A 57671-nucleotide genomic window follows, 5' to 3' on the forward strand; every position below is an offset into this window, starting at 1 on the left:
CGGTGATCTCGCCGACGATCTCCTCCAGGATGTCCTCGATGGTGACGATGCCGGCGGTGCCGCCGTACTCGTCGATGACGACGGCGACGTGGTTGCGCTCCTGCTGCATCTCGCGGAGCAGGTCCCCGGCGTTCTTGGTGTCGGGGACGAAGACCGCGGGGCGCATGGCCGTGGACACCAGTTCGCTCTCGGCGTCCCGGCTGATGTGCGTCTTGCGGGCCAGGTCCTTCAGGTACACGATCCCGACGATGTCGTCCTCGTTCTCGCCGGTGACCGGTATGCGCGAGAAACCGGACCGCAGGGCGAGGGTGAGGCCCTGGCGGATGGTCTTGTAGCGCTCGATGGCGACCAGGTCGGTGCGCGGGACCATCACCTCGCGGACGAGGGTGTCGCCCAGCTCGAAGACCGAGTGCACCATGCGGCGCTCCTCGGCCTCGATCAGTGACTCCTTCTCGGCGAGGTCGACCAGCGCCCGCAGCTCGGCCTCGGAGGCGAACGGGCCCCGGCGGAAACCCTTGCCGGGCGTCAGCGCGTTACCGATGAGGATCAGGAGGTTCGGGATCGGGCCCATGATCCGGGCCAGCGGCAGCAGGACGTACGCCGCCGCCGTGGCCGTGTTCAGGGGGTGCTGGCGGCCGATGGTGCGCGGGGAGACGCCGACGGCCACGTAACTGACGAGGACCATGACGCCGATGGCGACGGCCAGGGCCTCCCAGGTCTTGTCGAACTCCTTCAGGCAGGCGTAGGTCACGAGCGCGGCGGCGGCCATCTCGCAGACCACGCGCAGCAGCAGCGCGACGTTCAGATAGCGGGTCGGGTCGGCCGAGATCTGGGCGAGCCCCGCGCTGCCGCGCCGCCCGGACCGTACGGCCTCCTCGGCGCGGAAGCTGGAGACGCGCGCGAGGCCCGCCTCCGCGCAGGCGGCGAGCCAGGCGACGACGACCAGGGCGACGGCACCACCGATGAGAGACGCGCTCATGACACGGTCGGTGCCGGGGAGGGGCCGGTGAAGCCCTTCTCCGCGCGCCAGCCGTCCACGATGGCGGCCTGCAGGCCGAACATCTCGGCCTTCTCGTCCGGCTCCTCGTGGTCGTAGCCGAGCAGGTGCAGCACCCCGTGGACGGTGAGGAGCTGGAGCTCCTCGTCCATGGAGTGCTGCGTGTCCGCTTCCTTGCCCTGCTTCTCGGCGACCTCGGGGCAGAGCACGATGTCGCCGAGGAGGCCCTGCGGCGGCTCGTCGTCGTCCTTCGACGGCGGACGCAGCTCGTCCATCGGGAAGGACATGACATCCGTGGGGCCGGGGAGGTCCATCCACTGGATGTGCAGCTGCTCCATGGCGTCGGCGTCCACCACGATCACCGAGAGCTCGGAGAGGGGGTGGATGCGCATCCGTGTCAGCGCGTAGCGGGCGATGTCGAGGATCGCCTGCTCGTCGACCTCGGTTCCGGACTCGTTGTTGACGTCGATCGACATGGTGCGGTGCTTGTCTACTTCCCCTTGTGCCCGGCCCTGCCCCGGTCGCCCTTGTGCGAGCCGTTCTCCGTGCCGTGCGTGGTGTCGTACTTCTCGTACGCGTCGACGATACGGCCGACGAGCTTGTGCCGGACGACATCCTGGGACGACAGCCGGGAGAAGTGCACGTCGTCCAGGCCCTCCAGGATGTCCTGGACCTGGCGCAGACCGGACTTCGTGCCGTTCGGCAGGTCGACCTGGGTCACGTCACCCGTGATCACGATCTTCGAGTCGAAGCCGAGGCGGGTGAGGAACATCTTCATCTGCTCGGGCGAGGTGTTCTGGGCCTCGTCGAGGATGATGAAGGCGTCGTTGAGCGTACGGCCGCGCATGTACGCCAGGGGCGCGACCTCGATCGTCCCGGCCGCCATCAGGCGGGGGATGGAATCCGGGTCGAGCATGTCGTGCAGCGCGTCGTACAGCGGGCGCAGGTAGGGGTCGATCTTCTCGTAGAGCGTGCCGGGCAGGAAGCCCAGGCGCTCGCCGGCCTCGACGGCGGGGCGGGTCAGGATGATGCGGTTGACCTGCTTGGACTGGAGGGCCTGGACGGCCTTGGCCATGGCCAGGTAGGTCTTGCCGGTGCCGGCGGGGCCGATGCCGAAGACGATGGTGTGCTTGTCGATGGCGTCGACGTACCGCTTCTGGTTGAGCGTCTTGGGGCGGATCGTGCGGCCGCGCGAGGACAGGATGTTCTGCGTCAGAACCTCGGCCGGGGTCTCCTGGCCGTCGCCCTTCCCGTTCTCACTCGCTCTGAGCATGGCGATCGAGCGTTCCACTGCGTCCTCCGTCATCGGCTGTCCGGTGCGGAGCACCAGCATCATCTCGTCGAACATGCGCTGGACGAGAGCGACTTCGGGGGCGTCGCCGACCGCGCTGATCTCATTGCCCCGGACATGGATGTCGACCGCCGGGAAGGCCTTCTCGATCACGCGCAGGAGGGAGTCGCCGGAACCCAGCACGGTCACCATGGGGTGCGCCGCGGGGACGGTGAACTGTGCTCTCGCCTTGCCCTGCGCGGGGGTGTGAGCTGTGGGTGTCTGAGTCATGGGCCGGCTCTGGGGCCGCACGTCCTCCTTGAAGCGACTCGCAGGTGGTGGCCTGCGCTTGTGAATCCAGAGTACGCCGGGGGACTGACAGGGCCGTAGGGCTTTTCGCGGGAGAGCCCGGGACCGGCGCCGTTCCTCAACGCCAGAGGGGTGCCCCCGCCGCCCCCGGGCTCGTCGCCTCGATCTTCGCCCGGATCTCCCCCATCACCTCGACGATCCGGCGCTCGTGTTCCGGGGTCAGGCGGGCGACCGGGACCGAGCAGCTGATGGCGTCCTCGGCGGGGGTGTCGGTGCGCAGGGCGAAGCCGAGGCCGATGATGCCGGGGACGCCCTCCTCGCGGTCGACGGCGTAGCCGCGGGCGCGGACGGCGGCGAGGTCGGCGGCGAGGGAGTCGCGGGTGGTGTGGGTGCGGGGGGTGAGCGCCGCGTAGGGACCCTCGGGGAGGTCCGCGTCGGGGCGTTCGGCGAGGAGGGCCTTGCCGAGGGCGCCGGCGTGGGCGGGGAGGCGGCGGCCGACGCGGCTGATCGTGCGCAGGTACTCGTGGGACTCGCGGGTGGCCAGGTAGGCGACGTCCATGCCGTCGAGGCGGGCGAGGTGGATGGTCTCGCCGAGGGCCTCGGACGCCTCGTCGAGGTAGGGCCGTACGGCGCGGACGCGCGGGTCGGAGTCCAGGTAGCTGGTGCCGGTGAGCAGGGCGCGGATGCCGATGCCGTACAGGGAACCGGTGGTGTCCGTGCGGACCCAGCCGCGGCCGATCAGGGTCTGGAGCAGCGCGTACATCGAGCTGCGCGGGACCCTGAGCTCGTCCGCCAGCTCCTGGAGGCGTGCGGGCCGGTCGCCGCGCGCGGCCAGCAGTTCCAGCAGGTCGACCGTGCGTGCCGCCGACTTCACCTCGCGGACGCCCCCGGCGCCGTCTGTCTCCGACATGCGCCGATCGTATGCGGGGCGGCGCACTCACCCATGGGCGCTGCTGCGTGACGCTCCTCTTGACGCTCCGCAGGTCGCGTATCTAATCTCCATCTCTATACGTAGATGATGTCTATATATAGAGAGACGGGCGGGCGCGGTGTCCGGCGGCTGCCCCCGCGCGGAAGTCGCCGCCTCGACCGTAGGAGCCGCCCCGTGACCCGTGACCTGACCATCACCGAGGTCCGGCTGACCCCGATCCTGGTCGCCGACCCGCCGCTGCTGAACACGCAGGGCGTGCACCAGCCGTACACCCCGCGGCTCATCGTGGAGGTCGTGACCGCCGACGGGACCACGGGCGTCGGCGAGACGTACGGCGACACCAAGTACCTGGATTTGGCCCGGCCGTTCGCGGAGAAGCTGGTGGGTCGTCAGGTCGGCGATCTGAACGGGCTGTTCGTCCTCGCCGACGAGGTGGCCGTCGACGGGTCCCGGGTCTCCGGCCAGGTCGACGTGGGCGGGCTGCGCGGCATCCAGACCGCCGACAAGCTGCGGCTGTCGGTGGTGTCGGGGTTCGAGGTCGCCTGTCTCGACGCGCTCGGGAAGGCGCTGGGGCTGCCCGTGCACGCGCTGCTCGGCGGCAAGGTGCGGGACACCGTGGAGTACAGCGCGTACCTCTTCTACAGGTGGGCGGACCATCCCGAGGGCGTCGCCTGCGAGAAGGACGACTGGGGCGCGGCCCTGGACCCGGCGGGGGTCGTGGAGCAGGCCCGGACGTTCAAGGAGCGGTTCGGGTTCACGTCGTTCAAGCTCAAGGGGGGTGTCTTTCCGCCGGAGGAGGAGATCGCCGCGATCCGTGCGCTGGCCGAGGCCTTCCCCGGGGACCCGCTGCGGCTGGATCCGAACGGCGCCTGGTCCGTGGGGACTTCGCTGAAGGTCGCGGACGCGCTCGCCGACGTACTCGAATATCTGGAGGACCCGGCGCTCGGGACGTCCGCGATGGCCGAGGTCGCGGCGGGGACGTCCGTTCCGCTCGCCACCAACATGTGTGTGACGACCTTCGCGGAGATCGAGCAGGCGTTCACGCGGGGTGCCGTCCAGGTCGTCCTCTCCGACCACCACTACTGGGGCGGACTGCGCAACACCCGTGAACTGGCCGCGATCTGCCGTACGTTCGGTGTCGGTGTGTCCATGCACTCCAACACGCACCTGGGGATCAGCCTTGCCGCGATGACGCAGGTGGCGTCCACGGTTCCGGGCCTCCACCATGCCTGCGACTCCCACTATCCGTGGCAGTCGGAGGATGTCCTCACGTCGCGCCTCACGTTCGAGGACGGGGCCGTGCGGGTGTCGGACGCGCCGGGGCTCGGAGTCGAACTCGACCGCGAGAAGCTGGAGTTCCTGCATCGGCGGTGGCTGGATGACGACGGGTCGCTGAAGGACCGGGATGACGCGGCGGCGATGCGGGTGGCCGAGCCGGGGTGGGTGTCGCCGGCCGTGCCGCGCTGGTAACCCCGGTTCGCCGTCCGCGCCCCGGTGGGGCTTCTCGCGCAGTTCCCCGCGCCCCTAAAAACCCACGGCCCTGCGGGCCGGAACGCGACGGGCCGGTGGGCCGGTGGGCCGGTGGGCCGGTGGGCCGGTGGGCCGGTGGGCCGGTGGGCCGGAAAGCACGGGGCGCAGCCCCTGCTTTTCAGGGGCGCGGGGAACTGCGCGAACAACCCCCACGCACCCGCACCCGCCAGAAGCCCTCAGGGACCGAGCTGAAAGGCGAAACGCGGGCCCGAAGGGGCGGCAGCGCCTGGGGACGACACCCCCACCCGTACGACGCACCGGGGCCCGACAACACCTGCCCCGCACCCCCCAGCGGAGCGTTTGGTGCAGACTGGCTGGATCCGCACCACGCCAGGGAGCACATCGTGACCGCGTTCAAGGGAGAGCGACCGCACCGGCCCCAGGTCGACCCGCTGAGGTCCCTGAGAGCACCGGACGACCCGCCCTGGGACGTCTATCTGACGGGCACCGTCTTCCTCGACATCATCTTCACCGGGCTCGACTCCGCCCCGGTGCGCGGGACCGAGTCCTGGGCACGCGGGATGGGGTCGAGCCCCGGCGGCGTGGCGAACATGGCCACGGCCCTGGCCCGGCTCGGCCTGAAGACGTCCCTCGCGGCGGCCTTCGGCGACGACCACTACGGGGAGTACTGCTGGGACGCCCTGGAGCAGGGCGAGGGCATCGACCTCTCCACCTCCCGTACGGTCCTCGGCTGGCACTCCCCGGTCACCGTCTCCATGGCGTACGAGGGCGAGCGCACGATGGTCTCGCACGGCCACGCGGCACCCCCGGAGCAGTCCGAGCCCGAGAACCCGCCCCCCGCGCGCGCCGCCGTCGCCTCCCTCACGCCCGGCGTACGCGCCCCCTGGATCGCGCGGGCCGCGAGCGAGGGCACCCGGATCTTCGCGGACGTCGGCTGGGACGAGACCGGCGCCTGGGACCTGGCGGGGCTCGCCGACCTCGCCCACTGCGAGGCGTTCCTGCCCAACGCGCAGGAGGCGATGCGGTACACCCGCGCCGAGTGCCCCCGGGCCGCCGCCCGCGCCCTCACCGACCACGTCCCGGTGGCCGTGGTGACGCTGGGCGCGGACGGCGCGTACGCCGTGGACGGCCGGACCGGGGAGACGGCGGAGGTACCGGCCATCGCGGTGGAGGCCATGGACCCGACGGGCGCGGGTGACGTGTTCGTCGCCGGGTTCGTCACCGGCACCCTCGCGGACTGGCCCCTCGCGGACCGGCTCGCCTTCGCGGGCCTGACCGCCGCGCTGTCGGTCCAGGAGTTCGGGGGGTCGTTGTCCGCCCCCGGCTGGTCCGAGATCGCCGCCTGGTGGCGCCGGGTGCAGTCCCTGGACCGTCAGGACCCCGCCGCCCTGCGCCGGTACGCCTTCCTGGAGGACCTCCTCCCGAAGGACCACGTCAGTCCCTGGCCCCTGCGCCGGGCCGTCCCCACGATCGGCTTCCGCCGCTCGGCGTGACGGCACCGCCGCCGCGTGCGATCTCGGGAGGCTGAGGTCATCGGACGGGTGCGGGTTCGTCGTGGCTGGTCGCGCAGTTCCCCGCGCCCCTGAAAAAGCAGGGGCCCCGCCCCGTGCTTTTTCATCGGCCCGCTGGGCCGTCTCCCAGGACCCGGGGAACTGCGCGAACAGCCGAACACAGCCCTCGGCGGAGCGCCCCGATGGCGTCGCAAAACCCACCACTCCTACCCGTCACACCCCACCCCAAACGCAACGTGTCCCAGATCACGCCCCCCGCGTTTCTTCCGCTCCCCACCCCCCTGATACAAATTCTCCGCGCGTCCCTGTCCGTCGACAGCCAGCCGCCCAACCTCCCTCATTGAGCCGCACCTTCGCACGTCCAGGAACGCCCGTGTCCCCCCGCACCACCACCCCTCCCTGGCCCCTCGTCGCCCTTTTCACGGCCGGGTATCTCGCCGCGTACCTCCTGCCCACCACCGTGGGCAGACTCGACGCGGCCCTCCCCCTCACCTCCACCGAGGCCGGCGCCGTCGGCAGTGCCCTGCTCCTGGGTTCGGCCACGGCGGGTTTCACACTCGCCGCCCAGGTGGAACGTTTCGGCCCCCGTCGCCTGGCCCGCGCGGGCCTGCTGCTCGCCGCCGTCGGCTACGGCACCGCCGCCCTCACCACCGCCCTCCCCGCGGTGGTCGCGGGCGCGGTCCTCGGCGGCTTCGGTTCCGGTACCGCGACCGCCGTGGCCGCCACCGGGATCGCCGCGCAGCGCGACCCGCACCGGGTGTCGACGCTGGGCCTGCTCACCGTCTCGGCGCTGGCCGGCGCGCTGTATCTGACGATCCCCCGGCTGGGCCCCGGCCACGGCCTCCCGCTCGCCGCCCTCGCCCTCACGGCCCTGCTCACCCTCCCGGCGACCGCCCGTCTCGCGGCCCCGGTGGCAACGACCCGGGTCGCCCGGGAACGGGGTCCCCTGCCCCACCTCCGCCACGGCCTGACCCTCGCTGTCACGCTCCTCCTGTGGTCCCTGGCGCAGAACTCCCTCTGGGGCGTCAGCGGCCGGATCGGCACCACCCAGGCCGGGCTCTCCGAGGTCACCGTCGGCGCGGTCTTCGCGACGGCTCTCGGCGCGGGCCTGCTCGGGGTGATCGGGGCGGGTGCGCTGGGCGCGCGCTTCGGCCGCGCGCTCCCCATCGGCGCCGGCACGGCGCTCATCGCCGGCTGCATCGTGCTCAGCGCCACCGCGACCGACCTGCCGACCTTCGCGACGGGGGAGGTCGCCTGGAACACGCTCTACCCGGTCGTCCTGTCGTACCTCATCGGTCTCGCCGCCTCGCTCGACCCGCGTGGCCGCTGGGCGGTCCTCATCGGCTCCGCGTCCTCACTCGGCACGGCCGTCGGACCCCTGGTCGGCAGCCTGCTCTCCGCCCACGTCGGCTACCCGGCGATGGGCGCGATCCTGGCCGTGGGCCTCCTCCTCATCACGGCCCCCATGACCTGGGTGGCCCTGCGCGCGGCCCCACCCACCACGGAACACGCCCGCTACCAGGAGCACGAACGGGACCGCGCCCAGCCCCAGTCCCGGACCGCCGCCGAGCGGCCCGAGTACCGCCCGGCGGCCTGAGGCCCCGTCACCACCGGCGGCCGGGGCCCGTCACCACCGGCGACCGGCCCCGGCCGCTCCTCCCGCTCGCTCAGCCGAACTCGTACGCGTCCACCTCGGCGAGATACCGGGCCCGCCGCTCCTCGTCGTGCTCCAGGAAGGACGCGGTGAAGGAGTTGCGGGCCAGCTCGCGCAGCCGCTCCTCGCCCAGACCGAGCGTCCGCCGTACGGCGTCGAAGTTGTCACCGGCGTAACCGCCGAAGTACGCCGGGTCGTCGGAGTTGACCGTGCAGAGCAGGCCCGCGTCGAGCATGGCGGGCAGGGGGTGGTCGGCGAGGGTGTCGACGGTCCGCAGCCGGACGTTCGACAACGGGCAGAGCGTCAGCGGGATCCGCTCCCGCACCAGCCGCTCGACGAGGGCCGGGTCCTCCATGCACCGCAGCCCGTGGTCGACGCGCTCGACACCGAGGATGTCGAGGGCTTCCGTGATGTACTCCGGGGGCCCCTCCTCCCCGGCGTGCGCGACCCGGCGCAGCCCGAGCGCGGCCGCCGCCTCGTACACCGCACGGAACTTGACCGGCGGATGCCCGACCTCGGCGGAGTCCAGCCCGATCCCGACGATCCGGTCGAGATACGGCTTCGCCGCCTCCAGGGTGTCGAGAGCCGACGCGGCGGACTCGTCCCGCAGAAAACACATGATCAGCTGAGTGGAGACCCCATGCGTGGCCTCGCTCCTCCCCAGCGCCCGCCACAGCCCCTCGACGACCGTCCCCATCCCGACGCCCCGCGCCATGTGGGCCTGCGGGTCGAAGAAGATCTCCGCGTGCCGGACGCCCTGGGCGGCGGCGCGGGCGAGATAGGCGTCGGCGAGGTCCGCGAAGTCCTGCTCGGTGCGCAGGACGGCCATCAGCTCGTAGTACAGGTTCAGAAACGACTGGAGGTCCTCGAACTCGTACGCCTTGCGGAGCGAGTCCGTGTCGGCGTACGGCAGCTCGACCCCGTTCCGGGCGGCCAGCGCGAACGCCAGCTCCGGCTCCAGGGTGCCTTCGATGTGCAGGTGCAGTTCAGCTTTGGGGAGGGACATCAAAGCATCGTAAGGCTGCCTTATCGGCGTTTCGGAAGTGCCACCCGCATCAGGTCGTGGGCCACGGTCAGCTCCCCCTCGAACCCGGCGGCCCGGGCCTGCCGTTCGAACTCCGCCGGCTCGGAGTACCGCTGACTGAAGTGGGTGAGGACGAGATGCCGTACGCCGCAGTCCCGGGCGACCGAGGCGGCCTGACCGGCCGTCAGATGTCCGTGGTCGACGGCGAGTTCGACGTCCTCGTCGAGAAACGTGGACTCGATGACGAGCATGTCGGCCGCGTCGGCGAGGGCGTAGACCCCGTCGCACAGCCGGGTGTCCATGACGAACGCGAACCGCTGTCCGCGCCGCAGCTCGCTCACCTCGTCGAGGGAGACGCCGCCGATCGCGCCCTCCCGCTGGATCCGCCCGATGTCCGGCCCCTTGATCCCGCGCTCGGCGAGCCGCTCCGGCAGCATCCGGCGCCCGTCGGGCTCGACGAGCCGATAGCCGTACGACTCGACGGGGTGGGACAGCTTCCGCGCGTCGAGCGTGTAGGAGGGGGTGACGGCCAGCGCCCCGCCGTCCCCGTCGACCGGCACCTCGGTCAACCGCACCGTCTCCCGGTACGCGGTGGCGTGCCGCAGCCGGTCGTAGAACCGCTGCCCGGAGCGCGGGTAGTGGGCGGTGACGTCGTGGGGCACCCGGTCGAGGTTGATCCGCTGGATGACACCGGCGAGTCCCAGCGAGTGGTCCCCGTGGAAATGGGTGACGCATATGCGGTTCAGGTCGTGCGCGGCGACCCCGGCGCGCAGCATCTGCCGCTGGGTGCCCTCACCGGGGTCGAAGAGCAGCCCCTCCGCGTCCCAGCGCAGCAGATAGCCGTTGTGGTTGCGGTGCCGGGTCGGGACCTGGCTGGCGGTGCCGAGGACCACCAATTCACGTACGGACACGGCCCGTCAGCCCGGAGGCCACTGCAGGCCGCGGCCGCCGACGACGTGGGCGTGCGCGTGGAACACGGTCTGGCCGGCGCCGGTGCCGGTGTTGAAGACGATCCGGTAGCTCTCCAGCTTGTCCTCGTCCGCGACGGCCTGTGTCTCGCGGAGGACGTCCGCGGCGAGTTCCGGGGCGGCGGTGGCGAGTGTCGAGGCGTCCGCGTAGTGCGCCTTCGGGATGACCAGGACGTGTGTCGGTGCCTGCGGGTTGATGTCCCTGAACGCGACCGTCGTCTCCGTCTCCCTCACGATCGTCGCCGGTACGTGTCCTGCCACGATCTTGCAGAACAGACAGTCGTCCTGCGGCTCCCCAGCCATGTGTCGCCTCCCAGCCACCGGTGATCCCGTACCCGGGCATCGTAGCGAGGCGTCTCCGCCCCCGCCGCCCTTACCCGTTCCCCTCCCCAGGGGCGGTGCCCCTTCGACCCCCGGCCGCGGGTCCGGTGGGGGCCGTTCGCGCAGTTCCCCGCGCCCCTGAAAAGGGGCGCGGGGAACTGCGCGAACGGGGTCCGGGGCGGAGCCCCGAGGGAGGGGACGGGTAGGGGCGGCGGGGGCGAGGAAGAAGGACTACGACTCGGGCAGCGACGGTGCCACCTTCGCCGGAGTCTCCTCAAGCCCGGCCAGCGCGATCCGGATCGCCTCGTCCAACTGCGGGTCACGGCCCGCCGCGTAGTCCTGCGGCGCCTGCACGACCTCCACATCGGGATCGACCCCGTGGTTCTCGACCCCCCACCCGTACCCCTCCAACCAGAAGGCGTACTTCGGCTGAGTCACGAGCGTCCCGTCGACCAGCCGATACCGGCTGTCGATGCCGACGACCCCGCCCCACGTCCGCGTCCCCACCACCGGCCCGATCCCGAGCGCCTTGATCGCCGCGTTGACGATGTCCCCGTCGGACCCGGAGAACTCGTTGGCGACGGCGACGACGGGCCCCCGGGGCGCGTCGTCGGGATAGCTGGACGGCCGCATCCCACGCGGCAGGTCCCACCCCACGATCCGCCGCGCCAGCTTCTCCACCACGAGCTGCGAGGTATGCCCGCCCCGGTTCTCCCGCACGTCCACGACGAGCCCCTCCCGGGCGACCTCGATCCGCAGATCGCGGTGGAGCTGGGCCCAGCCGGAGCCGACCATGTCGGGCACGTGGAGATATCCGAGCCGGCCGCCGGACTTCTCGTGGACGTAGGCCCGCCGGTCCGCGACCCACGCGTGGTACCGCAACGGCTCCTCGTCGGAGATGGGCACCACGACGGGATGCCGGAGATCCCCGCCGCCGGACGGCAGAACCGTCAGCTCGACCGCCTTGCCGGCCGTGCCGACGAGCAGCGGCCCGGGCCCGGCCAGCGGATCGACCGGCTGCCCGCCCACGGCGATGATCGCGTCCCCGGCCCGTACGGCCACACCCGGCGCGGCGAGCGGCGAGTGGGCGTCGGGGTCGGAGGTCTCCGACGGCAGCACCCGGTCGATGCGCCACAGCGCGGCCCCCTGCGGGCCGTCCTCGTGCCGGGAGATGTCCGCCCCGAGCAGCCCCTGCCGCCGGTCGCCGGAGCCGCCCCGGCCGCGCGGGGTGACGTACGCGTGGGACGTCCCCAACTCGCCCTGCACCTCCCACAGCAGGTCCACGAGGTCGTCGTGCGTGGCCACCCGCTCCAGGACCGGGCGGTACCGGTCCAGGACGCCGGACCAGTCCACCCCGCCCAGATCGGGGCGCCAGAAGTTGTCCCGCATGAGGCGGCCGGTCTCGTCGAACATCTGGCGCCACTCGGCGGCCGGGTCGACGGTCCGCCGTACACGCGAGAGGTCGACGGTGATGTTGGTGTCGCTCTCGTCGTCGTTCGAGGCGCGCCGGTCGCTGGGGACGACCTTGAGCTTGCCGTCGGTCCACAGCAGGACCCGCTTGCCGTCGCCGCTGACGGCGAAGTGGTCGGCGTCGGAGGCGAGGTATTCGAGGCGCCGCTGGGCGAGGTCGTACCGCTCCAGGGAGGTCTTCGGGTCGGGATCGTCGGGCGTGGCCCGCAGATGGCCGAGGACGCCGGTGACGGGGTGGCGCAGCCACAGCACGCCGTCCTTGGCGGCGCGGAGCGTGGAGTAGCGGGCGGCCTCGACCGGGAAGGGGACGATGCGGTCGGCGAGCCCTTCGAGGTCGATCCGGGTCGCGGGGGCGCCCTCGCTGTCCGGGGTCTCGTCCTTGTCGGGCGCCTCGAACGGCCGCCCGTGGCGCTGCGGCCCGAAGGGGGACGGGGTGGTCGCGGCGAGCGTGATGAGGTGCGGTCGGGCCCCGCTGACGAAGTGGAGGTCGAAGACGTGCTCGTCGTAGACCGGGTCGAAGGCGCGCGCGGAGAGGAAGGCGAGGTGCTTGCCGTCGAGGGTGAACGTCGGTGAGAAGTCCTGGAAGCGCAGCGGGGTCGCCTCGGTGACGGACAGGTCGGCCGTGTTGGCGAGCTTGAGCTGACGCAGCGGGCGCGGGCCCGGGTGCGACCAGGCGAGCCAGGCGGAGTCGGGCGAGAAGACGAGCCCTGTCACCTCGCCGTCCTCGCTGCGGTCCACCTCGCGGACCTCTCCGGTCTCCCGCTCGACGAGCAACACCCGGCCGTCGTCCGCGGCGACGGCGACCCGGTCGCCGTCGGGCGCCACGGCGAGCCCGAGGACGCGGCCCACCTGCCCGGCGGCGATCCGGCGCGGGGTGGCGCCCGGTCCGACGCCGGTGGCCGGGGCGAACTCCAGCGCGTCGTCGCCCTCCGCGTCCGTCACCCACACCACCCACTCCTCGCCCTCCACCCGGAAGGTGCGCGGCAGCCGGGCCCGTACGCCGTCCTCGGCGGCGAGCGCGCGGGCGGGGCCGGAGCGGTGGGTGATCCAGTGGACGGAGCCGCGCACGGAGACCGCGCTGCCCCGGGCCGTGTGGTCGGGCGAGGCGGAGCCGAACCAGCGGGAGGCGTTCACCGGGAACGGCTGGAGGTCGACGCGCTGTCCGCCCAGCCGGATGTCGAGCCTGCGCGGCTCGGCCCCGTCCAGGTCGTCCAGCAGCCACAGCTCACCGGCGGACGTGTACACGACCCGGGTGCCGTCGGTGGCCGCGTGCCGGGCGTAGAAGCCGTCGACCGGGGTGTGCCGCCGCAGGTCGGACCCGTCGGCGAGGGAGGAGTACAGAGCCCCGACGCCCTCGTGGTCCGACAGGAACGCGACCCGGTCGCCGACCCACAGCGGGTACTCGATGTTCCCGTCCAACTCGGCGTGCAGCCGCACGAATTCACCGGCCGGCCCGGAGCCCTCGCCGCCCTCGCCCGCGCGGTCGATCCACAGCTTGCCCGCCGTGCCGCCCCGGTACCGCTTCCACCAGGCGGCCTCGCGGCCCATCGGCGCGGACAGCAGCACGGTGGCGGGGCCGTGGGCGACGTCGCCGACCGGCCCGTACGGCAGGGTGGTGGCCGGGCCGCCGTCGAGCGGGACGGCGCGCGCCCAGCTCCGCCGGAGGCTGGCCTGGCCCTGGGTGCTGAGCGCGAGGACCTGGCCGTCGGGAGTCCAGCCGCGCACCTGGGTGCGCCAACTCCCCCAGTACGTCAGGCGCCTGGCCGATCCGCCGTCGACGGGCGCGACATGTACCTCGGGCGCGCCGTCCCGCGTGGAGGTCCACGCGACGGTGGTGCCGTCCGGGGAGATCCGCGGATGGTTCACGGGCACGTTGTCCGCACTGACCCGCCAGGCACGGCCGCCGTCCAGAGGCGCGATCCACACGTCGTCCTCGGCGGTGAAGGCGACCAGGTCGCCGTGCAGATGCGGATACCGGAAATACGCGAGCTGAGTCACCCGGTCACTGTAAGCAGCGTTCGGACGGATTGGGAGGGGTTTGGATCATGTGCCTCGCGCCGGGCGTCACTTGCCCGGGCCGGGCCTCACTTGCCCTCGGGCACGCACGCCGGGTCCTTCTGGCACCAGATGGTCTGGGTGACGGTGACCGTCACGGTCGGTCCCGGCTCGTCGGGGTCGGGCTGTCCCGCGCTCGGCGTCGGGTCGGGGGCGTCGCAGTTGCCCAGCCCTTCGACGTGGAACCACTCCTTGCCGTCGACCTTGCCTGTCAGATCGCCGCGTACGCACCTGCCGTTGACCTCCTTGGTCACCTTCCCGGTGACGCTGATGTCCCGGCCTTCCTTGTCCTCGCCGGTGCAGTCGACGTTCGCGACGGTGTTGACGGACGCGGACGGCGACCCGGACTTCTCGCCGTCACCCTGCTGGTCACCGTCACCGTCACCGCCACCGTCGCTGTCGTACGACGCCGTGCAGGTGAGCCACCGGACGTCCAGGCCCTCCCGCTCCAGCTCCTTGGTGGCCAGCTGGTCCGTCGTGAACGCGACCGCGCCGGTGTTGAGCCCGCCGCCCTCGCAGGCCACCAGGCCCGCGACCGCGCCGACTCCGAGCCCGACTCCCAGCAGGAGCCGGCGCCCGCGAGTCCGGTACGCCCTGATACGCCGCCATGCCGCCATGCACGGCAGCCTGCCACCGCCCGCCGCGCCACGGAAGACCGCGTGCGGCCATGCCGCCGGGACGGCCGGTGGAGGGCGGCCGGTGTCAGCCGCTCATCAGCAGCCATTCCTGCAGCTCCACCAAGTTCCCCTCGGGATCCTTGAGATGGGCCACGCGCATCCGGTCGGTCATCCGTGCGGGCCCGTGGAGGAGCCGCGCCCCGCGCGCCGTGATCTGCTCGCAGTACGTGTCGAGGTCGTCGACCCGCAGGACGACCAGCGACCGGTGCCCGTTCGCCGCGTCGGCCAGCTCCCCGAGCACCTCGGCCATCATCGCCCGGTCCTGCAGGGCGATGCCCGCGGACCCGACCGCCGGACTGAACTTCTCGTACGGCCCCTCGACCGCCCCGGACTGCGGCTTCAGCCCGAGCACCTCGGCATAGAAGGGGTAACAGGCGGCGAAGTCGGAGACGAGCAGTCTTACTTGGGCGAGTTCCACGATGCTCCCAGGGGGTTCGGGGACGCGGGTCGGGACCGGGCGGTCAGGACCAGCGTCCGGTTCGGCCCAGCAGCAGCGCCCCGGCCGCCGTCCCGGCGGTCGATGTACGCAGCACACTGGGCCCGAGTCGATACGCCCCCGCGCCCGACTCGCCGAAGAGCGCCAGCTCCTCCGGCGACACGCCCCCTTCGGGCCCCACGACGAGCACGATCTCCCCGGCCGCCGGCAGCTCGGCCGTGGCCAGCGTGTCGTCGCCGCTCTCGTGCAGTACGGCGGCGAAGTCGGCCTTCGCGAGCAGCGCCGCGACCTGCTTGCCGGTGGCCGCCTCGGCGACCTCGGGAAACCGCACCCGGCGGGACTGCTTGCCCGCCTCCCGCGCGGTGGACCGCCATTTGGCGAGGGCCTTCAGCCCCCGGTCGCCCTTCCACTGGGTGATGCAGCGGGAGGCGGCCCAGGGCACGATCGCGTCCACCCCGACCTCGGTCATGGTCTCGACGGCCAGTTCGCCCCGGTCGCCCTTGGGCAGCGCCTGGACGACGGTGATACGGGGCTGTGGCGGGGCCTCCTCGTGCACGGTCTCCAGGTCCATGACCACGAGCCGGTCCTTGCCCTCGGCGGCCTTGACGATGCCCTCCGCCCAGCGTCCGCGCCCGTCCGTGAGGACGACGTCCTCACCGGCCCGCAGCCGCTTCACGGAGACGGCGTGCCGCCCCTCGGGTCCGTCGAGGACGAGCTCGCCGCCGCAGCCGTCCGGCAGGTCCAGCGAGTCGACCACGAACACGGGTGCGGTCATCGCCCCTCGCCCCCGGCCGGTCCGCCGCCCTGGCTGCCGACCCGTGAGGAGGCGTGCGCGGCCTGCGCGGCGGCGATCTCGGCGGCCAGCACCTCGACCAGTTCCCCGGCCGGCAGCTCCCGCGCCATCCGGTGCCCCTGCCCGGCCCACAGGGCCATGCCCTGCGCGTCCCCGGCCTTGGCGGCGGCCTTGCGCAGCGGCGAGGTGAGGTGGTGGACCTCCGGGTAGGCGACGGGCGCGTACGGGCCGTGCTCGCGCAGGAACCGGTTGACCAGGCCGCGGGCCGGGCGTCCGGAGAAGGCGCGGGTCAGCTCCGTACGGACGAAGAGGGGGTTGGTCAGCGCCTGCTTGTGCACGGCGTGCGCGCCGGACTCGGCGGTGGCGAGGAACGCGGTGCCCAGCTGGGCCGCGCTCACGCCCGCCGTGAGGAGGGCGGCGATCTGGCTGCCGCGCATGATGCCGCCGGCCGCGACCATCGGCAGCGCCACGGCCTCGCGGACCTGTGCGACGAGCGACAGCAGACCGATGCCGGCGCAGTCCCGCTCGGGGTCGTCCCGGTGGGTGCCCTGGTGGCCGCCCGCCTCGACGCCCTGCACGATGACGGCGTGGGCCCCGGACCGCTCCACGGCCTGTGCCTCCTCCGCCGAGGTCGCGGTGACCAGGGTGAGCGTGCCCTTGCGGGCGAGGGACTCGATGACCTCGGGGGTCGGGCAGCCGAAGTGGAACGACACCACGGGCACCGGGTTGTCGAGCAGTACGGCGAGCTTGGCCTCGTAGCCGTCGTCCCGCCCGCTGTCGGGGTCGCCCAGTTCGGCGTCGTACCAGGTGGCCTCACCGGCCAGCTGCTCCGCGTACACCTCGACGGCGGCCGGCTCGGAGTACTCCGGCTGCGGCATGAAGAGGTTCACGCCGAAGGGGCGCGACGTCAGCGCGCGCAGCGCCTTGATCTCCTGATACATCCCGTCGGCCGTCTTGTACCCGGCGGCCAGAAAACCCAGCCCGCCCGCCTCGGACACGGCGGCGGCCAACCGCGGCACGGACACACCGCCCGCCATCGGGGCCTGCACGATCGGAAGCGGGACGAGATCGGTCAGCGCGGAGGACATGACGGCATGTTGCCATGTCCACGGGCCTTCGCCGAATCGAGGACGGCCACGTGTTCGACCGCGGGGCCGGTGGGGGCTGGTCGCGCAGTTCCCCGCGCCCCCGAAAAGCCGGGGCTGCGCCCCGCGCGCTTCAGGCCCGCGGGGCCTGGGCTTTCAGGGGCGCGGGGAACGGCGCGAGAAGCCCCACCCCGCACCCGACGAACAACCCCTCAGCCAACCTCTCAGCGCCCGTTGAACGCGTCCTTCAACCGCGAGAACAGCCCCTGCTGCCCGGGCTGGAACTGCCCGGTGGGCCGCTCCTCCCCGCGCAGCGCGGCGAGCTGCCGCAGCAGCCCCTCCTGCTCGGGGTCGAGCTTCGTCGGCGTCTGGACCTCGACGTGGACGATCAGATCGCCACGGCCGCCGCCCCGCAGATGGGTGACACCCCGCCCGTGCAGCGGGATCGACTGCCCGGACTGGGTCCCGGGCCGGATGTCGACCTCCTCCAGACCGTCCAGCGTCTCCAGCGGCACCTTCGTGCCGAGAGACGCCGCCGTCATCGGGAGCGTCACCGTGCAGTGCAGATCGTCGCCTCGCCGCTGGAACATCGCGTGCGGCAGCTCGTGGATCTCGACGTAGAGGTCACCGGCGGGACCGCCACCGGGACCGACCTCGCCCTCACCGGCCAGCTGGATCCGTGTGCCGTTGTCGACACCGGCCGGAATCTTGACCGTGAGGGTCCGCCGCGACCGCACCCGCCCGTCGCCCGCGCACTCGGGGCACGGGTTGGGGACGATCGTGCCGAACCCCTGGCACTGCGGGCAGGGCCGGGAGGTCATGACCTGACCGAGGAAGGACCGCGTGACCTGTGAGACCTCACCACGACCGCGACACATGTCACAGGTCTGGGCGGTCGTCCCCGGGGCCGCGCCCTCGCCGCTGCACGTCGCGCAGACGATGGCGGTGTCGACCTGGATGTCCTTCGTCGTGCCGAAGGCCGCCTCGTCGAGGTCGATCTCCAGCCGGATCATCGCGTCCTGCCCCCGGCGCGTACGCGACCGCGGGCCCCGCTGGGACGCCGTACCGAAGAAGGCGTCCATGATGTCCGAGAAGTTCCCGAAGCCACCGGCTCCGAAGCCGCCCGCGCCTGAACCGCCCGCCTGGGACAGCGGGTCGCCGCCGAGGTCGTAGACCTGCTTCTTCTGCGGGTCCGAGAGCACCTCGTAGGCGGCGTTGATCTCCTTGAACCGCTCCTGGGTCTTCGGATCGGGATTGACGTCCGGATGCAGCTCGCGCGCGAGCCTCCGGAACGCCTTCTTGATCTCGTCCTGAGACGCGTCGCGGCGCACGCCGAGCACGGCGTAGTAGTCCGTGGCCACTTAAGACTCCGCCAGGATCTGTCCGACGTACCGTGCCACCGCTCGTACCGCTCCCATCGTTCCCGGATAATCCATGCGCGTAGGTCCGACCACGCCCAGTTTCGCTACTGCCTCGCCGCCCGAACCGTAACCGACGGAGACGACGGACGTGGAGTTGAGTCCCTCATAGGCGTTTTCATGACCGATGCGTACGGTCATGCCCGAATCCCCGGCCTCGCCAAGCAACTTGAGGAGGACGACCTGCTCCTCCAAGGCTTCCAGAACGGGCCGGATGGTGAGGGGGAAGTCATGTCCGAAGCGGGTGAGATTGGCGGTGCCGCCGATCATCAGCCGCTCCTCGCTCTCCTCGACGAGTGCCTCCAGCAGGGTGGAGAGCACCGTCGTGACCGTGCCCCGGTCCTCGACGTCGAACGCCTCGGGCAGGTCCTCGACCAGCCTCGGCACGTCGGTGAACCGGCGGCCCGCGACCTTGCTGTTGAGCCGGGCGCGCAGATCCGCGAGTGACGTTTCTCCGAACGGCGCCGGGCAGTCGACCAGCCGCTGTTCCACCCGTCCCGTGTCCGTGATCAGCACGAGCATCAGCCGGGCGGGGGCCAGCGACAGCAGCTCCACATGCCGCACCGTCGACCGCGTGAGCGACGGATACTGCACGACGGCGACCTGCCGGGTGAGCTGCGCGAGCAGCCGCACGGTCCGGGCCACCACGTCGTCGAGATCGACGGCGCCGTCCAGGAAGTTCTGGATGGCGCGCCGCTCGGGCGGGGTCATGGGCTTGACGCCGGCCAGCTTGTCGACGAAGAGCCGGTACCCCTTGTCGGTGGGGATGCGGCCCGCGCTGGTGTGGGGCTGGGCGATGAAGCCCTCGTCCTCCAGCGCCGCCATGTCGTTGCGGACGGTCGCCGGGGAGACACCGAGGTTGTGCCGCTCCGTGAGCGCCTTGGAGCCGACCGGCTCCTCGGTGCCCACGTAGTCCTGGACGATGGCGCGCAGCACCTGAAGCCTGCGTTCACTGAGCATCGCGCACACCTCCAGCTCGCTCTCCTGTGACTCCCCCTTGGCACTCACCCCGGGCGAGTGCCAACACTCCCCGCCCAGTGTACGGCGGTGGGGTACGCCCCCGGCAAGGCCGGTCCAGCCATGGAGTGCCGACGTGTACCGACCTGTCCGGCGATGTCGGGCCACTTCCTACTGGCGGGTACGCGACGACCGCGACGCCGACGGCGCCGTCGACCGACGGCACGTCGGGGCCACGGCACCCCTCGGCCGCCCCGCGTCCTTCCCGCCGGCCGCTACGACGCCCTCCCTCACCCGGCCGCGGGGAGCTACAGCTAGCGTCGGCGCATGACGGTGACTTGGGAAGAGTGCGGATGGCAGGGATTGACGCCCCGGGTCGGCCGGTGCCGCCTTCCCGGCTGGGACTGCACGGTCGGACTGGTGGCCGGGGACGGGGCGGCCCTCATGGTCGACGCGGGTTCGAGCCTCAGGGAGGGCGCGCGGTTGCGCACCGAGGCGTGCCGGCTGCTCGGCGGTGCCCGTGTGACACATCTCGCGCTCACCCACCCGCACTTCGACCATGTCTTCGGGGCCGCCGCGTTCGCCGGGGTGGAGGTCTTCGGCGCGGTGGGCGTCGACGGTGTCCTGTCCCGTGACGGCGAGGCCCTCCGCGCGGACGCCGTGCACCACGGTCTCCCCCCGGCGGACGCCACCGAGGCCGCCGACCTCCTCGTACGCCCCCGCCATCACGTCTCCGGCGAGTGGACGCTCGACCTGGGCGGCGACGTCCAGGTGCTCCTGGCGAACGTGGGCCCGGGCCACACGGGCCACGACCTGGCGGTCCTGGTCCGGGGCACGCCGGGTTCCGCGGCCTCGCCCGCCTCGCCTGAGGTCGTGTTCTGCGGTGACCTGGTCGAGGAGTCCGGCGAGCCCCAGGCGGGCCCCGACGCGATCCCCTCCCACTGGCCTGCCGCTCTCGACCGACTGCTGGACCTGGGCGGCGAGGACGCGCTCTACGTCCCCGGCCACGGGGCGGTGGTGGACGCGGCGTTCGTCCGGGCCCAACGCGACGCGCTGGCACGGCGCTTCGGCGTGTCGGGCTGAGCACCGGGACATCCGGGCGCGGCTTCTCCTATCGTCATCCGAATGCGCCAGTACTCACCCGACCTGACCCCTCCCTGGAAGAAGCCCAAGCCGGCCCCCGAGGTCCCGGCCGACCCCGGCCTGGTCGTCGAGGAGCCCACCACCGGCTTCTGCGGCGCGGTCGTCCGCTGCGAGGCGGGCACGGTGACGCTGGAGGACCGCTTCGGCAAACACCGCGTGTTCCCGCTGGAGCCCCGGGGCTTCCTGCTGGAGGGCCGGGTGGTGACCCTGGTACGCCCCTCGTCGGCGCCCGCACGGCCGAGTCGTACGGCATCCGGCTCGGTCGCCGTCCCCGGCGCCCGAGCCCGCGTGGCCCGCGCCGGCCGCATCTACGTCGAGGGCCGCCACGACGCCGAACTCGTCGAGCGGGTCTGGGGCGACGACCTGCGTATCGAGGGGGTGGTGGTGGAGTACCTGGAGGGCGTGGACGACCTTCCCGCGATCGTCGCGGACTTCGCCCCGGGACCTGATGCGAGGTTGGGTGTCCTGGTCGACCACCTGGTCCCCGGCAGCAAGGAGTCCCGTATCGCCGAGGCGGTGACCAGCGAGCACGCGCTGGTCGTGGGCCACCCGTACATCGACATCTGGGAGGCCGTGAAGCCGTCGTCGGTGGGCATCGAGGCGTGGCCGCGCGTGCCGCGCGGGCAGGACTGGAAGGCGGGGGTGTGCCGGGCGCTGGGGTGGCCGGAGAACACGGGTGCGGTGTGGCAGGCGATTCTGGCGCGGGTGGGTTCCTACAGGGACTTGGAGCCGGCGCTGCTGGGGCGGGTGGAGGAGCTGATCGACTTCGTCACGGATAGCGGTGGGACCTGACCTTCTCGTAGGCGGCAAACTCGCTGGTGTCCAGTTCGATGCCGATGGGCTCCAACGGTGTGAGGTCGCCGAACTTGGTGATCCGCTGGCACCGGTAGTCCGCAGCCTCTCCATGGCCCGTCGGTTCAGTAAGCAGTACACACTGGGCCATGACGGGGTCGATGATGAAGTAGGCGGGTACCTTCGCCGCCGCGTAGATCGATCGCTTGACTCCGTAGTCGCGGTCCACACTCGTCTTGGAGACGACTTCCAGGAGCATGGTGATGACCTCGGACGGCATCAGCCTTCCTTGGCCAGGTCCAGCGCCACGCTCAATCACGACAAGATCCGGCTGCGGCTCGCTGGTCTCTTCGAGGATGGCGATGTCCTGGGTCTGGAGCCGCCGCCAGCGCTGACGGGGGATCTGGTCCACAACCGCTTCCAGGATGTCGTTGTGGGCCACGTCCGGCCCCGCCATCATCACAATTTCCCCCCGGAGGAGCTCGACCTTGAATCCTTCGGGAAACTCAAAGTTCTCGAAGAACTTCACGATGTCGGTGGTCATCGGTCGGTCGTCCACAGCGGTCATCTCCGCAGCCCTCCGGTTTCCGCCACCGTGCAATTACGGCGGCAGCCTACGAACCAGGTTAGGTACCGAACCGCCGTTCCGCACCGATTCACCCGCCGGAGTGATCAGTCCACCAGGTCCCGCACCACCGCGTCCGCCAGCAACCGCCCCCGCAGCGTGAGCACCGCGCGCCCCTCCTCGTACGGGCCCGCCTCCAGCAGCCCGTCGGACAGAGCGCGCCCGGCCGCCGCCAGGCCTTCCTCCCGCAGCAAGGACAACGGGCAGCCCTCCCGGAGCCTCAGCTCCAGCAGGATCCGTTCGACCCGACGGTCCTCGTCCGCCAGCAGCTCACGCCCCGCCCCCGGTGACCGCCCCGCCGCCAGCGCGCCCGCGTACGCGCCCGGGTGCTTGACGTTCCACCAGCGCACGCCGCCGACGTGGCTGTGGGCGCCCGGCCCCGCGCCCCACCAGTCGGCGCCGCGCCAGTACAGCTCGTTGTGGAGGCAGCGGCCCGCGTCGGACGTGGCCCAGTTGGAGACCTCGTACCAGTCGAAGCCGGCGGCCGAGAGCGTCTCGTCGGCGATGAGGTAGCGGTCGGCGTGGACGTCGTCGTCGGTCATCGGGACCTCGCCCCGGCGGATGCGCCGGGCGAGCTGCGTCCCCTCCTCGACGATCAGCGCGTACGCCGAGACGTGGTCCGGTCCGGCGCCGAGCGCGGCGTCCAGCGAGGCCCGCCAGTCGTCGTCGGACTCGCCGGGCGTGCCGTAGATCAGGTCGAGGTTGACGTGGTCGAAGCCCGCCGCGCGGGCCTCCGCGACGCAGGCCTCCGGCCGCCCCGGCGTGTGCGTGCGGTCGAGGATCTTCAGGACGTGCTGCCGGGCGCTCTGCATGCCGAAGGAGAGGCGGTTGAAGCCGCCCGCGCGGAGGGTCTCCAGGTAGGCGGGGTCGACCGACTCCGGGTTCGCCTCGGTCGTCACCTCCGCGTCGTCCGCGAGACCGAACTCGTCCCGGATCGCCCCCAGCATCCGGACGAGGTCGTCGGCGGCCAGCAGCGTGGGCGTGCCGCCGCCGACGAAGACCGTACGGACGGGGCGCGGGTCGTCGCCGAGGACCTTGCGGGCGAGGCGGATCTCGTCGACGACCGTGTCCGCGTAGTTGTCGCGGGAGGCGAGGACGCCGCCGGTGCCGCGCAGCTCGGTGGCGGTGTAGGTGTTGAAGTCGCAGTAGCCGCAGCGGGTCGCGCAGTACGGGACGTGCAGGTAGAACCCGAGGGGTCGTGCGGCCGCGTCGGCCAGGGCGTGCGCGGGCAGCGCCCCGTCGTCGGGGACGGGCTCACCGTCGGGGAGTGCGGAAGGCATGCCTTCCATTGTCCAGCACCGGTCGGCGGACGGTTTCCGCCCCATCCGTACCTTCCGTCACTCCGTTACTCCGTCACTCCGTCACTCCGCCTGCAACACCAGCAGCGCCAGATCGTCGTCCGGCGGCCCTTCCCCGAACTCGTGCACGAGGCGTCGGATGCGTTCGGCGAGCAGCTGGGCGTCGAGCCCGGCGCAGCCGGCGAGCGCGGTGGCGAGGCCGTCCCCGTCGTCGAACATGTGCGGGCCGCTGCGCCGCTCGGTGACCCCGTCGGTCACGCACAGCAGCGTGTCGCCGCGGCGCAGCTCGAACGTCTCGGAGACGTACTCGGTGTCCTCGATCACCCCGAGCAGCGTCTGCGGCTCGGCCACGGCCCGTACGTCGCCGTCGGGGCCCAGGAGCAGCGGAAGCGGGTGCCCGGCGGAGGCGAGGGTGCAGCGGACGCCGCCGGAGACGGGGACGAGTTCGCCGTAGAGGAGGGAGAGGAAACGGGTCTGCGGGCCGTCGGGGTCGACGAGGCCGGGGTCGCCCGCCGTGACCAGGGCGCGGGCGGCCGCGTCCGCCGCCTCGGTCGCGTCGTCGAGGAGGAGTTGGTTGAGGCGGTCGAGCACGTCGGCGACGCCGTACCCCTCGCGGGCGAGCAGCCGCAGCCAGGGCCGGGCGAGACCGATGACCACCGCCGCCTCGGGGCCCTTGCCCTGGACGTCGCCGATCGCGAAGCACCAGCGGCCTCGGCCCGCCGGGAAGAGGTCGTAGAAGTCACCGCTGGGTCCGCCCTTGTCGCACGGCTCGTAGACGAGCGCGCTCGACACCCCGGGGATCTCGGCGACCGCGCCCGGCAGCAGTCCACGCTGCAGGACCCGGCTGATGGTGGCCTGGCGGGCGTACTGGCGGGCCGCCCCGATGGACAGCGCGATCCGTCGGCTCAGGTCCTCCACCAGCCCGGTCACCTCGTCCGGGAAGCGGAGCAGTCCGGCCCGGCCGATGACGAGCGTGCCGAGCGGGCGCCCACCGGCGATCAGCCGATAGGCGAGCGCGGCCCCGCCCTCGCCATGCGCCACGGGCGCGCCTTCGCCATGCATCACGGGCGCGCCTTCGCCATGCACCACCGGCGCGCCCTCGCCATGCACCACCGGCGCGCCCTCGCTCGTCTCGGCCGGCCGGCTGTCGCGTTTCTCCGCCGGCCCGGGTTCGCGTTTCTCCGCCGACGCGTCGCCACTCGTCTCCCCCGGCGAGCCGTCACCCGGCAGGGCGGCGGTGGTCGGCGGGGCGGCGGTGCCGGAGGAGCCGACGACCGCCGTCTCCCTCGGCAGGCCTTCGCTGCCGCTTCGCACCGCCGCGCCGTCGCCCTTTCCTCCGGGCCGCCCCTCGCCGCCCGGGTCCACCGGCCCTTGCGCACCCTCGTCCCCGGGCGCTCCGCTTTCCGCCCCGGCCCCTGCCGCGGTTCCGGTCCCCGCACCGGATCCCACCGTCGGCCCCGACCCCGATCCCGCTGTCGGCCCCGCCCCCGGCACCGGCCGCGGCCACGGCACAGGCACCGCCCGCGATCGCACCGACTCGGGCAGCCTCGGCGGGTCCTTCTCCAGGGCTCGGCGGAGTTCCTCGATGCGGTTCTCGCTGCCGTGCCAGACGCGGGCGAGCCGTGGCGCGGGGCCGAGCGAACCGTCGCCGCCGCGCCAGCCCAGCCCCTCGTCCTCCAACCACACCGCGCACCAGTCGGCCAGCCTCGGCACCAGCAGCTGCCCGGCGAGCGCGGCGACCAGATCCTCGTCCAGCTGCCCGGCGAGCAGATCGGACGCCTCGGCGAGGAAGGAGAGCGCACCCCGGTTCAGCCACTCGCGGTCGTGCTCCACGCCGCGCCGGGGCACGGGGGCGACCAGATCGACCGGGCCCGCACCGGGTCCGAGGACGATCTCACCGCCGTAGTCCGCGTAACCGGCGTACGCCCGCGCGCCGTCCTGTCCCGGTGCATGCCCGGCACCGGCGTACGCCCGCGCATCCCAGTCCTCGGGCCCCTCGACCCCCTCGGCCTCCGCACCGTGCTCGCCGCCCGCCTCACCGCGGTACCCCTCGAACGCGTCCTCCACCGCCATCGCCCCGTCGATCGACAGGCGGGCCCAGACGGTCTTCGTCCCGGTCCGGTAGGTGATCCCCCAGGCTTCGGAGAGCGCGGCGACGAGGCGCAGGCCGCGTCCGTACTCGGCGGCCCCGTAAGGCCGTTCGACGAGGTAGGGACGTTCGGCTCCCTCGTCCCGTACCGCCCGGGAGGGATGGTGGTCCGAGACCTCGACGAGCAGCCATCCGGCGGAGGCCGGGTCGTCGCGGCCGAGACGGCACAGCAGTTCGACGTCCGTGCCCGCGTGGACGACCGCGTTGGTCACCAGCTCGCTGACCACGACGATCGCGTCCTCGACGAGGCGGGCGGAGAGGGCGGCGGCGCCCGGCAGATCGAGTTCGGCCCACTCGGCGAGCGCGGTGCCGACGAAGCGCCGGGCGGCTCCGGGCGCGAGTGGACCCCCGGGAAGCGACACATGCACCACCGCGCGCCGGTCTGCGCCCGCGTACGCGGATCCGGCGTACAGGGATGCGGACCCGACGTGCGCCGGCGCATCAGAAGCGCAGGACACGGTCTCCCGTTGCGTCGGTATGGCCCCCACTGAGCGGCTCCCTGAGAAAGTTCGGACGAATGGGCCTCAGGCGGCACGGCCAGAGTGACAGACTGACCACGCCCATAAGCGCCGAGTTACCGAAGTGGGCCACCATGAGTGAGAACAGTGCTACGCGGCTGCTCGAAGACGGTCAAAATGACAGCCAAACGGACGGAATGATCCGGGCATCCGATCTCCGTGCGCTGACCGCGGCGATGACCGCGGCCCGCGACGGAAGCTTCACGAAAGTCCCGGAGGCGGGCCCCGCGCCGGTGGCGGAGCTGTGCGCCCTCTTCAACCAGATCATCGACCGCAGCACCCACTTCGGTTCGGAAGTGCAGCGCGTACGGCGGGAGTTGGTCCGGCACGGCCGTCTCGACGAGCGGCTCTCGGCCAGCCCGGGCCAGGGCGCCTGGGCGACCCGTGTCGACGACGTGAACCAGACGCTCGACGCCCTGGTCGCACCCGCCGCGAACGCCACGCGGGTGCTGGACGCGGTGGCGGGCGGCGATCTGACCCAGCGCGTCGACCTGCACGACGGCAACCGCCAACTCCGGGGTGATCTGCGGCGGTTGGGCCGGGCCGTGAACAAGATGGTCGACCAGCTGTCGCTGTTCACCGGTGAGGTGACCCGGGTCGCCCGCGAGGTCGGCACGGAGGGGCGGCTCGGCGGCCGGGCCAAGGTCCGCGGTCTGTCCGGGAGCTGGCGGGACGTGACCGAGGCGGTCAACACCATGGCCTCCCGGCTGACCGCGCAGGTGCGGGACATCGCCCTGGTGACCACCTCGGTGGCGCGCGGCGACCTCACGCGTACGGTGACCGTCGAGGCGACCGGCGAGCTGCTGGAGCTGAAGCTCACCGTGAACACGATGGTCGACCAGCTCTCCGCCTTCGCCGACGAGGTGACGAGGGTGGCCCGCGAGGTCGGCACCGAAGGCCAGCTCGGGGGCCGCGCCCAGGTCCGGGGCGTCTCCGGGGTCTGGAAGGACCTCACCGACAACGTCAACTTCATGGCGTCGAACCTGACGTCCCAGGTCCGCAACATCGCCCAGGTCACCACCGCCGTGGCCAACGGCGACCTGAGCCAGAAGATCATGGTCGACGCGCAGGGCGAGATCCTGGAACTGAAGTCCACCATCAACACGATGGTCGACCAGCTCTCCGCCTTCGCCGACGAGGTCACCCGCGTGGCCCGCGAGGTCGGCACCGAAGGCAACCTCGGCGGCCGCGCCCAGGTCCGGGGCGTCTCCGGGGTCTGGAAAGACCTCACCGACAACGTCAACTTCATGGCGGACAACCTGACGTCCCAGGTCCGCAACATCGCCCTCGTCTCCACGGCGGTCGCCCAGGGCGATCTCGGCAAGAAGATCACGGTCGAGGCGAAGGGCGAGATCCTGGAGCTGAAGTCCACCATCAACACGATGGTCGACCAGCTCTCCGCCTTCGCCGACGAGGTCACCCGCGTGGCCCGCGAGGTCGGCACCGAGGGCAACCTCGGCGGTCAGGCACAGGTGCGGGGTGTCAGCGGCGTCTGGAAGGACCTCACCGACAACGTCAACTTCATGGCCCTGAACCTGACTTCGCAGGTCCGCAACATCGCCCAGGTGACCACCGCCGTCGCCAACGGCGACCTCTCCAAGAAGATCACCGTCGACGCGCGCGGCGAGATCCTGGAACTGAAGGACACCGTCAACACGATGGTGGAGCAACTGCGGGCCTTCGCCGACGAGGTGACGAGGGTGGCCCGCGAGGTCGGCACCGACGGCGCGCTCGGCGGGCGCGCCCAGGTGCTGGGCGTGTCCGGTGTGTGGCGGGACCTCACCGACAACGTCAACTACATGGCGGACAACCTGACTTCGCAGGTCCGCAACATCGCCCAGGTGACGACGGCCGTGGCGAACGGCGACCTCTCCAAGAAGATCGACGTGGACGCGCGCGGCGAGATCCTGGAGCTGAAGACCGCCATCAACACGATGGTCGACACCCTCTCCTCCTTCTCCTCCGAGGTCACCCGGGTCGCACGCGAGGTCGGTTCCGAGGGCCAACTCGGCGGTCAGGCGCGGGTCGAGGGCGTGTACGGCACCTGGAAGCGTCTGACGACGAACGTGAACGAACTCGCGTCGAACCTGACCACCCAGGTCCGCGCGATCGCCGAGGTCGCCTCCGCCGTGGCGCAGGGCGACATGTCCCGCTCGATCACGGTGGAGACGCAGGGCGAGGTCGCCGAACTGAAGGACAACATCAACCTGATGGTGGCCAACCTCCGCGAGACCACCCGCGCGAAGGACTGGCTGGAGTCCAACCTCGCCCGCCTAGCCGCCCTGATGCAGGGCCACCGCGACCTGATGGAGGTCGCCGACCTGATCCTGCGCGAGCTGACCCCGCTGGTGAACGCCCAGTACGGCGCCTTCTACCTGGCCGACCCCGACGAGGACGGCGCGGCCCCGCTCCCGGTGGCGCCCACCAAGGGCCTCGCCTTCATCGCGGGCTACGGCGCGGCGCAGGGCGCGACCGTCGAGACGGGCGGCCTGCCCGTGCACGGTCTCGTCGCGCAGGCGGCCCGCGAGAAGAAGCGGATCCTGGTGGAGGAGGCGCCGCCGGACTACATCAAGATCAACAGCGGCCTGGGCGAGGCCTCGCCGTCCAGCGTCGTGATCATCCCGATCCTCTTCGAGGACAAGCTCCTCGGCGTGATCGAGCTTGCCACCTTCTCACGCTTCTCCGACGTCCACCTGGCGTTCTTCGACCAGTTCGTGAACACCATCGGCGTCGCCATCAACACCATCATCGCCAACTCCCGCACGGAGTCCCTCCTCGGCGAGTCCCAGCGCCTCGCCATGCAACTCCAGGAACGCTCCGACGAACTCCAGAAGCAACAGGCGGAGCTGCGTCGCTCGAACGCCGAACTGGAGGAGAAGGCCGCCCTGTTGGCCACCTCTTCCCAGTACAAGTCGGAGTTCCTGGCGAACATGTCCCATGAACTGCGCACGCCGCTCAACTCCCTCCTGATCCTGGCGCGGCTGCTCTCCGACAACCCCGACGGCCATCTCACCGACCAGGAGGTGCAGTTCGCGACCACGATCCACCGCTCCGGCTCCGACCTCCTCCAGCTGATCAACGACATCCTGGACCTGTCGAAGATCGAGGCGGGCCGGATGGACGTACGCCCCAAGCGCCTCCCGCTCATCAAGCTCCTGGACTACGTCCACGCCACGTTCCGCCCGCTCACCCTCGACCGGGGTCTGGCCTTCGACGTGACGGTCGGCGAGAACGTGCCCCGCGAGATGTACTCGGACGAGCAACGCCTTCAGCAGATCCTCCGCAACCTCCTCTCCAACGCGATCAAGTTCACCGCGTCCGGCCGGGTCGAGCTGACCGTCAGCCGCGTCAAGGACCCCGAGCACCGTTTCACCCGTGAGGACCACGACGAGGTGATCGCCTTCGCCGTCTCGGACACCGGCATCGGCATCGCGGCCGAGAAACTCCCGGTGATCTTCGAGGCGTTCCAGCAGGCCGACGGCACCACCAACCGCAAGTACGGCGGCACCGGCCTCGGCCTGTCCATCAGCCGCGAGATCGCCGGCCTGCTGGGCGGCCGCATCATCGCCGAGAGCGTCCCCGGCCAGGGCTCGACCTTCACGCTGTACGTCCCCGTCTTCAGCCCCGGCCACGGGGTGACGGGCCACATCGCCGAGGAGCCCGGCAGCCTCGTGCCCGAGCAGCTGGCCACCGAGCCGTACCCGGCCACCCACGACAGCGACGACACCTGGCCCGCCCCCACCAAGCTGGAGGCGTGGAAGGTGGGCCGCGCGGGACAGGTACTGCCCGGCCGCCGGGTGCTGATCGTCGACGACGACATCCGGAACGTCTTCGCGCTCACCCACGTCCTGGGCCGCGTCGGCATGCCCGTCCTGTACGCGGAGAACGGCCGCGAGGGCATCGAGACCCTGGAGCGCAACCCGGACGTCGAACTCGTCCTGATGGACATCATGATGCCGGAGATGGACGGCTACGAGACGATCTCCGCCATCCGCCGCACCCCGCGCTGGGCCGGCCTGCCCATCGTCGCCCTCACCGCCAAGGCGATGCCCGGCGACCGCGAGAAGTCCATCGCCCGCGGCGCCAACGACTACGTACCGAAGCCGGTGGACGTCGACCAACTGCTCACGGTCGTCTGCGCGGTCCTGGACCCGGAAGGCGCCCAGAACCCGGCGGACACGGCGGACCCGGCACCCGAGAAACGCACCGACGAGAACGAGGCACCCTCACCATGACCACTCAGGACCGGACCGACGGAAGCGCGGGCATCCTCCTCGTCGACGACATGGAGGACAACCTGATCGCCCTGGAGGCCGTCCTGGCATCCCTCGACGAGCCGCTCGTACGCGCCCGTTCGGGCGAGGAGGCGATGAAGGCCCTCCTCCGGCAGCGCTTCGCCGTCGTCCTCCTCGACATCCGCATGCCAGGGATGGACGGCTTCGAGACCGCCGCCCACATCAAGCGCCTCGACCAGACCAAGGACGTCCCGATCATCTTCCTCACCGGCACCGACGCCGACGCGGGCTACGCCTTCCGCGGCTACGCCACAGGCGCGGCGGACTACCTGACCAAGCCCTTCGACCCCTGGGTGCTCCGGGCGAAGGTGAGCGTCTTCCTGGACCTGCACCGCAAGACCCGGCAGCTGGAGACCCTGTTGGCGAGGCAGCGGGAACACACGGAACAGGTCGACTCACGCTTGGCGACTCTGGAGAAGCAACTGGCCGCCGATCCACCCGACTTGGCCGAGCTGCGCATACAGATACGGGAGCTTCGCACCTTGGTCGCGGGCAACCCTGCCCCTTGAGGTGCGCGGGGAACTGCGCGACACGCCACAACGAACCCGCCCCTGACGGACGGCCCGCAGTTCCCCGGCTCTCCAGCGGAGTGCTACGCCTCGCGCGCCCCGGCGTACATGTCGTCGATGAGGTGCTGGTACTCCTTCTCCACCACCGGCCGCTTCAGCTTCAGGCTCGGCGTCAGCTCACCGTGCTCGACATCGAGATCCCGCGGCAGCAACCGGAACTTCTTGATCGTCTGCCACCGCTGCAACCCCGCGTTCAGCTGCGCGATGTGCCCCTCGATCATCTCCACCGTCGCCGGCGCCGAGATGACCTCCTCGTACGACTTCCCCGCCAGCCCGTTCTCCGCGGCCCACCCCTGGATGGACAGCTCGTCGAGGGCGATGAGCGCGGTGCAGAAGTTACGGTCCGCGCCGATCACCATGACGTTGGACGTGAACGGGCACAGCGCCTTGAACTGCCCCTCGATCTCGGTCGGCGCGATGTACTTGCCGCCGGACGTCTTGAACAGGTCCTTCTTCCGGTCGGTGATCCGCAGGTACCCGTCGGGCGACAGCTCCCCGATGTCACCGGTGTGGAACCATCCGTCGGCCTCCAGCACCTCCGCCGTCTTCTCCGGCAGGCCGTGGTACCCCTCCATCACACCGGGCCCGCGCAGCAGGATCTCGCCGTCGTCCGCGATCCGCACCTCGCAGCCGGGCAGCGGCTTGCCGACCGTGCCGGTGCGGTACGCCTCGCCGGGGTTCACGAAGGACGCGGCCGAGGTCTCCGTGAGGCCGTAGCCCTCCAGGATGTGGATGCCGGCACCGGCGAAGAAGAACCCGATCTCCGGCGCCAGCGCGACCGACCCGGAGACACACGCCCGCAGCCGGCCGCCGAACGCCTCGCGGAGCTTGGCGTACACCAGCGCGTCGGCGACCTTGTGCTTCGCGCCGAGCGCGAACGGCACCGAGGCAGTGCCGGTGCGGCGGAAGTTGTCCTGGCTGGCCTTGGCGTACTCGCGGGAGACGCCGGCCGCCCACTGGAAGATCTTGTACTTGGCCGGGCCGCCCGCGCGGGCCTTGGCGACGACGCCGTTGTAGACCTTCTCGAAGATGCGGGGCACGGCCGCCATGTACGTCGGCTGCACCACCGGAAGGTTCTCGATGATCTTGTCGATCCGGCCGTCGACGGCGGTGACGTGCCCGACCTCGATCTGACCGCTGGTGAGCACCTTGCCGAACACGTGCGCGAGCGGCAGCCACAGGTACTGCACGTCCTCGGCACTGACCAGCCCGGTCGCGGCGATCGCCTTCGCCATGTACGCCCAGTTGTCGTGCGGCAGCCGGACCCCCTTGGGGCGCCCGGTGGTGCCGGAGGTGTAGATCAGCGTGGCGAGCTGGTCCTTGGTGATCGCGCCGACCTTCTCCGTGATCAGGTCGGGCTTCTTCTCCAGGTAAGCGGCGCCGCGCTTCTCCAGCTCGGCCAGGGAGAGGACCCAGTCCTCCGACAGGTCCGCGCCCTCGGTGTCGATGACGACGACGTGCGTCAGCTCGGGCAGCTCGGCCTTCTTCTCCCGGGCCTTGGCGAGCTGTGCCGCATCCTCGGCGATGAGGACCCGGCTGGAGGAGTCCGAGAGGATGTACGCGGACTCCTCGGCGTTGGTCTGCGGATAGACGGTCGTGGTGGCGGCACCCGCGCACATGATGCCGAGGTCGGCGAGGATCCACTCGATGCGCGTCGACGAGGCGAGGGCGACCCGCTGCTCCGGCTGCACGCCCAGCTCGATCAGTCCGGCCGCGACGGCGTAGACCCGTTCGGCCGACTGTGCCCAGCTCAGCGACTTCCAGTCGGAGGGCCCCTCCCCGGAGGCCGGTGGCACCGGGTACCGGTAGGCCTCGCCGTCGGGCGTGGCCGCCACGCGCTCGAGGAAGAGGGCCGCCACCGAGGGCGGACGGTTCTCGATCAGGGTCTGTGTGTCGCTCACGACATCCTCCGGGGCACGCGACAGTACAGCTGGCTCACGGACTGTGCGGCTGGCTCAAAGCGGCTGTTGTTTAACTCGCGAGTAACCATCGAGTGGTGATCAGGGTAGAGCGAGGTCGGCCGGTTGGTAAGGGGCGGCGGGCAGTCACTTTCCACCGAGAACGACCGTACGAACACGCACCCACGTATCCCGGAAGACCCGCGGGCCCGCCGCGCCGAAACGCGACGGGCCCGCATTCTGCCCGAGTTTCCGGGGGTAACAGTGGCTACCCCACGATCGGCGACCGCCAGTCGCCGTTGGCTACTTCTTGCCCTTGCCCCCGCCGACACTGTCGTCACTGGACAGAACGGCGATGAAGGCCTCCTGCGGAACCTCCACAGAGCCCACCATCTTCATCCGCTTCTTGCCTTCCTTCTGCTTCTCCAGCAGCTTCCGCTTCCGGGAGATGTCACCGCCGTAGCACTTGGCGAGGACGTCCTTGCGGATGGCACGGATGGTCTCGCGGGCGATGACACGCGACCCGATGGCGGCCTGGATGGGCACCTCGAAGGCCTGCCGCGGGATCAGCTCGCGCAGCTTGGCGACGAGCCGCACCCCGTACGCGTACGCCGCATCCTTGTGCGTGACCGCCGAGAAGGCGTCCACCTTGTCGCCGTGCAGTAGGATGTCGACCTTGACCAGGCTGGAGCTCTGCTCGCCGGTGGGCTCGTAGTCCAGCGACGCGTAACCGCGCGTCTTCGACTTCAGCTGGTCGAAGAAGTCGAAGACGATCTCCGCCAGCGGGAGCGTGTAGCGGATCTCGACCCGGTCCTCGGAGAGGTAGTCCATGCCGAGCAGGGTGCCGCGCCGGGTCTGGCACAACTCCATGATCGACCCGATGAACTCGGAGGGCGCGAGGATCGTGGCGCGTACGACGGGCTCGTACACGTTGTCGATCTTCCCCTCGGGGAACTCGCTCGGGTTGGTGACCGTGTGCTCGGCGCCGTCCTCCATGACCACGCGGTAGACCACGTTGGGCGCGGTCGCGATCAGATCGAGCCCGAACTCGCGCTCCAGCCGCTCACGGATCACATCGAGGTGCAGCAGCCCGAGGAAACCGACACGGAAACCGAAGCCCAGTGCCGCCGAGGTCTCCGGCTCGTACACCAGCGCGGCATCGTTGAGCTGGAGCTTGTCGAGGGCGTCGCGCAGCTCGGGGTAGTCGGAGCCGTCCAGCGGATACAGGCCCGAGAAGACCATGGGCTTCGGGTCCTTGTAGCCGCCGAGCGCCTCGGTGGCCCCTTTGTGCAGGGTGGTGATCGTGTCACCGACCTTGGACTGGCGCACGTCCTTCACGCCGGTGATCAGATAGCCGACCTCACCGACACCGAGACCGTCGGCCGCCTTCATCTCGGGGGCCGAGACGCCGATCTCCAGCAGCTCGTGGGTCGCGCCGGTGGACATCATGCGAATCCGCTCGCGCTTGTTGAGCTGACCGTCGATGACACGGACGTACGTCACGACACCGCGATAGGAGTCGTACACCGAGTCGAAGATCATGGCGCGCGCGGGGGCGTCCTGGACACCGACCGGGGCGGGGACCTCGGCGACGACCCGGTCCAGCAGCGCCTCGACGCCCAGCCCGGTCTTGGCCGAGACCTTGAGCACGTCCTCGGGGTCGCAGCCGATGAGGTTGGCCAGCTCCTCGGAGAACTTCTCCGGCTGGGCGGCCGGCAGGTCGATCTTGTTCAGTACGGGGATGATCTTGAGGTCGTTCTCCATCGCCAGGTAGAGGTTGGCGAGGGTCTGGGCCTCGATGCCCTGGGCCGCGTCGACGAGGAGGACGGTCCCCTCACAGGCCGCCAGCGACCGCGACACCTCGTACGTGAAGTCGACGTGCCCGGGGGTGTCGATCATGTTGAGGATGTGCGTGTGGCCCGGATCGTCGGTCGGTGCCCAGGGCAGACGCACCGCCTGGGACTTGATCGTGATTCCGCGCTCACGCTCGATGTCCATGCGGTCGAGGTACTGAGCACGCATCTGCCGCTGCTCGACCACACCGGTCAGCTGAAGCATCCGGTCGGCGAGCGTGGACTTGCCGTGGTCGATGTGCGCGATGATGCAGAAGTTGCGGATCAGAGCCGGGTCGGTACGGCTCGGCTCGGGCACATGGCTAGGGATCGCGGGCACGCAGGGTCCTGATTCTTGAGGCGTCCGCAGCCGTCTGCGGTCTCGGGTCGGATCGGATCTAGCGGGTCTATACGTAGGCACCATGGTCCCACGGGTGGAGAGCGGCGACCGGTTTGGGCCGGACCATGGGCTGCTGGTAGCGTGGGCGGCTGTGTCTCATGCCCTCTCAGCAGGAGACACATCCCTGGAAAATCAAACGGTGTCCGAGGCATGCGCGGCGTGTCCTGCATGACCTCCATGGCTTCGTGCACCTGTAGCTGAAAAGGCTCATTCGTGGCGAACATCAAGTCCCAGATCAAGCGGAACAAGACCAACGAGAAGGCGCGCCTTCGCAACAAGGCCGTCAAGTCGTCGCTCAAGACCGCGATCCGCAAGGCCCGTGAGGCCGCTGCCGCGGGTGACGCCGAGAAGGCCACCGAGTACCAGCGCGCTGCCGCGCGTCAGCTCGACAAGGCCGTCTCGAAGGGCGTCATCCACAAGAACCAGGCCGCCAACAAGAAGTCGGCGCTTGCTTCCAAGGTCGCTGCCCTCAAGGGCTGAGCTCCACCTTTGATCTGATCGCCGGCTGGACCCAGAGCGGGCCCTCTCTCATCCGCTCCCACCCGGCACCCCGGACCCGTACGCGGCCTGCGTTCGCCACGCGGGTATGGGTCCACAAGCTCGCACCAAGGCCCCGCCACCGCCCCTTCCCCGGGGTGGGGACGGGGCTCTTGGCTTTCCGGGGTGCGGGCAGCCGCGCGACCAGCCCCAACGCTCCCGCACGGGAGGGGACGGGCGAGGGCGACAGGGGCGAAAACGTCACCCCCGACGCGACCGAGCCGCCCGCGCGATCGTCACGACCGCCTTCTCCAAGGCGTACGCGGGATCATCCCCGCCACCCTTCACGCCCGCATCCGCCTCAGCCACCGCCCGCAACGCGACGGCCACCCCGTCCGGCGTCCACCCCCGCATCTGCTGCCGCACCCGATCGATCTTCCACGGCGGCATCCCCAACTCCCGCGCGAGATCCCCCGGCCGCCCACCCCGCGCCGACGACAGCTTCCCGATCGCCCGCACCCCCTGGGCCAACGCACTGGTGATCAACACCGGCGCCACCCCCGTCGCCAGCGACCACCGCAGCGCCTCCAGCGCCTCCGCGGCCCGCCCCTCGACGGCCCGATCGGCCACCTCGAAGCTCGACGCCTCGGCCCGCCCGGTGTAGTACCGCCCGACCACGGCCTGGTCGATCGTCCCCTCGACATCCGCGACCAGCTGCGACGCCGCGGCCGCCAGCTCCCGCAGATCACTCCCGATCGCGTCGACGAGCGCCTGGCACGCCTCAGGGGTGGCGGAGCGCCCGAGCGTCCGGAACTCCCCCCGCACGAACGCCAGCCGATCCCCCGGCTTCGTCATCTTGGGGCACGCCACCTCCCGCGCCCCCACCTTGCGCGCCGCGTCCAGCAGCCCCTTGCCCTTGGCCCCGCCCGCGTGCAACAGCACCAGGGTGATCTCCTCGGCGGGAGCCCCCAGATACGCCTTCACGTCCTTGACCGTGTCGGCCGACAGATCGTGCGCATTGCGCACGACCACGACCTTCCGCTCGGCGAAGAGCGACGGACTCGTCAGCTCGGCGAGCGTGCCCGGCTGCAACTGGTCCGAGGACAGATCCCGTACGTCCGTGTCGGCGTCCGCGGCCTTCGCCGCGGCCACCACCACCTGCACAGCCCGGTCGAGCAGCAACTCCTCCTGCCCCACGGCCAGCGTCACGGGGGCGAGAGGATCATCATTCGCAGTCTTCTTGGCCATCCCCCACAGCATCCCACGGCCCACCGACAACGAAGCCCTCGCTCCAGCGGCCTCACGCCGCCCCGGCTACGGGCAGTCGTGCCGCCGGGGCGGTACAGGTGGCGCGGCATCACCACGAACCAACGAGGCCCCCGCCCCCACGGCCTCCCAACCCCAGCTACAGGCAGGGGTGGCAGCGGGCCGTACGGGTGGGCACAGCGGCCCCTCGAACCGCCCAGCAGCGGACCCGGCCCCGGCCCACCCCGCCCCCGGGCACGCGAAGGTCCCGGACCGGGCGCCCCCTACGGCTCCTCCCGCCACCCCTCCCACTCCCCCGCGAACTCGTCCAACGCCACCGGGTCCAGCCGCCCGCGCTCGTCCCGCAGCACCAACAACCACTGCGCGTCCTCGGCATCGTCCTCCCCGGCCAACGCGTCCCGCACCAGCTGCGGCTCCTCGTCCAGCCCGAACCGCTCCCCGAGCGCCTCCGCCGCCGCCTCCGCCGCGTCACGATCGGGCAGCACCAGCACATGTCTCACATCACTCACGCCCCCATTTTCCGGCACGCACCCCCCGCTTTTTCCCCCTCCCCCTCCCCCTCCCCTCCCCACCCCACCCCGCCCCACCCCAGCCCAGCCCAGCCCAGCCCCGACGTCCCCTACCCGCGCCCCTCCCCCACTTCCGGCACCCTCCCCAACTCCATCCCGAATCGCTCCCGGTACGCCGCCAGCACCTCCCCGTCCGTCGTCAGCTCGGTCACCTCCCGGTCGCCCTCCGCCGAGGTGACCGTGAGGGTGCGCCCGCTGAGGGTGATGCGGCCGCCGTCCTCGGCGACCCGGGAACAGACGAGGGACTGGGTGAAGTGGGAGGCCGGTGACGTGCTGTGCCACCAGGCCCCGGCCACGAAGTCCCCGAGCACTCTCGGCCGCGCCTCCAGCCGGTACTGGGGTTCTCCGTTCCGGAACACGTCCAGGTCCCCGAACTCCCGGCCCCCGCTCTCCCGGTCCGCCTCGGCCACCCGGAACATTCCGGCCGGATCCTCCTGCTCCCCCCGATCCCCGAACTCCAGCGGGTAGTGGCTGTTCGCCCCGAACCCGACATCGGCCAGCCAGTCGCCCCCGTCCACCGTCCGCACCCGCAGCGCGAGATGGTCGTACGGGATGCCGAGCCGCCCCTCCTCTCCGTACACGCGCGCCGCGAGCAGCGTCACGTCGAACCCGAGCGCGTCGAGCAACGCCCCGAACAACCCGTTCAGTTCGAAGCAGAAGCCGCCCCTGCGCTCCCCCACCACCTTGTCCAGCAGCCGCTTCTCGTCCAGGACGATCTCCTCTCCGAGGTGGATCGACAGGTTCTCGAACGGCACCGTCCGCAGATGGCGCAGGTGCAGCTCACGCAGTACGTCGAGAGTGGGCCAGGCCGGCTGCTCGGCCCCGAGACGGCGAAGGTAGGCGTCAAGCTCTGCGGTATCCATGACCTCAGTCTCTCGCCACGAGCAACTCCTTCGCCGTACCGGCGACCGCGACCGCGCCGTCCTCGTCCGTACGCAGCACCGTGGCGCCTCCGGCCCGCAGCGCCGCGACGGTACTGGGGGCGGGGTGGCCGTACGGGTTGTCCGCGCCCACCGAGATGAGCGCCAGCCGTGGGGCCATCGCCCGTATCAGGCCCGGGTCCTGGTAGGCCGAACCATGATGGGCGACCTTCACCACGTCCACGGCTGCCAGGGCCGCGGCCTCCGGGGATCTCGCGAGTTCCCGCTGGCCGGGTGGTTCCAGGTCGCCGAGGAGCAGCAGGGTCAGCCCGGCCGAGCGGACGAGCATGGTCACGCTGGCGTCGTTCGGCCCGTCCGGTGCGCCCCCGTCTGCCGGTGGCCACAGCACCCGCCACATAAGGCTCCCTGAGCGCCGCTCCTCCCCGGTCACGGCCCGCGTCAGCGGAATCCCCCGCGCCGCGGCCTCCCTGCGCACGAACTGGGCCTGGTCCACGGGCTCCTCGAACCCCGTCGCCGCGATCGCCCCGACCGAACGCCCCCGCAGTACTCCGGGCAGCCCCACCACATGGTCGGCGTGGAAGTGGGTGAGCACGACCAGGGGGATCCTGGTGATGCCGAGTGTCATCAGACAGCGGTCGATCAGCAACGGATCGGGACCCGCGTCCACGACCACCCCGGCACCGTCGCCGGCCGCGAGGACGGTCGCGTCCCCTTGGCCCACATCGCACATCACGAAGCGCCACCCCGGCGGCGGCCACCCTGTGATCACCCTGGTCAGCGGTGGTGGCTGCACCACGACCAGCAGAAAAGCCATCAGGCAGGCCCCCACCAGCCATGGATGGCTCACGAGCCGCCGCCCGACGAGGACGACGACCACGGTGACCAGGGCGAGCAGCAGCGCGCCGGTCCAGCTGCCCGGCCAGTCCACTCCCGCGCCGGGCAGCGACGCCCCGGCGCGGGCGATGTCCGCGATCCAGCCGACGGGCCAACTCGCGCACCAGGCAAGGTACTCGGCCACGGGCATCGCCACCGGGGCCGCCGCCAGCGTGGCGAACCCGAACACCGTGGCCGGAGCCACCGCGAACTCCGCCAGCAGATTGCACGGCACCGCGACCAGGCTCACCTTGGCCGAGAGCACGGCGACGACCGGCGCGCACACCGCCTGCGCCGCTCCCGCCGCCGCCAGCGCCTCGGCCGGCCGCGGCGGGACCCGGCGCCGCTGGAGCGCCGCACTCCAACGCGGAGCGAGGGTGAGCAGAGCCCCGGTCGCGAGGACGGACAGCAGGAAGCCGTAGCTGCGGGCCAGCCAGGGGTCATAGAGCACCAGTAGCAGAACCGCCGTCGCCAGCGCGGGGATGAGGGACCTGCGGCGCCCTGTCGCGATGGCCAGCAGCGCGATCGAACCGCAGGCCGCGGCCCGCACCACGCTCGGGTCCGGCCGGCACACGATCGCGAAGCCGAGCGTCAGCGCACCACCGGTCAGCGCGGTCGCCCGCAACGGAATCCCGAGCCGGGGTGCGAGCCCCTTCCGCTCGGCCCGCTGAGCCAACCCGGGCGGGCCGATGAACAGGGCCAACAGGATCGTGAAGTTCGCGCCACTGACGGCGAGGAGATGAGTGAGGTCGGTCGCCTTGAACGCCTCGTCCAACTCGGCCGTGACCCGCGAGGTGTCACCGACGACGAAGCCCGGCAACAACGCCCGCGCGTCCGCGTCCAGCCCGTCGGTCGCCTCCCGCAGCCCCGCGCGCAGCCGCCCCGCGAGCCGCTGCACGGCGCTCGCGTCCTCCACCATCACCGGCGCCCCACCGCCCCGCACCCGCAACACGGCCGCCACCCGGTCTCCGCCGACCATGGCCGGCACCACCTGCGCCACCACCCGCACCCGCGTGGACGGCAAAAGGGCCAGCCACGACGAACGACCACCGGAACCGCGTCCCTCATCGGCGCCTCCGCCATCGCCCCCAGCCCTGCCGGTGTCGGCGTACGACCTCCTCTCCGCGTCGACGATCACCAACACCGGTGTCCGCGTGTCCACGACCGTCCCGTCCGGGCTCCGCACACGTCGCACCTCGGCCTGGAGGAGCACAGCGGCCGGGGCCACGTGATTGCCCTTGATCCGAGGGCGGGTGAGCCGCGGGTCGGCGGTGAGCTCGACCTCCGCGTTCACGCGGGCGTACCGCTCGGCCAGTTCGGGGATTGGCCCTCGCCTCAGATCCGCCCCGTGCAGCCCGGCGGAGGCGGCGGCCGCGCCCGCGCACAGCAGCACTGCCGCGACGGACACCTGGGTCCAGGCCCCCGCCCCACGCCGTACCCGACCTCGCCCGTGCCCCTGTCGCCCCCGTCGCCCTCGTCGCCCCGGCTGCCCCTGCTGCCCTTGCTGCCCCTCCTGCCCCTCCTGCCCCTCCTGCCCCTCCTGCCCCTCCTGCCCCTGCCAAGTGACGAGCAGGGCCGCCCCCACGACCGCGCAGAACACGACCACACCCGTGACCCACCCGGGCGAGGCGTCCACCGTCAGCGCCGCCGTCCCCCACGCGGCCAGCGCGGGTGGCACGAGACGCAGATCCGTCGGCCCCTCCTGCCTGGGGTGCGCATCGCCGAGCCGGGTGCCGGAGGCCGCGTGCACGGCGGGCCGCGGCGGGGCGACCCGCGCACCGGCCGACCCAGACGCCCTCTCTTCCGTCGCCTTCATGGCCGTACGAGGTTCCGCAGGTCGGCGAAACGGCGGTCGCCGATCCCGTTCACCTCACGCAGCTCGTCGACCGAGCGGAAGCCGCCGTGCTGAGTGCGGTAGTCGATGATGTGCTGGGCGAGGACGGGGCCGACGCCGGGCAGTGTGTCCAACTGGTCGGCGCCGGCCGTGTTGAGGGAGACGGGAGCCGAGGGCGCCGCTCCGGTGACGGCCCCGCCGGTCCCGGCCGCACCCGGCACCGCACCCGGTCCGGGCACCTGCGCCGGACTGCCGACCAGGACCTGTTCGCCGTCCACGAGCAGGCGGGCGCGGTTGAGCCCGTCGGTGTCGGCACCCGGCCGCACACCGCCCGCCGCCCGCAGCGCGTCGGCGACCCGGGAACCTGCCGGCAGCCGTCGGATCCCCGGTCTGCGCACCTTCCCGCTGACGTCCACCACGATCGAGGGGCCGGCCGTGGGAGCCGACGCACCGGCCGGTGCCCCCGAGACCGCCGCCGCACCGCCACCCCCGGGCTCGCCGAACGACCCCGCCGGGCCCCCCGCGGCCTCCGAAGCCCCCGGGGCCACCGCCCGCACCACCTCCGGCGCACTGACCTGCTGGGTCCGGCCTGCCCAGAAGTGCTGTGCCGCGAACACCGCCGCGACGACCAGCACCACGCTCAGCGCGACCACGCTCTTCCGCTCCATGCCGCACCGCACCTGCAACCACAATGGCAGCCGCTCCCGCACAGCCGGCCCCACCCGCTCCCGCCACGCACCCCGCGCATCGCCACCGACAGAACCGTCGTCGGCCTCACGACCAGGCTCTACTCCGTCATCGGCCTCACGACCAGGCTCTGCTCCCTCGTCGGCCTCACGACCAGGCTCTGCTCCCTCGTCGGCCTCACGACCGGGTCCGGCCCTGCGATCGGCCTCACGACCGAATCCGGCCCTGTCGGTGACAGCGGCCCCGGAGGGAACGTCGTGGACGTCGGCGCGGCTGCCAACAGCTCCTCCACCGTCGAGACCTCGCCCACCCGCAGCACGCCCGTGAGCACCCCCGCGGGGATCGTCGCCAGCCGATGCACCTGCGCCCACAGCCCTCTCGGCAGCCGAAGGGCGGGGCCGGCCGCCCCCGCTCGCCGTCCTCGCCCTGGACACTCCCGGCGGCCCGTGCCCCAACTCCCGGGGCTCACGGGCCCTTTCGGGGAACAGCGCCTCCGCGCGCAGGCGGAGCGCCTCCGCGGAAGCCTGACGGCGGCCGGCCCTGCCCCTGGGCTGCCCGGGCTTCCGAGGCTGCCGGGGGCGGTGTCGGGCGCGCCCGTCGGAGGACGGGCCCCGACCTGGGCCACTGGTGACTGTCGCAGTACGTGAACGTGATCGAAGTGCCATGCGACGAGGATCGGGCAAGCCCACCCACTCGCGATGATCTTGCTCAAATTCCGTGGATTACTACCCAGTTGTGGATAACTCCGTCACCCACACGAGCGACAAAGAAACCACGTACGCCGACTCACCGAGGTGAGACCACCACTCCCAACAACCCAGGCCCCGTGTGCGCCCCGATCACCGCCCCGACCTCACTCACGTGCAGATCGACCAGCCCGGGCACCCGGTCCCGCAGCCGTTCGGCGAGCGCCGAGGCCCGCTCGGGCGCGGCGAGATGGTGGACGGCGATGTCGACCGGCGCACCACCCGCCCGTTCGGCGACGATCTCCTCCAGGCGGGCGATCGCCTTGGACGCCGTACGGACCTTCTCCAGCATCTCGATACGGCCGCCGTCCAGCTGCAGCAGCGGCTTGACCGCCAGCGCGGAACCGAACAGGGCCTGTGCCGCGCCGATCCGTCCACCCCGGCGGAGATAGTCCAGGGTGTCGACGTAGAAGAAGGCGGACGTCCCCGCGGCCCGCTTCTCGGCGGCCGTGACGGCCTCGTCCACCGTGCCGCCCGCCTCCGTCGACTCGGCGGCGGCCAGCGCGCAGAACCCGAGGGCCATCGCGACCATGCCGGTGTCCACCACGCGCACCGGCACGGGTGCCTCGCGCGCCGCGAGCACTGCCGCGTCGTACGTACCCGAGAACTCGGCGGACAGGTGGAGGGAGACGATGCCCGTGGCGCCCGCCTCCGCGACCCTGCGGTAGGTCTCCGCGAACAGCTCGGGGCTGGGGCGGGAGGTGGTGACGGACCGTCGTTTCTGCAGCGCCTGGGCCAGGGAGCGCGCCGAGATCTCGGTACCTTCTTCGAGCGCCTGGTCGCCGAGGACCACGGTCAACGGCACCGCGATGATGCCGTGACGCTCCATCGCCGGCGGCGGCAGGTAGGCCGTTGAATCGGTGACGATCGCGACATGGCGGGACATGAGCTGGAGGTTACCCGCCAAGCCCCGCCGACGGCAGCCCGGCCCCTCTCACCTGCGACCGGACAGGCCGAGGCGATCGGCTCAAGTGGTGCTCTCCGGGCGGGCCTTCTTCTGCCACGGGTACGTCGGCCGCGCGCTCGGCGGGGTGATCGCGGGCTTGGGCGGCTCCTCACCACCACGGGGCTCACCACCACGGGAATCCGCGCTACGGGGCTCACCGCTACGGGACTCCGCGCCGCGGGACCCGGGAGTCTCCTGCCAGGTCTGCCCGGTGGAGGCGGTGGCCTCGGGCTTCGGCGCCTCGGGCCAGACCGCGGCGGGTTCCGTCGTCCAGTGCCGCAGAGCGCCCGCCTCGACGTCGATCTGCGCGCTGAGCGTGTCCAGGTCGTCCTCAGCGAACCTGCGGGCCCGGTCGTGCGCCGCCCAGCGCAGTGAGTCGGCGGACTTGACGATCCGCTCCGTGCGCTCGCGCAGCGCGGGCAGCCGCTGGGTCAGCTTGGAACGGTCCGGCTCGGGCTCCAGGCGCTTGAGCTCGTCGTCCAGCTCCCGGCCGTGCTTGCTGAGCTGGGCGAAGAGAGCCAGGGACTCCTTCAGGGACTCGTCCTCGCCGACGCCCGCCTGCAACGCCTCCTCGGTGGCCCGCATCGACGTGCGCAATTTCAGCCGCAGATCGGCCAGTTGCCCGACCGGGCCGGGCTGGGCCAGGCTTCGGGCACGCAGGGTGGTGTCCTCGACGGTCCGCTTGGCCTGTGTGATCGTGCGGTCCACACCGCGCTTGGCCGCGCCGACCGCCTTCACCGTGGCGTACACGCTCAGCGCCACGAACAACACGAAGAACAGGGCGACGACTGCGATGACGGCTTCCACGACGCGCTCCTTCTCCGACCGGCACGGCATGTGCTGCGGCGCTCTTCAACGGTAAACGCAACGGGCAGGTCCCGAGTTCCATCCGAACCCGGAACCTGCCCGTAGGGGACGACCCCGAACCCCTGCGCACCGACAGCAGGCCGCTACCCGATGACAGCCGTATGACTACGGACAGCTACGACTACGGACAGCCACCCCACGGGCCGCCCGGCTCACGTGACGATGTTCACCAGCTTCGGCGCCCGCACGATCACCTTCCGGATCGGTGCCCCGGCCAGCGCGGCGACGACCTTCTCGTCGCCCAGGGCCAGCTTCTCCAGCTCCTCCTCGGAGATGGCCGGCGACACCTCCAGACGGGCCTTGACCTTGCCCTTGATCTGGACGACGCAGGTGACGGCCTCGTCGACGGCGTACGCGGGGTCGGCGACGGGGAAGTCCCGGTGGACGACGGAGTCGGTGTGGCCCAGCTTGCGCCACAGCTCCTCGGCGATGTGCGGGGCCAGCGGCGCGACCAGCAGGACCAGGGCCTCGGCGACGGAGCGGGACACCGGGCCGCCCACCTTGGTCAGGTGGTTGTTCAGCTCGGTGACCTTGGCGATCGCGGTGTTGAACCGCATGCCCTCCAGGTCCTGCCGTACCCCGTCGATGGCCTTGTGCAGCGCCCGCAGGGTGTCCTCGCCGGGCTCGGCGTCCACCACGGTCACCTCACCGGTGGCCTCGTCGACGACGTTGCGCCACAGCCGCTGCAACAGGCGGAACTGGCCCACCACGGCGCGCGTGTCCCACGGCCGGGAGACGTCCAGCGGGCCCATCGCCATCTCGTACAGACGCAGGGTGTCGGCGCCGTACTCACCGCAGATCTCGTCCGGAGTGACGGCGTTCTTCAGGGACTTGCCCATTTTGCCGTACTCACGCTTGACGGGCTGGCCCTGGTAGAAGAACTTGCCGTCCTGCTCCTCGACCTCGGCCGCCGGGACGTAGACCCCACGGGAGTCGGTGTACGCGAAGGCCTGGATCATGCCCTGGTTGAACAGCCTGTGGAACGGCTCGGCCGACGAGACGTGCCCCAGGTCGAACAGGACCTTGGACCAGAAGCGCGCGTACAGCAGGTGCAGCACGGCGTGCTCGGCACCGCCGACGTACAGGTCGACCCCGCCGTGCGGCTGCCCCTCGCGCGGGCCCATCCAGTACCGCTCGATCTCCGGGTCGACCAGCCGCTCGGAGTTGTGCGGGTCCAGGTAGCGCAGCTCGTACCAGCAGGAACCGGCCCAGTTGGGCATGGTGTTGGTCTCACGGCGGTACGGGCGCGGGCCGCGGCCGTCGCCCAGGTCCAGGGTGACGTTGACCCAGTCCTCGTTGCGGGACAGCGGCGTCTCGGGCCGGGTGTCGGCATCGTCCGGCTCGAAGGTGCGCGGCGAGTAGTCCTCGACCTCGGGCAGCTCCAGCGGCAGCATCGACTCGGGCAGCGCGTGGGCGACGCCCTCCTCGTCGTAGACGATGGGGAACGGCTCGCCCCAGTAGCGCTGGCGGCTGAACAGCCAGTCACGCAGGCGGAAGTTGACCGTGCCCTGGCCGATGCCCTCGCGCTCCAGCCACTCGATGATGCGGGCCTTGGCCTCGGCGACGCCCAGGCCGTCCAGGGACACGCCCTCACCGGTGGAGTTGATGATCTTCGCGTCGTACGCCGCGAAGGCGTCCTCCCAGGTGGAGGTGTCCGTGCCACGGCCGTCGGTCGGCTCGACGATGCAGCGGATCGGCAGCTCGAAGGCGCGCGCGAACTCGAAGTCGCGCTGGTCGCCGCAGGGTACGGCCATGATCGCGCCGGTGCCGTAGCCCATCAGGACGTAGTCGGCGATGAAGACCGGGATCCGCTCGCCGTTGACCGGGTTGGTCGCGTACGAGCCGATGAAGACACCGGTCTTGTCCTTGGCCTCGGCCTGCCGCTCCACATCCGACTTGGAGGCGGCCTGCGCGCGGTAGGCCGTGACGGCGTCGGCCGGGGTCGCGTGACCGCCGGTCCACACGTCGTGCGTGCCCTCGGGCCAGGCGTCCGGGGTGATTTTGTCGACCAGCGGGTGCTCGGGGGCCAGGACCATGTAGCTCGCGCCGAACAGGGTGTCGGGGCGGGTGGTGAAGACCGTGATGCGTTCCCCGTCTACGGGGAAGTCGACGCGGGCCCCCTCGGAGCGGCCGATCCAGTTGCGCTGCTGCAGCTTGATGGCCTCGGGCCAGTCCAGCTCGTTCAGGTCGTCCAGCAGCCGGTCGGCGTACGCGGTGATCCGCATGTTCCACTGGCGCAGCTTGGCCTTGAAGACGGGGAAGTTGCCGCGCTCGGAGCGGCCGTCGGCGGTGACCTCCTCGTTGGCCAGCACGGTGCCCAGGCCGGGACACCAGTTGACCGGCGCGTCGGAGGCGTACGCCAGGCGGTACCCGCCCAGGACGTCGGCGCGTTCGGTGGCGCTCAGCGCGCTCCAGGAGCCGCCGCCGGGCACCGCGCGCTCACCGGACTCGAACTGGGCGACCAGGTCGGCGATCGGGCGGGCCTTCTTCGCCTCGTCGTCGTACCAGGAGTTGAAGATCTGCAGGAAGATCCACTGGGTCCACTTGTAGTAGTCCGGGTCGATCGTGGCGAACGACCGGCGCTTGTCGTGACCCAGGCCCAGCTGGCGCAGCTGGGACTTCATGTTGTTGATGGCCGCTTCGGTGGTGATCCGGGGGTGCTCACCGGTCTGCACGGCGTGCTGCTCGGCGGGCAGGCCGAAGGCGTCGAAGCCCAGGGTGTGCAGGACGTTGTGCCCGGTCATCCGCTGGTAGCGGGCGAAGACGTCGGTGGCGATGTACCCCAGGGGGTGGCCGACGTGCAGGCCCGCACCGGACGGGTACGGGAACATGTCCATGATGAACTTCTTGGGCCGGGCGGCCAGCTCCGGGTCGCCCGCCAGGTCGCCGCTCTGATTGGGGGCGGCGTAGGTGCCCTCGGCGTCCCAGAAGTCCTGCCAGCGTGCCTCGATCTCGGCCGCGACTGCGGCCGTGTAGCGGTACGGCGCGGCATCCACCGGCATACCTGTGGCAGCGGGGTTCGTCTCGCTCATGATCCTCAAGGCTCCATCGATCGTCTCTGCCAGCGGGCGGTTCGTCCAGGAAACGAAAAATCCCCTCGCACAGGAGGGGACGCCGCGCTGATTCCGACCAGGCCGTGCATCGGCGGTCGGGACTGATCAGCGCGGCTCGCTAAGCAGAAGGCGTACGGCACGCATGGGCTCAGGGTACCGCAGCCCCCGCAGCCGTCGCGACGAGGTTCCCGGCCGTCGACGGGTCGCCGGAGACGCGACCGGCGGACCACCGGCGGACCGCCGACGGACCGCTGACGGACCGCTGACGGACAGAGAGCAGCGGCGTGTCAGCCACGGGATCCGGCCAAAAAAGTTGAACTTTATTCAAAACTTACTTCGCGTAACAACCACTAAGGGGCATCACCGATGTGAGATTGACCCTTGATAACAACGCAATAACTCAAACCCCGTACCGCCCGGTATTGGCACCACTTACAGTTCGACGACGGGACCGCTTTCCCGAACTGTTCGGAGTTGCCCCCATGAACCCTCGTCGCAGTAACAGCTCGCTACCCCAGACAGGCCGCTCGGCCTACGGGATAGCCACGGCTGCCGCTCTGCTGCTGATACCCGTAAGTGTGCTGGTCGGAGGTGACGCGTACCGGGAGTTCCTCGACTTCGGCGCAGGCGTTCTCTCGCTCGTCTCGCTGACCTGCTCGGTGCTCTGGGGGCTCGTCGCCCAGGACCGGACCCTGCTCACCGTGCGCCAGCGGATCATCGGCCAGGCCGTCCACCGGACGACCGCCATCGCCGCGGTCGCGTTCCTCGTGCTGCATGTCTCGGTCAAGCTGGCGCTGAACCACGTCTCCGCGATCGCCCTGTTCCCCTTCGCCCTCGGCGTGACGGGGTCGGGCGCGCTCATCGGTTTCGGTGCGACCGCCGGGTCCATGATGATCTTCGTCGCGATCACCGGTGCGCTGCGCAGCAACTTCGCCTCCCCCGCGCCGGTCGCGGCGCGCTGGCGGGCGATGCACATGATGGCCTACCCGGCCTGGTGTTTCGCGCTGGTGCACGGACTCTACGCGGGTCGCGAAGCGAAGCCGATCTTCGTGATCCTCTACTCCGCAGGCCTGGTCGCCGTCGCCGCCGCCCTGCTGCTGCGCGCCGCGCCGCGCCCGGTCAAGCGCCAGGTGGTCGAGCGCATCTCCGCGATCCTGGGCACCGACGGACAGCGGCCTCCCGAGGTCGACGAGCTCGTGAAGTCCCGTTCGGCCCTGCAGGGCTTCGACGAGCCCGGCGGCCGGCGTGAGGGCGGTCGGCGCGAAGGCGGACAGCGCGACCAGATGCGCGACACCGGCCAGTTCCCGCTGCCCGGCTTCGGCGGTGGGCAGAGCCAGCCCCCGCTGGGCGATCCGCTGGTTCCCCCGCAGCGCGCCGCCGCCTCGGCCGACAGCGGCCCCGGCTTCGCGGCCGCCTACCGCGCGGTGTCGATGACCCCCCGCGCCCAGGAGCCCACGGCGCCCTACCTGACCCAGCAGCAGCCGCTGGACATGCAGCCCACGCAGGCCATGCCCCGCATGGACGACGGCGCCGGCACGGGCACGCGTTGGCCGGCCCCGTCCCCGCCGCCGGTCGGCGAGGCACCCCCGTCGTCGTACGACCCGATGCAGGACACCTTCGCCGGGCAGCCGTTGGGCGGGCAGACGTACCAGGGGCAGGCGTACCCGGGCCAGGCGTACCCGGGCGAGACGTACAACACGGGGGTTTCCGAAACTTCCTACGGAACGGCTGAGACGAACGCCCCCTACGGCACGTACAACCCGAACGACACGTACAACAGCGGTCCCGCCACTGAAACGCTGCCCGGCTACGAGGATTACAACCAGCCGGGCTCAGGCGAACCCTGGAACGCGCCTTCCGGAGGATTTAAGTGAACGAGGCCCTTCCCGACGTCCCCGAAGTCCGTGTGGTGGGGCTCCCCCAGCTCACGTCGGGCTTCGATCTCGTCGAGAGACTCGACCTCCCCATGCACCTGAAGGTGCACGGTCCGCTCGAACCCATGGGCGGGGAACAGCTCGCCCAGCTGTCCGAACGGATCAACCTCAAGGGCAGGGGCGGCGCGGGCTTCCCGTTCCACAAGAAACTGCGGTCGGTCGCCGAGTCGGCGATCAAGCGCGGCATCCGGCCCGTCGTGGTCGTCAACGGCAGTGAGGACGAACCCGCCTGCCGCAAGGACACGGTGCTGATCAACCGTGCCCCGCACCTCATCCTGGACGGCGCCCTGCTGGTCGCCGAAGCCCTGGGCGCCCGCCAGCTCGTCATCGGGGTGACACGTGAATCCACCCAGCGCTCGATGGAGGCGGCCCTCTCCGAGCGCGGGCTGAGCAACCGGCGCGGCGCCGCCATCCGCGCGAGCGTGCAGCGCAACCCGGTCCGTATGGTCACCGGCGCCGCGGGCTCGCTGATCCGCTCCATCGACGGCGGCCCGCCCATCCCGCCGGGCCGCAAGACCAGCGCGTCCAAGAGCGGTGTCGGCGGCGCGCCGACCCTGCTCTCCAACGCCGAGACCTTCGCCCAACTCGCCATCGGCGCCCGCATCGGCTCCGAGCGGTACGGCAACACCGGTCTGTACGACGAGCCGGGCACCGTCATGCTCACCGTCTCCGGCGCGGTCGCCCGCCCCATGGTGATCGAGGCTCCCACCGGTGTGCCGCTGCGCTACATCCTGCAGCTCGCCGGCGCGCCGCCGGTCCCGCAGGGCGTGCTGACCGGCGGCTACCACGGCAAGTGGATCGACGCGGCGACGGTCAACGAGGCCGTCGTCTCGCGCAACTCGCTGGACGCGGTGGGCGGTGCGCTCGGCGCGGGCGCGATCCTGCCCATCAGCCAGGACACCTGCCCGCTCGGCGAGTCGCTCCAGGTGGCCAAGTGGCTCGCCGAGGAGAGCGCGGGACAGTGCGGTCCCTGCTATCTCGGTCTGCCGGCCGCCGCGCGCGGTATGGAGGACATCCTCAACGGCGGTGGTCCCGCCGCCCTGGAGGCCCTCAAGCAGGTCGCGAAGAACGTGAAGCGGCGCGGCGCGTGCTCGCACCCCGACGGCTCCGCGATGTTCCTGGAATCGACCATCAAGGCGTTCACGGACGACCTCGCCGCGCATGTCCTCGGCAACGGCTGCGGCCGTCCCGTCGAAGGCGTGCTGCCGCTCTTCGAGGGCGGCAGGATGCCGACCGGCATCCCGGGCGGCGCCGGCGAGGAGGAGAGCGGCGCCAGCCGCCAGAAGATCTTCGTCGACTGGACGCTCTGCCGGGGCCACGGCCTGTGCGCCGACATCCTCCCCGAGGTCTTCCAGCTCGGCGCCGACGGCTTCCCCACCGTCGCCCAGGCGAAGGTCCCCCAGTACGCCGAGGCCAAGGCCCTGCGCGCGGTGCGCCGCTGCCCGGCGCTCGCCCTGCGTCTGGAGGAGGACAACCGCGCCGCCGCCCCGTCCCGGAACCTCCCGGTCCTCTCGCAGGGCCGCGGCCGCCGGGCCCTGGGCAGCGGTCGCTGAGACCACACGTACGCCGAAGGGCGGACCACCCCGAAGGGGGTGGCCCGCCCTTCCTCGCTCCGCCGTCGCCGGTCACTGTCGCCGGTCGGTCACTGTCGCCGGTCGGTCACTGTCGCCGTGACCGCCAACAACGCGAAGACCCCGTCCACTTGGACGGGGTCTTTTCTGTGGAGCTAAGGAGAATTGAACTCCTGACCTCCTGCATGCCATGCAGGCGCTCTACCAACTGAGCTATAGCCCCTTGCCGTGTTGTCCGCCCGGTCTCCCTGGCGACGACGCCAACATTACCGGTCCCTCGCGCGCACCACCAAATCGTTTCCGGCGGGTGCGGATTATGGGTGGATTCGATGACCGATGTCGGATTCCGAACCGCCCACCGCCCACCCGCCGTTCACGACCCCGCCGCCGACGGCCCTCACGAGGGCGCTGTGGCGCCCGTGGCGGGCCGACGGCGGGCGGTGGCGGGGTACGGCGCCGAGTTGACGCTCAAGCCGTCACGAACGAGTAGAAGCGCTTGAGTGTGCAGTGCTCTTCGAGGAGCCGGCCGTAGATCGGCTCCCCCTCCAGCTCTCGGTACGTCTCGATCGGGTCGCCTTTTATGATCAGCGCCCTGGCGCATTCCTCGCACCAGTACTGGTAGTCGGCGTTGACAGGCTCCATGTCGCGGACGATGGGCGTGCCGCTGCCGCACCAGTCGCACTTCCTCCTGTGTGCACCCATCGATCAGCTCCAGCTGTGGCCGCAGGCCGTGCACACGTAGGAGATCCCTCCGTTGTCACCGAGGACTTGGGCAACGTGGAGCGAGCCGCAGGAAGGGCAGAGGAGGGTGGTCTTGCTCCGCATCACCACCGCTGCGGGAAGGTCGTGGACCCTCCCGCGGATGCTCGCAGGCATCGCTTCTCCCTCCCGTCGGGCCGCGCCCCCTTCCGGCCGTTTGATTCTGCCACGGCCGGACCAATACGGTCAGCGACGCCTTCGTACCAGTCCGGGCAAGCGGCGGGAAAGAAGGCCGTCCGCAGAGGTATACGCCTCCAGGACGGCGTGTGCTCAAGAAGGGACGCAGGTCACACACGAAAAATCCCGCTCCCTCGCGGGAACGGGATCTTCTGTACCGATCTGTGGAGCTAAGGAGAATTGAACTCCTGACCTCCTGCATGCCATGCAGGCGCTCTACCAACTGAGCTATAGCCCCTTGCGTTCTTCCCACTCGGCGGGGCGAACAAGAAGAACTTTAGCCTGCGACCAGCCGGAAAGTGAAATCCGGGCCGCGGACCGCGTGACCAGGCCTCTTACGGGCTCAGTCGTCTTACGGGCTCAGTCGTCGTCGCCGAGCACCGGCTCGGGCAGCGTGCCGGCGTTGTGCTCCAGGAGCCGCCAGCCGCGGGCGCCCTCGCCGAGGACGGACCAGCAGCAGTTGGAGAGGCCGCCGAGGCTCTCCCAGTGGTGGGGCTCGAGGCCGAGGAGACGCCCGATGGTGGTGCGGATGGTGCCGCCGTGGCTGGCGACCACGAGGGTGCCGTTCTCCGGAAGCTTGTCGGCGTGCCGCAGCACCACGGGGGCGGCACGGTCGGCGACCTCGGTCTCCAGCTCACCGCCACCCCGGCGGATCGGCTCGCCGCGCTTCCACGCGGCGTACTCCTCGCCGTGCCGGGCGATGATCTCGTCGTGGGTGAGCCCCTGCCAGACGCCCGCGTAGGTCTCGCGCAGGCTCTCGTCGTGGCTGACCTCCAGGCCGGTGAGCTCGGCCAGCTCGGCGGCCGTGTTCGCGGCGCGCCGGAGGTCGGAGGCCACGATCGCGTCGGGCTTGAGGGAGGCGAGCAGCCGGGCGGCGCGGCGGGCCTGGCCGAGGCCCGTCTCGGTCAGCTCGACGTCCGTGGTGCCCTGGAAGCGGCGCTCCACGTTCCACGAGGTCTGGCCGTGCCGCCACAGGATGAGGCGGCGGCCCCGGCCCCTGCGATCGACGGAGTCGGTACCCGCGCTCACCGCACCTCCTCGCCCAGCTCGGCGGCTTCCTCGGCGGCCCGCAGCTTGGCGTGCTCGGCGCCCTTGCCCCGGGTGGCCTTGGCGTCGGCGGGCAGCTCCAGCTCGGGGCAGTCCTTCCAGAGCCGCTCCAGGGCGTAGAAGACCCGCTCCTCGCTGTGCTGGACGTGCACGACGATGTCGACGTAGTCCAGCAGCACCCAGCGGGCCTCGCGGTCGCCCTCGCGGCGGACCGGCTTGGCGCCGAGCTCCTTGTTCAGGCGCTCCTCGATCTCGTCGACGATCGACTTGACCTGGCGGTCGTTGGGCGCGGAGGCGAGCAGGAATGCGTCCGTGATGGACAGCACATCGCTGACGTCGTACGCGATGACGTCGTGCGCGAGCTTGTCGGCGGCCGCTTGCGCGGCGGTGGTGATGAGCTCGAGAGAGCGGTCGGTGGCGGTCACTTCACGGCTTTCGGTCGTCGGTCAGGAACCCTCACGGGCTACCCCAAGGGTCTCACGGCCCACCGACACCGCCCCACGTGTTAATCGATCAGGCCCCGGAGCGGCGCCGATGCGGCGGCTCAGGGGCCTGATCGCTGATCATGCCGGTCCGATCAGCCCGTGGTTCCCGTGGTTCCCGTGGTTCCCGTGGTTCCCGTGGTTCCCGTCGTCCCGGTCTCCCCCGTCGTGCTCGTCGTCTCGTAGTTCTGGCCGAGTACGACGGAGACGTCGGCGTTGGAGGTGGTCTCGCCCTTCTTCACGGCGCCGGTCGGGAGGCCGAGGGTCTTGGCGACCTCGATGGCGTCCTGTTTGCGGGCCGCGTCGGAGTAGGTGACCCGGGAGGTGGCCTGGGCGGTGGCGGTGGTGCCCGCGTCGAGGAAGGTGTAGCCGCCGTTGAGGACGACCACGCGGGCCTGTTCGGTGGCGTCCTTCTGGCCGGTGGCGTTGCGGATGCCGACCCGGACGGCGTCCCCGGCGTCGGGGCTCTTCGCGGCGCCGCCGAGCAGGTCCTTGACCACACTGTCGGAGTCCTCGGCGCTGAGGGTGCCGTCCTGCTGGACGGGCAGCAGCTCGGACTTGTAGTCGCCGCCCTTGGCGTGGTCGGCGAGCTTGGCGAGGAACGCGCCGAGGTCCTCGTCGCTGAGCGAGGGGTCGAGGATCTGGGCCAGCGTCTGCACGGTGACGGTGGCGGCCTGCGCGTCGGAGGACAGCTTGCGCAGCACGCCCTGCATGACCTGCCCGAACCGCTCCAGTTGCGCGTCCTGCGACTCGCCGGAGGCCCGGTAGGTGGCGTAGGCGACGGCCATCTTCCCGCTGAGGGTCTGCTGCTTGCCCTTGGTGACCAGGGGCGCCGCGCCCTTCTTCTCGGCCTCGGGGTCGGGCACGTCCGTGTTCGTGTCGACGTCGATGTTGCCGACGAGTCCGACGAGGTTGTTCAGGTACGGGGTGTCCAGCCGCCAGGTGCCCTCGATGTCGGTGCCGAGGACGGTGTCGAGCGCGTCGCGGGTGCCGGAGGAGCCGTCGTCGTCGACGGACTTGGCGAGGGTCGTCGTGGTGCCGTCGTCCCCGGTCAGGGCGAGGGCGTTGGGGATGAGGACGGTGGCGCCCTGCTCGGTGGTGGCGTTGTTCACCAGCAGCGCCGTGGAAGTGCCGCCCTTCCTGGTGTCGTGCAGGTGGACGACGACCACGTCCCGCTTCTGGGCGGCCGCCGAGGTCGTGGTGCCGGTCTGCCCGTCCGGGGACGAGCCGGGCAGCATGCCCGCCCACCCCATGTAGCCGACGCCGCCGACGGCGACCAGGGCGAGGGCCACCACCAGGGCGATCATCCGGCTCTTGGCCCGCCGCTTGGCCTCCTCGCGGCGCTCGGTGCGGTTCTCGGTGAAGTTCAGCCAGTCGATGACGTCCTCGGAGTCACCGTCGGGATCCTCGACGAAGGCGAACTGCTCGGTCCGGTAATCCCGTTCGGCGGGGTCCTGCTCCGGGGAGGCGTCCTCGGGGCGGGGTCCGCTCTCCTCGGTGGTCTGCGGCGGTGCCGACTGCTGCGGGATGTAGGCGGTCTGCTCGGCGACGGGGGCCTGCCGTCCGGTGACCGCCGTCTGCCCGTAGGGGTCGTACGGGTCGTAGGCGGGCCCCGGTGCCTGCTGGCCGGTGTCGTAGCCCGTGCCGTACCCCTGGGTGTGCTGCTGCTGGGCATGCCCGGTCGCGTACGGGTCGTAGCCGTAGCCCTGGCCGTACCCCTGGGGCGCTTGCGTCCCGTAGGGGTCGTACGCCTGTTGCTGAGGCACCTGCTGGGCGGGTGCCTGCCGGTACACCGGCTGTCCGTACTCGTCGTAGCCGACGAGTTCGTACTGCTGGTCGCCCCCGTAGGTGGCGTCGTATCGGTCGTTCACCGGTGCCCCTCTCGGCTCACTCGCCGCGGTACAGCTGCCGCTTGTCGATGTAGCGCACCACGCCGTCCGGCACCAGGTACCAGACGGGATCGCCCTTGGCGACTCTCGCACGGCAGTCTGTGGAGGAGATGGCCAGCGCCGGGACCTCGACCAGCGAGACCCCGCCTGCGGGCAGGCCCGGGTCGGCCAGGGTGTGCCCCGGACGGGTGACCCCGATGAAGTGCGCGAGGGAGAAGAGTTCCTCGGCGTCGCGCCAGGTGAGGATCTGGCCGAGGGCGTCGGCGCCGGTGATGAAGAAGAGGTCCGACTCCGGGTTGAGCTCGTGCAGTTCCCGCAGGGTGTCGATGGTGTAGGTGAGGCCCTTGCGGTCGATGTCGATGCGGCTCACCGAGAAGTGGGGGTTCTCGGCCGTCGCGATGACCGTCATCAGATAGCGGTCCTCGGCCGCCGAGACCGACTGGTGGGACTTCTGCCACGGCTGGCCGGTCGGCACGAACACGACCTCGTCGAGACCGAACTGCGCGGCGACCTCCTGGGCCGCCACGAGGTGCCCGTGGTGGATCGGGTCGAACGTTCCGCCCATGACGCCGAGACGGCGCCGGCCTGGCTCCGACGGACGGTTTCCCGGTGCGCCGGAGGCACTGTCGGACCGGCCGTCCGTGGTGTCGTGCGCCTGGTCCGCCGTCTTGTCGTGCTCCGGACCGGTAGGCACTTCCTGCTCTCCCATGCGTGGAGAGCCTACCGGCCCGGCCGACGCGCACCGTTCGAACGTCCTTTTGCGCGGATTAGCGATCGCGGTTGAAGCGGGTGGTGATCCACAGCAGCAGCATCAGGGCGAAGAAGGCTCCGCCGCCGGTCAGGTAGGGGCTCAGGCTCTCGTGGTTGCCGCCGTGCTCCCCGCCGCCCTCGGCGGCGAAAGTGACCAAGTCGGCAGCGGTGCTGTGGAAGCTCATCGTCGGCGTGACCTATCCGGTGGTGGGATCGGGATGAAGACCCGCCCATCGTAAGCGGGAGCCTCCGCCGCGATCACGTCGACTCCGCCCGGGAGTGAACGGGGGCGCCGCCGAGCGCGTACTTCGCGTACGAGCAACCGTTCGCGCGCGCTGTACGTCCTTCCCGTCGGCGGGCGTCATTCGTTCCGCTTGTACCCCCGCAGCAGGAACCACGCCATCAGGACGGAGCCCAGGACCATCACGATCAGCACCACACGCAGCAGGTTGCCGGCTCCCTGTTCCTTCGCGGCGGTGTCCGCGGCCTCGGTGAGCCAGGCGGATGCCGGCAGGTGCGGGAGATGTCCCATGGAGATCGCTCCTTACGGTTGATGCCCTGCCACGGTAACTCCGCCTAGGCTGGACCCCGCTTCGGGGGCAACATGGGCAAACAGAGCATGGGGGAAACATGCCGGACGACAGCCACGAGCAGAACGGGCACGAGAACGTGCCGAGCAGGCAGCGCAGGCGCTTCGAGGGGATCTCCTCCCGGGCGTACGAACACCCCGCGGACCGCTCGGCGCTGGTGGCGCTGCGCAAGCTCAGCGGCTTCGACACGGTGTTCAAGGCGCTCAGCGGCCTGCTGCCGGAACGCAGCCTCAGGCTGCTGTTCCTGTCCGACTCCGTACGGGTCTCGGACCAGCAGTTCGCCCACCTCAACACCATGCTGCGGGACGCGTGTTACATCCTGGACCTGGAGAAGGTCCCGCCGATGTACGTGAACCAGGACCCGCAGCCGAACGCGATGTGCATCGGCCTGGACGAGCCGATCATCGTCGTGACCACCGGGCTCGTCGAGCTGCTCGACGAGGAGGAGATGCGGGCCGTCATCGGGCACGAGGTGGGCCACGCGCTCTCCGGCCACTCGGTGTACCGGACGATACTGCTCTTCCTGACGAGCCTCGCCCTGAAGGTCGCCTGGATCCCGCTGGGGAACCTCGCGATCATGGCGATCGTGACCGCGCTGCGCGAGTGGTTCCGCAAGTCGGAGCTGTCCGCGGACCGCGCGGGCCTTCTGGTCGGCCAGGACGTCCAGGCGTCGATGCGCGGTCTGATGAAGATCGCGGGCGGCAACCACCTGCACGAGATGAACGTGGACGCGTTCCTCGCGCAGGCCGAGGAGTACGAGGCCGGGGGCGACCTGCGCGACTCCGTCCTCAAGATCCTGAACGTGCTGCCCCGCTCGCACCCCTTCACCACCGTGCGCGCGGCCGAGCTGAAGAAGTGGGCCGAGTCCCGCGACTTCCAGCGGATCATGGACGGGCACTACCCGCGGCGCAGCGAGGACAAGGACACCTCGGTGACCGACTCCTTCCGCGAGTCGGCCACGCACTACACGAGCAGTGTCAAGAACTCCAAGGACCCGCTGATGAAGCTGGTCACCGACATCGCGGGCGGCGCGGGCGACCTCGGCGGCCGGGTCCGGCGCGGCTTCGGCGGCTTCGCGGGCGGCAGCAACGGCTCGGGCACCGACACCGACCCGGGCCAGGGCGGTGGCACCGACACCGCCCAGGAGGACAGGCGCCGGGACAACGAGTGACGCACGGCGACGGTCACTGACGCGAGAAAGCGCCCGGCCCCGAAGGTCCGCCTTCGAACCGGGCGCTTTCTCGCGTCGAGCGCCGCGGCCGGGGCCGGGGACCCGGGCCCCGGCGCTCGGGCAGAGGCCCGGCCGAGCGCCGCGGCGGGGGCGGCGGCTCGCGCTCCGGCGCCGCCGAGCGGCCCGCGCATCGCGCCTCCGGCCGGAAGTCCCCCG

At 71.3% G+C, this 57671-nt stretch carries 45 protein-coding genes and 2 tRNA genes (1 of these 47 only partly in view); 11 read left to right on the forward strand and 36 right to left on the reverse strand.

Features of this window, described 5'->3' with window-relative positions; all coding sequences use genetic code 11:
* The 4 genes from OG272_RS16710 to OG272_RS16725 all read right to left on the reverse strand — a co-directional run.
* A protein-coding gene (locus OG272_RS16710) for a hemolysin family protein (protein ID WP_405893899.1) crosses the window boundary here: on the reverse strand, window positions 1-979 show its 5' portion. 329 nt of this gene lie to the left of the window's left edge; the window shows 979 of its 1308 coding nt (coding positions 1-979); the start codon lies at window positions 977-979; its stop codon lies off the left edge, out of view.
* Window positions 976-1473 carry an rRNA maturation RNase YbeY gene (ybeY, locus tag OG272_RS16715; protein WP_033530060.1) on the reverse strand — a complete coding sequence of 166 codons (498 nt, stop codon included), beginning with the start codon at window positions 1471-1473 and terminating at the stop codon, window positions 976-978. Before ybeY ends, OG272_RS16710 begins: the two co-directional genes overlap by 4 nt.
* Before the next feature lie 14 nt (window positions 1474-1487).
* Entirely contained in the window at window positions 1488-2558 is a 1071-nt protein-coding gene (locus tag OG272_RS16720) for a PhoH family protein (RefSeq protein ID WP_327729752.1), read from the reverse strand.
* A gap of 136 nt (window positions 2559-2694) precedes the next feature.
* On the reverse strand, window positions 2695-3486 hold the full coding sequence (locus OG272_RS16725; protein ID WP_327729751.1) for an IclR family transcriptional regulator: 792 nt from the start codon (window positions 3484-3486) through the stop codon (window positions 2695-2697).
* A gap of 195 nt (window positions 3487-3681) precedes the next feature.
* Between OG272_RS16725 and OG272_RS16730 the strand changes: the two genes are divergently transcribed.
* The 3 genes from OG272_RS16730 (at window position 3682) to OG272_RS16740 (ending at window position 8106) form a co-directional block, all read left to right on the forward strand.
* The gene (locus tag OG272_RS16730; RefSeq protein WP_405893902.1) at window positions 3682-4977 is read left to right on the forward strand and encodes a glucarate dehydratase family protein; all 1296 of its coding nucleotides are present in this window, start codon (window positions 3682-3684) and stop codon (window positions 4975-4977) included.
* 404 nt (window positions 4978-5381) lie between these two features.
* Window positions 5382-6491 carry a PfkB family carbohydrate kinase gene (locus OG272_RS16735; protein WP_326582865.1) on the forward strand — a complete coding sequence of 370 codons (1110 nt, stop codon included), beginning with the start codon at window positions 5382-5384 and terminating at the stop codon, window positions 6489-6491.
* Window positions 6492-6882: 391 nt separating this feature from the next.
* Window positions 6883-8106, forward strand: a complete 1224-nt coding sequence (locus OG272_RS16740; RefSeq protein WP_328223041.1) for an MFS transporter — start codon at window positions 6883-6885, stop codon at window positions 8104-8106.
* A gap of 70 nt (window positions 8107-8176) precedes the next feature.
* On the opposite strand, the gene OG272_RS16745 is transcribed toward OG272_RS16740, so the two are convergent.
* From OG272_RS16745 to hrcA, 10 genes are all read right to left on the reverse strand, one after another.
* Window positions 8177-9169 (reverse strand): adenosine deaminase, encoded by a 993-nt coding sequence (locus tag OG272_RS16745; protein ID WP_327729748.1) that lies wholly within the window; start codon window positions 9167-9169, stop codon window positions 8177-8179.
* Between the two features lie 20 nt (window positions 9170-9189).
* The gene (locus OG272_RS16750) at window positions 9190-10098 is read right to left on the reverse strand and encodes a ribonuclease Z (protein WP_327729747.1); all 909 of its coding nucleotides are present in this window, start codon (window positions 10096-10098) and stop codon (window positions 9190-9192) included.
* A gap of 6 nt (window positions 10099-10104) precedes the next feature.
* Complete coding sequence (locus OG272_RS16755; protein ID WP_326582861.1) at window positions 10105-10458, reverse strand: histidine triad nucleotide-binding protein; 354 nt, start codon at window positions 10456-10458, stop codon at window positions 10105-10107.
* Window positions 10459-10707: 249 nt separating this feature from the next.
* Window positions 10708-13944: a S41 family peptidase gene (locus OG272_RS16760; protein ID WP_328223044.1), complete on the reverse strand. Its 3237-nt coding sequence runs from the start codon at window positions 13942-13944 to the stop codon at window positions 10708-10710.
* An 86-nt stretch (window positions 13945-14030) separates the two neighbouring features.
* Window positions 14031-14618 (reverse strand): hypothetical protein, encoded by a 588-nt coding sequence (locus OG272_RS16765; RefSeq protein WP_405893906.1) that lies wholly within the window; start codon window positions 14616-14618, stop codon window positions 14031-14033.
* 85 nt (window positions 14619-14703) lie between these two features.
* Complete coding sequence (locus OG272_RS16770) at window positions 14704-15096, reverse strand: VOC family protein (RefSeq protein WP_326582858.1); 393 nt, start codon at window positions 15094-15096, stop codon at window positions 14704-14706.
* 43 nt (window positions 15097-15139) lie between these two features.
* Window positions 15140-15889: a 16S rRNA (uracil(1498)-N(3))-methyltransferase gene (locus OG272_RS16775; protein WP_326582857.1), complete on the reverse strand. Its 750-nt coding sequence runs from the start codon at window positions 15887-15889 to the stop codon at window positions 15140-15142.
* Window positions 15886-16995, reverse strand: coding sequence for a nitronate monooxygenase (locus tag OG272_RS16780; RefSeq protein ID WP_405893908.1), 1110 nt, complete (start codon window positions 16993-16995; stop codon window positions 15886-15888). The genes OG272_RS16775 and OG272_RS16780 overlap by 4 nt, the downstream gene beginning before the upstream one ends.
* Before the next feature lie 221 nt (window positions 16996-17216).
* A complete protein-coding gene (gene dnaJ / locus OG272_RS16785) occupies window positions 17217-18353 on the reverse strand; it encodes a molecular chaperone DnaJ (protein WP_326582854.1) in 1137 nt (378 codons plus the stop codon).
* Window positions 18354-19370: a heat-inducible transcriptional repressor HrcA gene (gene hrcA, locus OG272_RS16790; protein WP_028796968.1), complete on the reverse strand. Its 1017-nt coding sequence runs from the start codon at window positions 19368-19370 to the stop codon at window positions 18354-18356.
* A gap of 324 nt (window positions 19371-19694) precedes the next feature.
* On the opposite strand from hrcA, the gene OG272_RS16795 reads away from it, so the two are divergent.
* Both OG272_RS16795 and OG272_RS16800 read left to right on the forward strand, forming a co-directional pair.
* Window positions 19695-20450 (forward strand): MBL fold metallo-hydrolase, encoded by a 756-nt coding sequence (locus tag OG272_RS16795; protein WP_328223045.1) that lies wholly within the window; start codon window positions 19695-19697, stop codon window positions 20448-20450.
* A gap of 42 nt (window positions 20451-20492) precedes the next feature.
* Window positions 20493-21302 (forward strand): DUF3097 domain-containing protein, encoded by an 810-nt coding sequence (locus tag OG272_RS16800; RefSeq protein ID WP_326582852.1) that lies wholly within the window; start codon window positions 20493-20495, stop codon window positions 21300-21302.
* On the opposite strand, the gene OG272_RS16805 is transcribed toward OG272_RS16800, so the two are convergent.
* The 3 genes from OG272_RS16805 to OG272_RS16815 all read right to left on the reverse strand — a co-directional run bounded on the left by OG272_RS16805 (window position 21280) and on the right by OG272_RS16815 (window position 25736).
* A complete protein-coding gene (locus OG272_RS16805; RefSeq protein WP_326582851.1) occupies window positions 21280-21870 on the reverse strand; it encodes a Uma2 family endonuclease in 591 nt (196 codons plus the stop codon). The genes OG272_RS16800 and OG272_RS16805 overlap by 23 nt on opposite strands.
* A gap of 104 nt (window positions 21871-21974) precedes the next feature.
* Window positions 21975-23207, reverse strand: a complete 1233-nt coding sequence (gene hemW / locus OG272_RS16810) for a radical SAM family heme chaperone HemW (RefSeq protein WP_327729741.1) — start codon at window positions 23205-23207, stop codon at window positions 21975-21977.
* Between the two features lie 81 nt (window positions 23208-23288).
* A complete protein-coding gene (locus tag OG272_RS16815; protein WP_405893912.1) occupies window positions 23289-25736 on the reverse strand; it encodes a SpoIIE family protein phosphatase in 2448 nt (815 codons plus the stop codon).
* A 230-nt stretch (window positions 25737-25966) separates the two neighbouring features.
* On the opposite strand from OG272_RS16815, the gene OG272_RS16820 reads away from it, so the two are divergent.
* Complete coding sequence (locus OG272_RS16820) at window positions 25967-30127, forward strand: HAMP domain-containing protein (RefSeq protein ID WP_405893913.1); 4161 nt, start codon at window positions 25967-25969, stop codon at window positions 30125-30127.
* Complete coding sequence (locus OG272_RS16825) at window positions 30124-30696, forward strand: response regulator (protein WP_326582847.1); 573 nt, start codon at window positions 30124-30126, stop codon at window positions 30694-30696. The genes OG272_RS16820 and OG272_RS16825 overlap by 4 nt, the downstream gene beginning before the upstream one ends.
* Window positions 30697-30779: 83 nt before the next feature.
* Here OG272_RS16825 and OG272_RS16830 read toward each other — a convergent pair whose 3' ends face one another.
* Window positions 30780-32657 (reverse strand): AMP-binding protein, encoded by a 1878-nt coding sequence (locus OG272_RS16830; RefSeq protein WP_327729738.1) that lies wholly within the window; start codon window positions 32655-32657, stop codon window positions 30780-30782.
* 300 nt (window positions 32658-32957) lie between these two features.
* The gene (lepA, locus tag OG272_RS16835) at window positions 32958-34826 is read right to left on the reverse strand and encodes a translation elongation factor 4 (RefSeq protein ID WP_327729737.1); all 1869 of its coding nucleotides are present in this window, start codon (window positions 34824-34826) and stop codon (window positions 32958-32960) included.
* A gap of 273 nt (window positions 34827-35099) precedes the next feature.
* Between lepA and rpsT the strand changes: the two genes are divergently transcribed.
* Entirely contained in the window at window positions 35100-35366 is a 267-nt protein-coding gene (gene rpsT, locus OG272_RS16840) for a 30S ribosomal protein S20 (RefSeq protein ID WP_326582844.1), read from the forward strand.
* A 258-nt stretch (window positions 35367-35624) separates the two neighbouring features.
* Here the strand turns inward: rpsT and holA are convergent, their stop codons facing one another.
* From holA to leuS, 8 genes are all read right to left on the reverse strand, one after another.
* Window positions 35625-36611, reverse strand: coding sequence for a DNA polymerase III subunit delta (gene holA / locus OG272_RS16845; protein WP_326582843.1), 987 nt, complete (start codon window positions 36609-36611; stop codon window positions 35625-35627).
* Between the two features lie 281 nt (window positions 36612-36892).
* Window positions 36893-37138, reverse strand: coding sequence for a hypothetical protein (locus tag OG272_RS16850; RefSeq protein ID WP_078595581.1), 246 nt, complete (start codon window positions 37136-37138; stop codon window positions 36893-36895).
* Between the two features lie 110 nt (window positions 37139-37248).
* Window positions 37249-38061, reverse strand: coding sequence for an arylamine N-acetyltransferase (locus OG272_RS16855; protein WP_326582842.1), 813 nt, complete (start codon window positions 38059-38061; stop codon window positions 37249-37251).
* 4 nt (window positions 38062-38065) lie between these two features.
* Complete coding sequence (locus OG272_RS16860) at window positions 38066-40702, reverse strand: ComEC/Rec2 family competence protein (RefSeq protein WP_405896028.1); 2637 nt, start codon at window positions 40700-40702, stop codon at window positions 38066-38068.
* Between the two features lie 62 nt (window positions 40703-40764).
* Complete coding sequence (locus OG272_RS16865; RefSeq protein ID WP_405893917.1) at window positions 40765-41907, reverse strand: helix-hairpin-helix domain-containing protein; 1143 nt, start codon at window positions 41905-41907, stop codon at window positions 40765-40767.
* A gap of 352 nt (window positions 41908-42259) precedes the next feature.
* On the reverse strand, window positions 42260-43105 hold the full coding sequence (locus tag OG272_RS16870) for a DegV family protein (protein WP_326582840.1): 846 nt from the start codon (window positions 43103-43105) through the stop codon (window positions 42260-42262).
* Between the two features lie 81 nt (window positions 43106-43186).
* Window positions 43187-44002, reverse strand: coding sequence for a hypothetical protein (locus OG272_RS16875; RefSeq protein WP_405893919.1), 816 nt, complete (start codon window positions 44000-44002; stop codon window positions 43187-43189).
* 182 nt (window positions 44003-44184) lie between these two features.
* Window positions 44185-47064, reverse strand: a complete 2880-nt coding sequence (gene leuS / locus OG272_RS16880) for a leucine--tRNA ligase (RefSeq protein WP_405893921.1) — start codon at window positions 47062-47064, stop codon at window positions 44185-44187.
* A gap of 503 nt (window positions 47065-47567) precedes the next feature.
* Here leuS and OG272_RS16885 point away from each other — a divergent pair.
* The gene (locus OG272_RS16885) at window positions 47568-48959 is read left to right on the forward strand and encodes a cytochrome b/b6 domain-containing protein (RefSeq protein WP_326582837.1); all 1392 of its coding nucleotides are present in this window, start codon (window positions 47568-47570) and stop codon (window positions 48957-48959) included.
* Complete coding sequence (locus OG272_RS16890; RefSeq protein WP_327729731.1) at window positions 48956-50572, forward strand: NADH-ubiquinone oxidoreductase-F iron-sulfur binding region domain-containing protein; 1617 nt, start codon at window positions 48956-48958, stop codon at window positions 50570-50572. Before OG272_RS16885 ends, OG272_RS16890 begins: the two co-directional genes overlap by 4 nt.
* Before the next feature lie 168 nt (window positions 50573-50740).
* On the opposite strand, the gene OG272_RS16895 is transcribed toward OG272_RS16890, so the two are convergent.
* From OG272_RS16895 to OG272_RS16935, 9 genes are all read right to left on the reverse strand, one after another.
* Window positions 50741-50813 (reverse strand) — tRNA-Ala (locus OG272_RS16895).
* Window positions 50814-51058: 245 nt separating this feature from the next.
* Window positions 51059-51292: a hypothetical protein gene (locus OG272_RS16900; protein ID WP_005479297.1), complete on the reverse strand. Its 234-nt coding sequence runs from the start codon at window positions 51290-51292 to the stop codon at window positions 51059-51061.
* Between the two features lie 399 nt (window positions 51293-51691).
* Window positions 51692-51764: transfer RNA gene (locus OG272_RS16905), tRNA-Ala, on the reverse strand.
* Between the two features lie 122 nt (window positions 51765-51886).
* Window positions 51887-52555 carry a histidine phosphatase family protein gene (locus OG272_RS16910; RefSeq protein ID WP_405893924.1) on the reverse strand — a complete coding sequence of 223 codons (669 nt, stop codon included), beginning with the start codon at window positions 52553-52555 and terminating at the stop codon, window positions 51887-51889.
* Entirely contained in the window at window positions 52552-52998 is a 447-nt protein-coding gene (gene rsfS / locus OG272_RS16915) for a ribosome silencing factor (RefSeq protein ID WP_326582833.1), read from the reverse strand. The genes OG272_RS16910 and rsfS overlap by 4 nt, the downstream gene beginning before the upstream one ends.
* 152 nt (window positions 52999-53150) lie before the next feature.
* Complete coding sequence (locus OG272_RS16920) at window positions 53151-54926, reverse strand: LytR C-terminal domain-containing protein (RefSeq protein WP_405893927.1); 1776 nt, start codon at window positions 54924-54926, stop codon at window positions 53151-53153.
* A gap of 16 nt (window positions 54927-54942) precedes the next feature.
* On the reverse strand, window positions 54943-55653 hold the full coding sequence (gene nadD, locus OG272_RS16925; RefSeq protein ID WP_326582831.1) for a nicotinate-nucleotide adenylyltransferase: 711 nt from the start codon (window positions 55651-55653) through the stop codon (window positions 54943-54945).
* Between the two features lie 58 nt (window positions 55654-55711).
* Complete coding sequence (locus OG272_RS16930) at window positions 55712-55879, reverse strand: hypothetical protein (protein ID WP_189781409.1); 168 nt, start codon at window positions 55877-55879, stop codon at window positions 55712-55714.
* A gap of 176 nt (window positions 55880-56055) precedes the next feature.
* A complete protein-coding gene (locus tag OG272_RS16935; RefSeq protein WP_326582830.1) occupies window positions 56056-56226 on the reverse strand; it encodes a hypothetical protein in 171 nt (56 codons plus the stop codon).
* 98 nt (window positions 56227-56324) lie between these two features.
* On the opposite strand from OG272_RS16935, the gene OG272_RS16940 reads away from it, so the two are divergent.
* Entirely contained in the window at window positions 56325-57455 is a 1131-nt protein-coding gene (locus OG272_RS16940; protein WP_405893929.1) for a M48 family metallopeptidase, read from the forward strand.
* The last annotated feature ends 216 nt before the right edge of the window (window positions 57456-57671 follow it).

This window comes from Streptomyces sp. NBC_00104, assembly GCF_045160825.1.
In the GTDB taxonomy this organism is placed as follows: domain Bacteria; phylum Actinomycetota; class Actinomycetes; order Streptomycetales; family Streptomycetaceae; genus Streptomyces.

Excerpts from the sequence above, each read along its gene's own strand:
- ybeY (WP_033530060.1), bottom strand. The coding sequence starts at position 1,473 with ATGTCGATCGACGTCAACAACGAGTCCGGAACCGAGGTCGACGAGCAG.
- OG272_RS16720 (WP_327729752.1), bottom strand. The coding sequence starts at position 2,558 with ATGACTCAGACACCCACAGCTCACACCCCCGCGCAGGGCAAGGCGAGA.
- OG272_RS16725 (WP_327729751.1), bottom strand. The coding sequence starts at position 3,486 with ATGTCGGAGACAGACGGCGCCGGGGGCGTCCGCGAGGTGAAGTCGGCG.
- OG272_RS16745 (WP_327729748.1), bottom strand. The coding sequence starts at position 9,169 with ATGTCCCTCCCCAAAGCTGAACTGCACCTGCACATCGAAGGCACCCTG.
- OG272_RS16755 (WP_326582861.1), bottom strand. The coding sequence starts at position 10,458 with ATGGCTGGGGAGCCGCAGGACGACTGTCTGTTCTGCAAGATCGTGGCA.
- OG272_RS16765 (WP_405893906.1), bottom strand. The coding sequence starts at position 14,618 with ATGGCGGCATGGCGGCGTATCAGGGCGTACCGGACTCGCGGGCGCCGG.
- OG272_RS16775 (WP_326582857.1), bottom strand. The coding sequence starts at position 15,889 with ATGACCGCACCCGTGTTCGTGGTCGACTCGCTGGACCTGCCGGACGGC.
- OG272_RS16780 (WP_405893908.1), bottom strand. The coding sequence starts at position 16,995 with ATGTCCTCCGCGCTGACCGATCTCGTCCCGCTTCCGATCGTGCAGGCC.
- hrcA (WP_028796968.1), bottom strand. The coding sequence starts at position 19,370 with ATGCTCAGTGAACGCAGGCTTCAGGTGCTGCGCGCCATCGTCCAGGAC.
- OG272_RS16795 (WP_328223045.1), top strand. The coding sequence starts at position 19,695 with ATGACGGTGACTTGGGAAGAGTGCGGATGGCAGGGATTGACGCCCCGG.
- OG272_RS16800 (WP_326582852.1), top strand. The coding sequence starts at position 20,493 with ATGCGCCAGTACTCACCCGACCTGACCCCTCCCTGGAAGAAGCCCAAG.
- OG272_RS16805 (WP_326582851.1), bottom strand. The coding sequence starts at position 21,870 with ATGACCGCTGTGGACGACCGACCGATGACCACCGACATCGTGAAGTTC.
- hemW (WP_327729741.1), bottom strand. The coding sequence starts at position 23,207 with ATGCCTTCCGCACTCCCCGACGGTGAGCCCGTCCCCGACGACGGGGCG.
- OG272_RS16820 (WP_405893913.1), top strand. The coding sequence starts at position 25,967 with ATGAGTGAGAACAGTGCTACGCGGCTGCTCGAAGACGGTCAAAATGAC.
- OG272_RS16825 (WP_326582847.1), top strand. The coding sequence starts at position 30,124 with ATGACCACTCAGGACCGGACCGACGGAAGCGCGGGCATCCTCCTCGTC.
- holA (WP_326582843.1), bottom strand. The coding sequence starts at position 36,611 with ATGGCCAAGAAGACTGCGAATGATGATCCTCTCGCCCCCGTGACGCTG.
- OG272_RS16855 (WP_326582842.1), bottom strand. The coding sequence starts at position 38,061 with ATGGATACCGCAGAGCTTGACGCCTACCTTCGCCGTCTCGGGGCCGAG.
- OG272_RS16870 (WP_326582840.1), bottom strand. The coding sequence starts at position 43,105 with ATGTCCCGCCATGTCGCGATCGTCACCGATTCAACGGCCTACCTGCCG.
- OG272_RS16875 (WP_405893919.1), bottom strand. The coding sequence starts at position 44,002 with ATGCCGTGCCGGTCGGAGAAGGAGCGCGTCGTGGAAGCCGTCATCGCA.
- leuS (WP_405893921.1), bottom strand. The coding sequence starts at position 47,064 with ATGAGCGAGACGAACCCCGCTGCCACAGGTATGCCGGTGGATGCCGCG.
- OG272_RS16885 (WP_326582837.1), top strand. The coding sequence starts at position 47,568 with ATGAACCCTCGTCGCAGTAACAGCTCGCTACCCCAGACAGGCCGCTCG.
- OG272_RS16900 (WP_005479297.1), bottom strand. The coding sequence starts at position 51,292 with ATGGGTGCACACAGGAGGAAGTGCGACTGGTGCGGCAGCGGCACGCCC.
- nadD (WP_326582831.1), bottom strand. The coding sequence starts at position 55,653 with ATGGGAGAGCAGGAAGTGCCTACCGGTCCGGAGCACGACAAGACGGCG.
- OG272_RS16930 (WP_189781409.1), bottom strand. The coding sequence starts at position 55,879 with ATGAGCTTCCACAGCACCGCTGCCGACTTGGTCACTTTCGCCGCCGAG.
- OG272_RS16935 (WP_326582830.1), bottom strand. The coding sequence starts at position 56,226 with ATGGGACATCTCCCGCACCTGCCGGCATCCGCCTGGCTCACCGAGGCC.
- OG272_RS16940 (WP_405893929.1), top strand. The coding sequence starts at position 56,325 with ATGCCGGACGACAGCCACGAGCAGAACGGGCACGAGAACGTGCCGAGC.